The following is a 57,671-nucleotide window of genomic DNA, read 5'->3' on the forward strand; positions in this document are numbered from 1 at the left end:
GCTCCGGCCCCGGTCGCGCTGCCACCTGCCGAACCGGTTGCGCCAGCAGCGGGCACCAATCCGCCGGCGCCCGCAGCAAAACCTGCTGCCGATGCCAAGGGTACGACTCAATACACCACCGGCAATAACGACACGCTCTGGCAGATTGCCGAGAAGGTGCGTAATGGCGGTTCTGTGCAGCAGACCATGCTGGCCATCCAGGCGCTGAATCCGGACGCCTTTATTGCGGGCAACATCAACCGTCTGAAGAAAGGCCAAGTGTTGCGTCTGCCGACGCCGGAACAGGCCGCAGCCATGCCGCAGCCCAAGGCGGTCACTGAAGTTGCGCAACAGAATCGTGCCTGGCGTGAAGGCCGTCGTGCTCCGGCTGCCGGTGCCCGTCAGGTCGATGCGACCCGTCGCGAGAAAGCCGGTGCCGCACCTTCCAAGGTCGAGCCGAAGGACAATCTGAGCCTGGTTTCGGCGAACACCAAGCCTGCCAAGGGCGGCAAGGGTGTCGTCGGTGACAAGGATATTGGCAACAAGCTGGCAGTCGCCCAGGAAAGTCTGGATACCGCCCGTCGCGACAACGCCGAATTGAAAAGCCGCATGACCGATTTGCAGAGCCAGGTCGACAAGCTGCAACGCCTGATCCAGCTGAAAAACGATCAACTGGCCAAGATGCAGGCTCCGGAAGCTGCTACGGCGACTCCGGCGACAACACCTGCGGTACCGGCCACCATCGTTCCGGCCAACGCCGCCAAGCCGGCTGAAACTCCGGTGCAGCCACCAGCCTCAGCTGGCGATGCCGCTCAGGTCACTGCACCTGAGCCGGACAAGTCCCTGTTGGTCGAACCGGTAGCGCCGCCTCCGGAAACCATGGAAAGCTCGCTGAACAAGCTGCTCGCCAACCCGGTGATGATGGGCTTGATTGGCGGCGGCGCGGTTCTGTTGTTGCTGCTGCTGGCGTTGTTCCTGATCCGTCGTCGCAAGGCCAGGGAAGAAGCTGAAAAGCACAAACGCATGGCCCGTGCCCTGGCTGAAGAGTCGGATTTCGTCTCCGATATGGATATGGAATTGCCTCAGGCCAGTTTTGACGGCCTCGATGTGCCATCGCCAAGTGTCAAGATGGCGCCATCGGCGGCCACCGCGCCAGCCCGTGAAGTTCCGGCTGACGCATTGGTCCAGGCCGAGATCCATATCGCCTACGGCCGCATGAATCAGGCGGTTGAACTGCTTGAGGAAGCGATCAAGGAAGATCCGGATCGTACCGACATTCGCATGAAACTCATGGAAATCTATGCCGAACAGGGCAACACCAAGGCGTTCGCGGCTCACGAACGAAAAATGGTGGCCGCGGGAAAGAACCACGCTGAGGTCGAGCAGCTAAAGAGTCGTTACCCGACCATGAATACAGTCTCAGCAACAGCCGCAGTAGCCGCTGCCAGTGTGACTGCTGCGGCCATCGCCGCAGAGCTGGATGCCAAGTACGTCGAAGAGTTGTTGCAGGACGACCCCGAGCCCGAGCCGCCAGTGGTTACTGCGCCAGTGGTTGCGCAGCCCGAGCCTGAACCCGAGCCTGTAGCCGCCGTCGACGCCCTGGATGACAATGAATTCGACCTCAGCCTGGACGGACTCGATGATGAGCCGGCCCAGACGCCGGTCGACCTCAGCCTGGATGATCTGCTGGCGGACGAACCGGTAGCGCCTGCCGCTGCCGAGCCTAGCTTTGAATCGCTGTTGCAACAGCAGACCGAAGCCAAGGCCGAAGCGGATGTCCTGGACGATCTGTCCGATTTCGACCTGGATCTGGGTGAAGACACGCCGGAACTGAAAGCCGAAGATGATTTCGTGCTGGACGACGATGCGCTGGATCTGGGCATTGTCGACGCCGAAGAGCCGGATATTCACGATCTTCAACTGCCTGATGATTTCGACCTGTCGCTTTCCGACGACCTCGAGACCGTCCAGGCCTCCGAGGCTTTCGCTTCCGAGATCGACGACGTCAACGCCGAGCTGGATCGCCTGTCGGCGAATCTGGAGCATCCGCCGATTGCCAAGCCGTTCGAGGCGCCTGGCTTCACCGCCGATGACGCCATGTTGATGGATGATGAACCGGACTTCGACTTCCTGTCGGGCACCGATGAGGCCGCGACCAAGCTCGACCTGGCGCGTGCCTATATCGAGATGGAAGACAGCGACGGCGCCCGGGACATTCTCGATGAGGTCGTTGCCGAGGGTAACGCCACTCAGAAAGCCGAAGCTCAGGAAATGCTGGCTCGGCTGGCCTGATACAGCGCTGCCGAGTGCAAGGAATCATGTGGGACCGGCTAAAGCCGGTCCCACAGGACAATCCAAGCTCACCTTGCAGGTATTTGACAAAAGCGGCCACCAATGTGGCCGTTTCTATTTGTGCCCTTGTCTGCCTGCACATGGCGTCTTTTCGCAGCAGCCTTATAATGGCCGACTTTTCGATCTTCAACGGGCTGTAATTTCTTGGCGAACTTAGATAACCCGGCGGCTGAAATGGCCGCCGAGGGCTTTTTCCGCATCGCGCTGGGCGTCGAATACAAAGGCTCTCGCTACTGCGGCTGGCAACGTCAGGCCTCCGGTGTGCTGACCGTGCAGGAAACCCTGGAAGACGCCCTGTCCAAAGTCGCCGATTCGCCGGTATCGCTGATGTGCGCCGGTCGTACCGACGCGGGTGTCCATGCCTGCGGTCAGGTGGTGCATTTCGATACTCAGGCCGAACGTTCCATGAAGGCCTGGACCATGGGCGCCAATATCAATCTGCCTCATGACATCAGTGTGAGCTGGGCCAAGGTCATGCCTGCGCATTTTCATGCCCGCTTCAAGGCGATTGCCCGGCGTTATCGCTATGTGATCTACAACGACCAGATCCGCCCCGCGCACCTGAACCAGGAAATCACCTGGAACCACCGGCCGCTGGATGTGGAGCGCATGGCCCAGGCTGCGCAATACCTGGTCGGTACTCATGACTTCAGCGCGTTTCGTGCCGGGCAGTGCCAGGCCAAGTCGCCGATCAAGCAATTGCACCATCTGCGGGTCACGCGCCACGGCAAGATGATCGTCCTCGATATTCGCGCCAATGCCTTCCTGCACCATATGGTGCGCAATATCGCCGGGGTGCTGATGACCATCGGCGCCGGTGAGCGCCCCGTCGAATGGGCCAAAGAGGTATTGGAAAGCAAGGTACGCCGCACCGGCGGCGTCACGGCGCATCCATTCGGTCTGTATCTGGTTCAGGTCGAGTATCGCGACGAGTTTCCCTTGCCGGAGCGATATATCGGGCCGCATTTCCTTACAGGTTTCGCCGAACTTGACGGCTGACGCCCGCACTGGCATTTGCTACCATCCCGGACTTCGCTGAAAGGCAGGAATCTGTTACATGACAGCCGTTCGCAGCAAAATCTGCGGGATTACCCGCATAGAAGATGCATTGGCCGCCGTCGAGGCGGGTGCCGATGCCATCGGTTTTGTCTTCTATCCGCCGAGTCCGCGGGCTGTCACCGTGCAGCAGGCGCGCGCGATCATTGCTGCCTTGCCGCCGTTTATCAGTACGGTCGGGCTGTTCGTCAATGCCAGCGCCTGTGAATTGAACGAAACACTGGATGCCGTGCCGCTGGATCTGTTGCAGTTCCACGGCGATGAAACACCCGAGCAATGCGTCGGCTATCACCGCCCATTCATCAAGGCCCTGCGCGTACAGGCCGGTGACGATATTGCGGCGGCTTGTCGGGCTTATCGTCAGGCCAGTGGCATTCTGCTCGATGCCTATGTGCCCGGTGTGCCAGGCGGCACCGGCGAGTCTTTCGATTGGGCGCTGATTCCTCACGGCCTGGAAAAACCGATTATCCTTGCCGGTGGTCTGACGTCGGCGAATGTGGCCCAGGCCATCGCCCAGGTTCGCCCTTATGCCGTGGATGTCAGTGGCGGCGTGGAAAAATCCAGAGGCATCAAGGATCACGACAAGATCCGCGCATTCATGAGTGCTGTACGCGGGGCCTGATGTGACGGCGACGATCCTGCCGCCGTCCATAGCCTCACGGTTATGCCTCACTGTTACAGGACCGGCATTGGCCGGGAAGGGTGCCTTCCCGCGTTGAGCCGGTCCCACATTTGTTATGAATTTAGCTCAAGGGCATACGCAGGCGCCGAGTCGCCTGACGTTCTAGCCACCGGAACTGGAGAAAGAAAGCATGAGCAACTGGTTGGTAGACAAACTGATCCCTTCGATCATGCGTTCCGAGGTCAAGAAAAGCTCTGTCCCCGAAGGCCTCTGGCACAAGTGCCCGTCCTGCGAGGCGGTGCTCTATCGTCCGGAACTGGAAAAGACCCTGGACGTCTGCCCCAAGTGCAACCACCACATGCGCATCGACGCACGTGCACGCCTGGATATTTTCCTCGATGCCGAAGGTCGCAACGAGCTGGGTGCTGACCTGGAGCCGGTGGATCGCCTGAAATTCCGTGACAGCAAGAAGTACAAGGATCGCCTCACCGCTGCCCAGAAGCAGACCGGTGAAAAAGACGCCCTGATCTCCATGAGCGGCACCCTGCTGGGCATGCCGGTCGTGGCCAGCGCCTTCGAGTTCTCCTTCATGGGCGGCTCCATGGGCGCCATCGTTGGTGAGCGCTTTGTCCAGGCGGCCAACTACGCCCTGGAAAAACGCTGCCCGATGATCTGCTTCGCCGCCTCCGGCGGTGCGCGCATGCAGGAAGCGCTGATCTCCCTGATGCAGATGGCCAAGACTTCCGCAGTACTGGCTCGTCTTCGCGAAGAGGGCCTGCCGTTCATTTCCGTGCTGACTGACCCGGTCTACGGGGGGGTTTCCGCCAGCCTGGCCATGCTTGGTGACGTGATCGTCGCCGAACCCAAGGCGCTGATCGGTTTCGCCGGTCCTCGCGTGATCGAGCAGACCGTGCGGGAAAAACTCCCGGAAGGCTTCCAGCGCAGTGAATTCCTGCTGGACCACGGCGCCATCGACATGATCATCCCGCGTTCGGAGCTGCGTCCGCGCCTGGGTAATCTGCTGGCGCAACTGATGGACCTGCCAACACCGAAGTTCGTCGCGCCCGTGCTGGAACCGATCGTCATTCCACCGGCACCGGCCAACGTATGACGCCAGGATCCCTGGGGGACTGGCTGGCCTATCTGGAGCAACTGCATCCTTCGGCCATCGATATGGGCCTTGACCGTTCGCGGCAAGTGGCGACGCAGCTTGGCCTGACTCGCCCGGCGCCGCGGGTGATCACGGTCACCGGCACCAATGGCAAGGGTTCGACCTGTGCTTTCGTTGCTGCGTTGTTGCGCGCCCAGGGCCTCAGGGTTGGCGTCTACAGCTCGCCACACCTGTTGCGCTACAACGAGCGCGTGCAGGTGCAGGGCGTCGAGGCCACTGATGTCGAACTATGCGATGCCTTCGCCGCTGTTGAAGCAGCCCGTGGTGATGTCACTCTGACCTATTTCGAAATGGGTACGCTTGCGGCGTTCTGGCTGTTCGAACAGGCGGCACTGGATGCCGTGGTGCTTGAGGTCGGCCTGGGCGGACGTCTGGATGCAGTAAACCTGGTCGATGCGGATCTGGCGCTGGTGACCAGCATCGGGCTGGATCATGCCGACTGGCTGGGCGATACCCGTGAGTCCGTGGCTTTCGAAAAGGCCGGAATCTTCCGCGAGGGTCGTCCGGTGGTCTGCGGCGATCTCGATCCACCACAACCGCTGCTGGCCCGGGCCGCCGAGCTGCATTGCCCGCTGTCCCTGCGCGGCAATGAGTTCGACCTGTCCATCAGCGCCAACAACTGGCACTGGGCCGGACGCGACTCTGCGGGGCAACTGGTCGAGCTGCATGACCTGCCGTTGCTCGACCTGCCCATGGAGAATGCCGCACTGGCCTTGCAGGCGTATCTGCTGCTCGACCTGCCGTGGCAACCGGACGTGATTCGTAGCGCGTTGCAGACGACCCGGGTGACCGGTCGTCTGGAACGTCGCGTGGTGCATTGGCACGGCAAGACCCTGAATCTGCTGCTGGATGTGGGTCATAACGGTCACGCCGCGCAATTTCTGGCCCGGCGGCTGGCCCAGCGCCCTGTACCAGGCAAGCGTCTGGCGGTGTTCGGCCTGCTCGCCGACAAGGATCTGGACGGCGTGGTTGCCGAGTTGCACAACAGTATCCAGGACTGGGCCGTCGCCCCGTTACCCACATCACGCAGTCGCCAGCCCGACGAACTCCAGGCTGCCTTGCAGAACCTTGGCGCAAATGTGACGTCATACCCGAGTGTTGCGCAGGCACTGGAAGCCCAGTGCGCGCACGCGACGGCCGATGACGAGATTTTGCTGTTCGGGTCTTTTTACTGCGTTTCCGAGGCCCTGGAATGGTTGACTCGGCACGCCACGGAGGAATCTGCAAATGGCCTTGCTGGATAAAGCCTACAAACAGCGCATGGTCGGCGCGCTGGTCCTGATCGCCATCGCGGTGATCTTTCTGCCCATGCTGTTCTCGCGCCAGGATGAAGCCCGGCGAGTTCAGGTCGAGGCTCCGGCTGCGCCCCAGGCGCCTGTCGTGCCGCAGGTCAAGGTCGAGTCGGTGCCGGTTCCCGAGCAGCAGGCTTTGCCCCAGGAACCTGTTCCGGAAGAAGACGCCGCGACGCCTGTGCCGGTGCCATCACCGACACCGGCCAAGCCCGTTGTGACTGCCCCTGCTGCCAAGCCTGCCGCCGTGGCCAGCGCACCCGCCAAGCCGACACCTGCGCCAGCGGCGACGCCAGCCCCTGCCAAACCGGCAACGCCGGTCGCCGAGCCGAGCCGGGTCGATGCCAACGGCCTGTCGGTCAGTTGGTCGGTGCAACTGGCCAGCCTGTCCAATCGGGCCAATGCCGACAACCTGCAGAAGACTTTGCGCACCCAGGGCTATAACGCCTACATCCGCACGTCTGATGGGGTCAATCGGGTATTCGTCGGCCCGCTGATCGAACGTGCCGAAGCCGATCGCCTGCGTGATCAGCTGGATAAACAGCAGAAGCTCAAGGGTATCGTCGTACGCTTCCAGCCCGAGCATAACTAGGCCCAAAGGCTCCAGGGTCTGTACGAAATGCGTCCTGCCGGTAAATCCCTGCTTACCGGCAGGGCGGGGCTCTGCTAAAATGCGCCGCCTCATGGGTTAGCAGATTCCAACGTGCCATTTTCTCCGGTTGACTGGGCGATTCTCGGGGTAGTCATCATCTCGGCTCTGATCAGTCTCAAGCGCGGCTTCGTCAAAGAAGCTCTTTCGCTGGTGATCTGGATCGCCGCAGGTGCTGTCGCCTGGATGTTCGGTGCCAGCCTGTCGCAATACCTGGTCAATTACATCGAAACGCCATCGCTGCGAGTGATGGCGGGTTGCTCTATTCTGTTCGTCGCCACCTTGCTGGTTGGCGCCATGGTCAATTTTCTGATCGGCGAACTTATTCTTGTCACCGGGCTTTCCGGGACTGACCGTTTTCTCGGCATGGCTTTCGGCGCAGCGCGCGGAGGCCTGCTGGTCGTGGTGGCCGTCGGGCTGTTGAGCCTGGGGCCGGTACAACAGGATCAATGGTGGCAACAGTCTCGGCTGGTGCCACAGTTTCTGATGGTCGCTGACTGGTCGAAAAACCTGATTCTCGGGATGTCCAGCAAGTGGCTCGCCAGCGGCATCAGCGTACCCGCTGACCTGCCGTTCAAGGATCACCTTCTGCCAGCGGCTACCGCCATACCGCAGGAAGTGCTCGGTAAATCCAGTTCCACTAAGTAGGGGTTGTGTCGCATGTGTGGCATCGTCGGTATCGTCGGTAAGTCGAACGTCAATCAGGCGCTGTATGACGCGCTCACCGTCCTCCAGCACCGCGGCCAGGACGCTGCCGGTATCGTAACCAGCCACGACGGCCGGTTATTCCTGCGCAAGGACAATGGTTTGGTCCGTGATGTGTTCCATCAGCGCCATATGCAGCGCCTGATCGGCCACATGGGCATTGGCCATGTACGCTATCCAACTGCGGGCAGCTCGACTTCGGCCGAAGCCCAGCCGTTCTACGTCAACTCGCCTTACGGCATTACGCTGGCGCACAACGGCAACCTGACCAACGTCGAGCAACTGGCCAAGGAGATTTACGAATCCGACCTGCGCCACGTCAACACCAATTCCGACTCGGAAGTATTGCTCAACGTCTTCGCCCATGAACTGGCCGTACGCGGCAAGTTGCAGCCGACCGAAGAGGACATCTTCGCTGCCGTGACCGACGTGCATAAGCGTTGCCGTGGCGGTTACGCGGTCGTGGCGATGATCACCGGCTACGGTATCGTCGGTTTCCGCGACCCGGATGCCATCCGTCCGATCGTGTTCGGCCAGCGTCACACCGACGAAGGCGTCGAGTACATGATTGCCTCTGAGAGCGTGTCCCTGGACGTGCTCGGCTTCACCCTGATCCGCGACCTGGCGCCGGGCGAAGCGGTGTACATCACCGAAGACGGCAAGCTGCACACCCGTCAGTGTGCACCTAACCCTAAATACGCCCCATGCATCTTCGAACACGTCTATCTGGCGCGTCCGGACTCGATCATTGACGGCATCTCGGTATACAAGGCGCGTCTGCGCATGGGCGAGAAGCTGGCGGACAAGATCCTGCGCGAGCGTCCGGACCATGACATCGACGTGGTCATCCCGATTCCCGATACCAGCCGTACCGCAGCGCTTGAGCTGGCCAACCACCTGGGCGTCAAGTTCCGCGAAGGCTTCGTCAAGAACCGCTACATTGGCCGCACCTTCATCATGCCCGGCCAGGCGGCGCGGAAAAAATCCGTACGGCAGAAGCTCAACGCCATCGAGCTGGAATTCCGCGGCAAGAACGTGATGCTGGTGGATGACTCCATCGTGCGCGGCACCACCTGCAAGCAGATCATCCAGATGGCCCGCGAAGCCGGTGCCAAGAATGTCTATTTCTGCTCGGCAGCCCCTGCCGTGCGCTACCCGAACGTCTACGGCATCGATATGCCGAGTGCCCACGAACTGATCGCGCATAACCGCACGACCCAGGAAGTGGCGGATCTGATCGGTGCTGACTGGCTTATCTATCAGGACCTTTCTGACCTGATCGAAGCCGTCAGCGGCAGCAAGAAGATCAAGATCGATAACTTCGACTGCTCCGTGTTCGACGGCAAGTACGTGACCGGCGACATCGACGAGCATTACCTGCACAAGATCGAACAGGCGCGCAACGATGCCTCCAAGGTCAAGACCCAGGCCGTCAGCGCGATCATCGATCTGTACAACAACTGATTAGCAAGGAGAAGGCGGCATGACTCAGGAATGGGATGCCGGTCGGCTGGACAGCGACCTTGAAGGCGTGGGTTTCGACACCCTCGCCGTGCGTGCGGGCCAACACCGCACGCCGGAAGGCGAACACAGCGATCCGATGTTCTTCACCTCCAGTTACGTTTTCCGTACGGCCGCCGACGCGGCCGCACGTTTTGCGGGTGAAGTACCGGGCAACGTCTATTCGCGCTACACCAACCCTACCGTGCGCTCGTTCGAGGAGCGCATTGCCGCCCTCGAAGGTGCCGAGCAGGCCGTGGCTACCGCTACCGGCATGGCGGCGATCCTTGCCACGGTGATGAGCCTGTGCAGCGCGGGCGATCATGTGCTGGTATCGCAAAGCGTATTTGGCTCGACCATCAGCCTGTTTGAGAAGTACTTCAAGCGCTTCGGCGTGCAGGTCGACTACGTCCCCCTGGCCGAACTGTCGGGATGGGATGCGGCGATCAAGGCCAACACCAGACTGCTGTTCGTCGAGTCCCCGTCCAATCCCCTGGCCGAGCTGGTGGATATTGCCGCCCTGGCCGAGATCGCCCATGCCAAGGGCGCAATGCTGGTCGTGGACAACTGCTTCTGCACCCCGGCCTTGCAGCAGCCGCTGAAACTGGGTGCCGACATTGTCGTGCACTCGGCGACCAAGTTCATCGACGGCCAGGGCCGTTGCATGGGCGGCGTCGTGGCCGGTCGCAGCGAGCAGATGAAGGAAGTGGTGGGTTTCCTGCGTACCGCCGGGCCGACCCTGAGCCCGTTCAACGCCTGGATCTTCCTCAAGGGCCTGGAAACCCTGAACCTGCGCATGCGCGCCCACTGCGCCAATGCCCTGGCCCTGGCCGAATGGCTGGAGCAACAGGACGGCATCGAGAAGGTGCACTACGCCGGTCTCAAGAGCCATCCGCAGCATGCCTTGGCCCAGCGCCAGCAGAAGGGCTTTGGTGCGGTGGTGAGTTTCGAGGTCAAGGGTGGCAAAGAGGGCGCCTGGCGCTTTATCGATGCGACTCGCCTGATTTCCATCACCGCCAACCTGGGTGACAGCAAGACCACCATTACCCACCCAAGCACCACCTCCCATGGCCGTCTGGCGCCACAGGAGCGCGAGGCTGCGGGCATTCGCGACAGTCTGATCCGTGTCGCGGTCGGTCTGGAAGACGTCGCCGACCTGCAGGCGGATCTGGCGCGTGGCCTGGCTGCACTGTGAGTGACTGGGCGATGCAGGTCGCCAGTGCCAGCAACGGCCGGGTCGCGCTGGTTACCGGCGCGGCCCGGGGCATCGGTCAGGGCATTGCCGCCTGGCTGATTGCCGAAGGCTGGCGCGTAGTGCTGGCCGATGTCGATCGCCAGCGTGGCGCGACGGTGGCCCAGGTTCTGGGTGACAACGCGATGTTCGTGTTCATGGACGTCGCCAACGAGGAGCAGGTCGCTGCCGGCGTGGCCGACGTGCTCGGCCAGTTCGGTCGTCTGGATGCCCTGGTCTGCAACGCAGCGGTCGCCGATCCCCATAACATCACTCTGGAAAGCCTCGACCTGGCCTACTGGAATCGTGTTCTGGCAATCAACCTGACCGGTCCCATGCTCCTGGCCAAACATTGCGCGCCCTATCTGCGCGCCCATGGTGGCAGCGTCGTCAATTTGGCCTCGACCCGAGCCAGCCAGTCAGAAGCCGATACCGAGGCTTATGCGGCGAGCAAGGGTGGTCTCGTAGCCCTGACCCACGCCCTGGCCATCAGCCTTGGCCCGCAGATCCGCGTCAACGCCGTCAGCCCCGGCTGGATCGACGCCCGGGACACCGCCCGGCGTCGCGCCGAGCCGCTGTCAGAGAGCGATCACGACCAGCATCCGGCCGGAAGGGTAGGAACGGTGGAGGACGTTGCCGCTATGGTGGCCTGGCTGCTGTCGAGGAATGCCGGGTTTGTCACGGGGCAGGAGTTCGTGGTCGATGGTGGTATGAGCAAGAAGATGATCTATAGCGAGTAGCTGGGTAGGAGCAAACTTGTTCGCGAGACGCCCTATCTGATGTATCTAGCCATCCCTCTTGCCAACAAGTTGGCTCCTGCCATCAGCGTTCATAAAAACGACTTCTGAAAAAAACTTCAAGCAGGCTATTGACTTAGGTTCTCTACCTGCGTAAATTTCGCGGCCTCAGCGAAGCAAAGGGTGATTAGCTCAGCCGGGAGAGCAGCTGCCTTACAAGCAGCGGGTCGGCGGTTCGATCCCGTCATCACCCACCATTCGTTGAAAGTTGTTTGCTACACCGGACGAAAGTCCACCGACGCGCAGCGGTAGTTCAGTCGGTTAGAATACCGGCCTGTCACGCCGGGGGTCGCGGGTTCGAGTCCCGTCCGCTGCGCCATATTTGTACAGATCCGGTTTTCCGGGTTTGCGATTGAACGGCCTCAAGGCCATTCGATCACGGGTTTAAAGAAAGCATACTTAGCCAATAAGTCTGTTTTATGAGTTTCAAACGAACGCAAGTTCGAGCGATACGCAGCGGTAGTTCAGTCGGTTAGAATACCGGCCTGTCACGCCGGGGGTCGCGGGTTCGAGTCCCGTCCGCTGCGCCATATTTGTACAGATCCGGTTTTCCGGGTTTGCGATTGAACGGCCTCAAGGCCATTCGATCACGGGTTTAAAGAAAGCATACTTAGCCAATAAGTCTGTTTTATGAGTTTCAAACGAACGCAAGTTCGAGCGATACGCAGCGGTAGTTCAGTCGGTTAGAATACCGGCCTGTCACGCCGGGGGTCGCGGGTTCGAGTCCCGTCCGCTGCGCCATACAAAGCTTCGAGGCCCTTGAACTCCTCGAAGCAACAAAGAAGCGACCTTAGGGTCGCTTTTTTGTTTTCTGAGATTGATAAATAGACGTTCGTTGGATTGGAACGGTATTTCGTAGGAGCTGCGCAAGGCTGCGAATGGTTCTACCTGCCACACCGCTTTCGCAGCCTCCGGCAGCTCCTGCAAATCCGTATTTGCAGGGCACAGCGCGGCGCTCCATTCATGAATGTATCGACATCCTTGCAAACTCTGCGTTGATCCTCAGCGTAGGTTGTTGCAGACTTACCCCCGCTTTTCAGGTTGGCTGCTTCGCCGACAGTTTTTCTCTCAGGATCGTCGATGTCTAAATTCATGTGCTTGCGTACCGCCTGCTGGGCTTCCATTTTCCTGGCTGCCGCTGGCTGTTCGTCGCAAAAGCAAGCCATCTACGACCATGAAAATTTCGACGATGCCGGCACCTTCTCGCGTACCTATCCGGTGAGCGATAACGCTTCGTGCGAAGCCGCCCGTCGTGCCTTGCTCAGCCAGGGTTACATCATCACCAGCAGTGATCCGAAGATGATCAGCGGTCACAAAAGCTTCCAGCAGACCGGCGAGACCCATATGGAGATCAGCTTCAATGTGGTCTGCGCTTCTGACGGCAGCGGCGACCAGCGTTCGAGCATGTTCGCCAACGCCTTGCAGGATCGCTACGCGCTGAAGAAGACCAACAGCTCGGCCAGTCTGGGCGTGGGTGTGCTGGGTTCGGTGTCGATGCCGATCGGTTCGACCGATGATTCCATGGTCAAGGTCGCCAGCGAGACGGTAGCGTCGCAGAAGTTCTACGATCGCTTCTTCGTCCTGGTGGAAAATTTCCTGCCGCCGGAAGCGAAAAAAGCCGCGCATATCCCGGAGAAGCCCAAGTCGGATGCCAACGACCTGGGCATGCCTGAGCCGGTTGCCGCCGCTGCTGCGCCAGAAACCAAGACTCCCGAGCCCAAGCCTGTCGAGGTCAAACAGGCCGAACCCAAGGTTGCCGAACCCAAGCAGGCCGAGCAGAAGGTCGTAGAGCCGGTGCTCAATCCCGAGCCGGCCGTCAGCGAACCGGTACCGGCGCCCGTGGATCACGAGCCGGTGAAGGCCGAGACCACGACGCCAGAGACAGCGCCCGTTGAGCCGGTCACCCCTGCTACACCTTAATCTCCAGGTGTGCGCCGCGGCGATGTGGGAGCGGATTTATCCGCGAAAGGGGGCAGGCGAGTTGGGTCGGATGTCCCGCCTCATCCGCGAATGAATTCGCTCCCACAGGGCTCACCTCCATAGTCCATCCCTGGCATTTATTTAACCCAGGAACAACCGGTACGCCGGATTCTCGCTCTCATCCCAGTACGGGTAACCAATCTCCGCCAATGCCGCCGGGATCAGGTCCCGCTCGTCTTCCGGCACCACCAGCCCCGCTACCACCCGGCCATCTGCTGCGCCATGGTTACGGTAGTGGAACATCGAGATGGTCCAGCGCCCGCCCAGTTTATTCAGAAAGTTGAACAAGGCGCCCGGCCGCTCGGGGAATTCGAAGCGAAGCACCACTTCATCACTGACCCGCTCCGCATGGCCGCCGACCATATGCCGGATATGCAGTTTGGCCAGTTCGTTATCGGTCAGGTCCACTACCGGGAAACCCTGTTCAGTCAGGCTTGCGATCAAGGCGCTGCGCGGATCAGTGTCGGGATGGGTCTGAACGCCGACGAAAATGTGGGCTTCACGAATGGTGTGATAGCGGTAGTTGAACTCAGTGATCTGGCGCTTGCCGATGGCCTCGCAGAAGGCCTTGAAGCTGCCCGGCCGCTCGGGGATGGTCACGGCGATGATGGCTTCGCGGCCTTCTCCCAGTTCGGCACGCTCGGCGACGTGGCGCAGACGGTCGAAGTTGACGTTGGCGCCGGAGTCGATGGCCACCAGAGTCTGGCCGCTGATGCCGTACTGCTCGGTGTATTTCTTGATCCCGGCCACACCCAGGGCACCAGCAGGTTCGGTGATGGAACGGGTATCGTCGTAGATATCCTTGATTGCCGCGCAGATCTCGTCAGTGCTGACGGTGATCACTTCATCGACATAGTGTTGGCAGATATCAAAGGTGTGCTTGCCAATCTGCGCCACGGCCACGCCATCGGCAAAGAGCCCGACCTGCTGCAATACCACGCGCTCGCCGTAGGCCATGGCCTGTTGCAGGCAGTTGGAGTCGTCCGGCTCGACGCCGATCACCTTGATTTCCGGGCGCAGGTATTTCACATAGGCAGCGATACCGGCGATCAGGCCGCCGCCACCCACCGGCACGAAGATCGCGTCCAGAGGCCCCTGATGCTGACGCAGGATCTCCATGGCCACGGTGCCTTGCCCGGCGATGGTGTCGGGGTCGTCGTAAGGGTGGACGTAGACATAGCCCTGTTCCTCGACCAGCTTCAGCGAGTAGGCCAATGCTTCCGGGAACGAATCACCGTGCAACACCACGATGCCACCACGGGAACGCACGCCTTCGACCTTGATCTCGGGCGTGGTCTTGGGCATCACGATGGTGGCTTTGACACCCAGGGTCTTGGCCGCCAAGGCCAGGCCCTGCGCATGATTGCCCGCCGATGCGGTAACTACGCCCCGCGCCAGTTCCTCGGGGCTCAGTTGCGCCAGCTTGTTATAGGCACCGCGAATCTTGAAGGAGAACACCGGTTGCAGGTCTTCGCGCTTGAGCAGCACTTGGTTGCCCAGGCGCTCGGACAGCTGACGGGCGCCTTGCAACGGCGTTTCCACGGCGACGTCGTAGACGCGTGAGGTGAGGATCTTGCGAACGTAGTGATTGAGCAGGTCGGTCATCGTGTCGTTTCCTGGTGCAAAACAACAGAGCACGACAACGGCGCGGTGAGCAGGGCGATACGGGAATAGAGAATGATCATGTCTGACTCCTGGTTCAGCGATTTGGCCCAGGAGACAGAAGAAAAACCCGCCTCTAGGGCGGGTTGGGTGCAAGCGTCGGCTAACCCGCCATGACTGGAATGGCGGTAATAATAATCTGGCCGAAGAAATGCTTGGTTACGTTCATGACACAAAGACTATTTCGACTGCACCCTGGACGTCAAGCACATTGATTTCAAACAGCCATCGGGCTTCCGCCTCGTACCCTCCGTCACCCGTCGCTAAATTTCCAACGGCTAATCCGTCTTCTTGTGACTGCCGTCATTTTTATTTCACCTGGGCGTTTTAGTTTGTTCACGTTGGCACTTTAGGGTGAAAGACATGGTCAGTGAATGAGACCAAATAACGGAAAACCGCCGGAGGGCATGAAAATGGACGAATACCAGGAAGAACTGCTTGAATTCCAAGCCTTTGAACTCGATCTGCCAGAACCGGCTGATGATGCTACCGAGTTGTAATCGGTAGCAGGATTTGCCCTGACACAGCGCAGGGCCCCTGTAGGAGCTGCCGGAGGCTGCGAAAGCTGAGTCTCGGATGGCCCAATTCGCAGCCTTCGGCAGCTCCTGCAAGATCCCGTTCCAAATCATGAGATGGGTATCTGTTCAATAACTCACGCCATCTGCCGCTGACTACGCCGAAACTCCCCCGGCGTCTGCCCGTTCCAGCGTTTGAAGGCGCGTTGAAAGGCTTCGGCCGAGGCAAACCCCAGTAGATAAGCTATCTCCCCGAATGCCAGTTCCGTGTCGCGAATGTAGGTCATGGCCAGGTCGCGGCGCGTGTCATTGAGAATGTCGCGAAAGCCGGTACCTTCATCGGCGAGTTTGCGGCGCAAGGTCCAGGTCGGCAGTTTCAGCCGGGCTGCGACTTCTTCCAGATCCGGCTCCCGCCCCCCATTCAACAACGGCCCCAGCAACTGGGTGATGCGTTCGCGCAGGCTGCGGGTGCGGGTGCGTTGTTCCAGCTCCTTCTCGCACAACTGCAACAGGTGGCGCCAGGTGCTCGGGCAGTGATCGGGGTTGCGCAGGGCCAGGCTGTGCTGATCCAGACGCAATTGGTTGCCCGCCGCGCCGAAGATTACCGGCGTGTCGCTCAAGTCGCCATAGTCGCCAGCATAATCCGGGGCCTCGAATTCGATTTCCAGGCGTCGCGCCTGCACCGTACAACCCGCCAGTATGGATAGTTGAGTCAGCCAGCCGGCGAGTATCGAATCCACCACAAAACGGTTGTAGGCGTTGTACGGGCTGATGGAGTAAAAGCGCAGCCAGGCGCCGTCGGCATCTTCCTCGAAGCGCGACTGCCCGCGATAGTTGGAGCCATACAGTGGCTCAAAGCGAATCAGGGTGCGTGCCGCTTCACGCACGTTTGGAGCCTGGCTGGCAGTTACGCCTGCCAGCCCGGCCTGGCCCAGGCGGCCGAACCGGCCCATGCGCAAGCCCAGGGCCGGGTCGCCGGTCAATTGCATGGCGGCATGGCCCAAGCGCATATAACGCGGGATCGACAGCCGCGCTCCGGCCTCGGCCAGGCGGGCCGGGTCCAGGCCGTATTGGTCGAGCAGGGGTAGCGGGTCCTGGCCATGGCTGCGTACGGCTGCGGCCAGGCTGTCGATAAAGCCGACTGACAGATCCCCCAGGCGTATGGATGGTGCTTTCATCTATACCTCTGTCCCGTGGGAGCGTGGCTTCTGCGGGGCATTCATAACCAGATATTGATCAGGCGGGCGCCATGGAACGCCGAGCTGTTCGGCACCGGTTCGCTGAGGTTCTGCCCGGCGTGGCTGGCGAAGCTGTAGCCGGAGCTGCCCTGGTCCCAGAATTGACCGCGCATGAACACGCTGATACTCGCCCTGGCGTTACTCTGGAATTCGCGACCGCTCAGGGTCAGCTGCTGCCAGGCCTGGCCCTCGCTGACTTGCAGGGGGTTGAGCCCGATGCTGCTCACGGTCATTGGGTGGTGTGAGCCGCCCCAAGGTTTATTCCAGCGCTCATTACCGATCACCATCGCCGGTATGGCGATGAGTTCCACGCCTTGCTGGTTCAGTATCTTGTAGTTGGACGGATACCAGCTGTCACTGCCGATCAGTACGCCCAAACGCCCGGCCGGGGTATCGATTACATGCAGTGGCGCGCCGTCGGCCGGGCGGATGTAGCCGCGCTGATGGTTGGCCGGTGACAACTGACGTTGCGGCTGGCCAATGGGCAGGCCGTCGCTGCCGAAGGTCACGCTGCTGTTGAACAGCGGGCCGTTGCCGATCTGCAACTGGCCATTTTCCACCGAAGGTTCTGGCAGCACGATGGAGCCGGCGACTAGGGTTACGCCGAACTCCCTGGCTAGCCCGCCAAACAGACTCTGGTAATCCCGGGCCATGGTTTCGGCCTTCATGCGCATATGAGCGTCGTCCAGGCGGTTGCCGCCCCTGGCCTTGAACACCGCGTTGATGAACCGCCATGGATGGCTCAGGGCCAGCCAGGTCATGGCTTCCTTGATGGTTTCAGCTTGATACAACTGATTCTTTTCGCCGCTGGCCAGCAGCCAGGTGCCGATATGTTCTGGCAGCACGACAATGGTTCGGGAGTTGATCAGGCCTTGGTCCCGCGCCTGTTGCAAGTAGGCGGAGAGCTTGCGATGCAGGCGCTCGTTGCTCTGGTAATCGGCAGGGAAGAGTTCCGGCTGGATGCCCAGCAGATTGCCGCGGTCGCCGGGCTGGCCTTCGTTGACCACCAGATGAATACGCAGGTCCGACAGATAGTGACCGACGGGGCGGTCGCCGATCCAGATGGCATAGCCGACGAGGAGGGCTATCAGCGCCAGGGCGATGAATAGACCCAGAAGTTTGCGCATGGGCTGATCGCTACACAAGCATGACTTTGCATTGAGGGTTTAGTCCGAAGGCTACGGCAAAACAAGGGGTTATCCAACGATTTTGCAGGCATGGGCGAAATTTTGCCCATAGGTGGCCAAAAAAAACCGCGTATTTGCTATCGGGTGCTGAATTTTGCCGAAGACAATGAGTCTAGTTGCGTCAACGTGCAGAGAACCCGCGTTTGAAATGCTCGGTGATCATCTGCTTTATCCTGCTGCTCGTATCGCTGCCGACGGGCCTGTTTCCACTTTTCGTTCGATAGGATCTGCTCATGACTTGGCTTTCTGATCCCCTCATTTGGGCCTCCCTGGCGCAAATCATTGCCATTGACCTGCTGTTGGGCGGTGACAACGCCGTGGTCATTGCCATGGCCTGCCAGCGTCTGCCCAAGGAGCTGCAGACCAAGGCGATTTATGGCGGGATGCTGGGGGCGATTGTCCTGCGCATCGTCATGCTGTTCTTTGCCTTGCACCTGTTGGCCCTGCCGTTTCTCAAAGTGATCGGCGCGATCGCCTTGCTGTGGATCGGCATCAAGCTGGTGGCCAATCAGGACGAAGGGGGCGATGAACTGGATGGCGGGACTCGTTTGTGGACGGCGATCAAGACGGTCATCATCGCCGATGTGGTCATGTCTCTGGATAACGTCCTGGCGGTGGCCGCCGCCGGGGACGGCAATCTTTATCTGGTAGCCGCAGGGGTGCTGATCAGTATTCCCGTCATTGTCATGGGCAGCCGTCTGGTACTTGCAGCCATGGAGCGTGCCAGCTGGCTGGTGCTGGTGGGCGGCGGGTTGATCGGCTGGATTGCCGGGGGCATGGCGGTCAGCGATCCTTCCATCGTGCCGTATCTGCCTGCCGTGGCGTGGCTGCACTGGGCTGCAAGCGGCGCGGCGGCGGTCGTCGTTGTGCTGGCGGGGCTTTGGCTGGGGCGACGCAGTGAGGCAGAGCCCGAGGCGTCAGCGGAAAACGAATAAAACCTGCAGCGCAACGAAAGTTGCGCTGTCTCGATCGAGGGCTGGCTTACATCAGGACGTCCATTGCTCGCCGCCCGGCCAGTCCTTGGTTGGAATGTCGCTGATGGTGCCGTCTTTGACCCCATCGATGCCGTAGCGCTCGATGGCGCCGCCGAGCACTTGGGCGAAGTCATCGGCCTTGGCCTGCTGCTGCCCTTCCTTGACCAGACCCGGAATGATCGCGCCGAGCACGGCCACCCCCGCACCGAGAAATCCCAGCACGCCCGCCGCGCTGGCCAGTGCGGGCAGGAACCGTGGCAGGTTGGCCCCCAAAAGTCCCAGGCCGCCCTCGACCGTCGAAGCCGCGCCCGCCATCACGCCCAGAGAACCGGCAGTAATGCCGAAGCCCCCGGTCAGCCTGTCGCCGCGACGAATCGCCTGTACGCCGTCGAAGATGCCGTAGGCACCGGCGGCGATACCGGCCAGGCCGCCCAGGCCTTTGGCGCCTTCTTCGAAGTTCTTCGAGATGATCCTGGCGTTTTTGTCGTCCTTGACGTTGCCCTTGATCTGGTCGAGCAGATCACTGGGCAGCTTGCCGGTCTTCATGTCGTCCAGTGACTGTTCGCCGTTCTTGATCGCCTTATCCAGATACTCCTGATAGGCCTTGGTCCCACCTTCGGTAAGGACGGTGGCGGTCTGAATCGATCCGGTGGTGATGTCGACGATATTGCGCGGGCTCAGTTTGCCAGCGCTCTGGGCGCCACGGGCGATGGTCATGCCCGCGAGGAACAGGCCGCTGACCCCGTGCAGGGTACCGCTGCTGTAAGCGCCCTTGGCATCGCCGCTGAGGTCGAACATGTCGAGCTTGTTCATCTTGTCCAGGGCCTTGGTGCCCTGGCGGAACATGTCCCAATTGCCGCGGAAACCGGCCAGCACCTGATCGGTCGTGGCCACGCTGCCGTCCTGATTCATCAGCAGCTCCGGGGATTGCTGACGCACCTGCTCGATCAGCTTGCGCACTTTGTCTTCATCAAGCTCCGCGCCGCCGTCCTTGCCGAACGCGGTCTTCATATCATCGAAGGTCGCGCCATCGAACGCGTGTTCCTGGACGATGCTGGAGAAGTTGTCGTTGAGCTGTTTATCGAACGGGGCTGTGAACGTCGGGTCCAGGGTCGCGTTGTACAACGCCACTTCCATGCTGAAGGCGCTGGCGGCGGCTTCCGGGGTTTCGGTCTCGAGCAGTTCGCGCAGGCGGTCACCGGAGGCCAGTGAATCCTTATAGTGAGTCTTGAATTCTTCACTGTGAGACGATTTGCCTACCGCTGCCTGGATCTCGGCAGCGTTGTCGATACCGAGCATCGACTGCATGCTTTGCGCGGTGGCGTAGAAGTTGGTCAACGCCTCGGTCTGATCGGTCCTGCCATCTTTGGTTGCGGCGTCCCAGGCCTGATCCAGTGCCTTGCCGGACTTTATCTGCTCTTCGTAGGTCTTGGTGACGGCATCCTTGAGACCCGGGCTGGATTCGAACAACGCCTGCATGGCCTTGTCGCCATTGTCCTTGAGGTAGTTGGCCGTGGCTTCGTCGTTCTGCAGGAGGCTGATGTGGTCGTTGATGTCCTGCAACACCTTGTCCGGTTCCCAGAACGCACCGGAACCGTTGGCAATCGCCACCTTGCCGTAGTCGTCACCCCACATTCCGGCGTTGGCGCCATCCACCACCAGTTTTTGCGCTTTTTGCAGGTCCAGCAACACGGCGGCCTTTTCCTCGGCCGTGTAGTTCTCGGGGTGTTCGAAGACGTCCTTGCCCAGCTTGCTGGTGTCGACGTTACTGGTGAGGTTGCCCGAAACCACGCTCGACAGCAGGCTGGTCAGTCCGGTTGCATCTGCGGGGGCGGTGTTCTTCAGCCAGTTCTGGATATCGGCCTTGCTGGCCTGGCCATCGGGGTGGTCGGCCAACGGGCTACCGGCGGTGTCGAGCATCTTGAAGGCACCCGGCTGCGACCAGAAGTCCAGCGCCTCTTTCTCTTCGCCGCCGAGCTGCGGATTGGCGTCCTTGTAATCCTTGATGTTCTGCTCAGTCAGGGCGCCGTCAGACCCGGTCTTGCCGCGGATCGAGTCGTAGTGCTGTTCGAGGATGGCGGCATAACGGGCGATCTGTTTCGAGCCGTCGTCGGCATCAGGCTTGGCCTTGAGGAAGTCTTTGTAGCTGGCGATATCCTCGCTGGCCTGGGCCTTGGGCAGTGACTCGAAACCGTACTTACCGAAATCCTGCAAGCGGCCTGCCTCGGTGCCATGTTTCGCCTCACCGCTTTTGGTAAAGCCATCGACACTGCTGTTGGACACCTCATCACCGCTGAGCACCTTGCCGTTTTCGTCGTAGCCGACGACGCGATCAAGCACCTGGCTGGCGCGGAAGGCGGCATCGGGATCGTTTTCGAAATCTCCCACCCGCGCCTTGAGGGCATCTTTTACACCGCTCTGGTTGCCGAGATTTTTCAGCAGGGGATTGGCATCAATAATGTCCCGGGCCGAACGCTTGTCATCCTCCGGCAGTTCCCACACGATACCGGCGTTCTCGCCGGCCTTGCGTGCTTCGGAGTCGTCACTGATATTGGCGGGGCTTTTCAGCTCGCCCTTGAGGTTGTCGAAACCATACTTGCCAAAATCCTGCAGGCGACCGGCCTCGGTTCCGTGCCGGGCTTCGTTATGACTGGTGAAACCATCGACCTTGCCGTTACCGACATCATTACCGGCTACGCGGTTACCACTTTCGTCCAGTTGCTCAATATGTTCCAGCACCTGTTTTGCCCGGTAGGCCGCATTGGGATCAGTTTCGAAATCCCCTACACGTTCCTTGAGTTTGTCTTTCACGCCGCTCTGATTTCCCAGGTTCCTTAGCAGCGGGGTAGTGTCGATGATGTCTTGTGCCGAGCGCTTGTCGCCTTCAGGCAATTGCCATTCGATACCGGCGTCCTTGGCCTTGGCACGTTCGACCGAGTCGCCCCATTGCTCCTTGGATTTGCTGATGACATCCGTGATGAGTTTGGGCAGATCGATGATTGCGAGGGACATATCCTTGCTCCTGTAACAATTGTGTAAATACATCAGTGCCAGATAGCGTCTGCGCTACATACTTGCCCGCGCGCCTGTCTATTCGAGCCGGGCAGTTACAATAAGCTGTCTGAACGAGTGGTTAAGGCGTGACCCTATCAGCCGCTCTATGACGTTTAATGTTGCGCCGGGTTATTTTCACAACGTTTCACAACTGGCCAAGTTAATGGGCATGGCGAAGAGGGAGGTAAAGCGACAGAAAGATTTCCAGCAGGTTTCAATAATGGTTGTTTACTGTATGTATGTGAATAAAGGCAAAGCGCTATCGCTGGCGAGCCGTGGCTGCTATGTGCTCATGGTCGGTACGGGCGGAAGCAGTGTTGAATTTGTTGTCGATTTTATTCGGTGCTTAACAAAGTAAAGTGTCTGTTGAAAATATTCGGTCGATTACAAGATATATTTTTCTTGCTTTGTTGTAAGTTGTGTTTGGGTGTAAGTACTTGATGGTAATAAGCCGTTTTATTAATTGATAAAATCAATTTCAATGTTGTTTCTTGTGCTTGGAATATGGCCCATCTTCACACTATATCAATAATCAAAAAAGGAAAGCACTATGAAAATAGTCAACTGGCTGATGTTGTCCGGCCTGCTGCTTCTGTAGGAGCTGCCGAAGGCTGCGAAAGCGGTGTATCTGGTAAATCCATTCGCAGTCTTCGGCAGCTCCTACAGGACCGTGTTTACAACGGCCCGGCATTTCTCTTTGCAGCTATTTATGCCACCTCAACCGCCACCCGGCGCCGCTGCCGGTACAGCACCAGCGTTGCTGCGCAACCGCATACCGCCGCAAACATCAGCCAATACGCCGGGGACGCCTTGTCGCCGGTGGTCTGCACCAGAAAGGTCGACATGGCCGGGGTGAAGCCTCCGAACACCGCTGTTGCCAGACTGAAGGCCAGGGAGAATCCCACCACTCTTACGTTCTGCGGCATCACTTCGGTGAGGGCCGCGACCATCGCGCCGTTGTACATGCCAAAGAAGAACGAGAAGTACAACAGCACCGCCAAAAGCCGTTCAAAACTCGCAGCCTCCGCCAGCCAGTGCATCGCCGGATACGCGGTGAAGATGCACAGGATCGAAATCGCCAATAGCAGCGGACGCCGACCGATGCGATCCGAAAGGGCACCACCCACGGGCAGCCAGATAAAGTTGGTCAGGCCGACAAACAGGGTGACTATCAGGCTGTCGGCAGTGCTCAGGTGCAGTACGGAGCGGCCAAAGGTCGGGGTATAGACGGTAATCAGATAGAACGTGGTCGTGGTCATCGACGCAAGCAAGCCGCCAGCCAGCACGGTGCGCCAGTTATCCCGCATCGATTGCCACACTTCACCGGCACTGGGGTGATGGGCCCGGGCCTTGAAGACATCGGTTTCCTGCAGCGAACGGCGAATCACGAAAATGAACGGAATGATCACGCAACCGATGAAAAACGGGATGCGCCAGCCCCAGGCGGCGATCTCTGCCGTGCTCAGGTAGACGTTGATGGCATAGCCCAGCGCTGCCGCGAGGATGATCGCGATCTGTTGGCTGGCCGACTGCCAACTGGTGTAGAAACCGGTACGCCCCGGTGTAGCGATCTCGGCCAGATACACCGAGACCCCGCCCAGTTCCGCACCTGCCGAAAAACCCTGGAGCAGACGCCCGAGCAGCACCAGGATCGGCGCGGCAATGCCGATGCTGGCATAGCCCGGCACCAGAGCAATCAGCACCGTGCCGCAGGCCATGATCGACAGGGTGACGATCAAGCCCTTTCTGCGCCCGACCTTGTCGATATAGGCACCCAGGACAATGGCGCCCAGCGGCCGCATCAAAAAGCCCGAGCCGAATACGGCAAACGTCATCATCAACGAGGCGAACTCGCTGTCGGCGGGGAAGAACGTCTGGGAGATATAGGTTGCATAGAAACCGAACAGAAAAAAGTCGAACTGTTCGAGAAAGTTGCCACTGGTGACCCTGACAATGGCGCCGAATTTCGACGCCCGGGATCCGGAGGTTGCTGTTGTCTTCATCATGGCGGTGTGGGTACTCGCTATTGTTATTGGGGGCAGAGCAGGGGTGTTCAGTCGCTACCCGTATTGGTCGGGTTGGGTTGGCGCTTTTCGATGGCGTGTTTCAACAACGCAGCGCTGCGGAAGATGCCGTGGGCGAACTTGCTGTAGGGCATGGTCAGGAAGAACGCCATGACCAGGCCCAGGTGCACGGCCAGCAACAGGCCCAGGGCGGCGCTTTCCCTGAAGACCAGCAGGGCCAGGCCGCTGGCGCTGACCAGCAGCAACAGGGCGATAAAGCCGCGGTCCATGGGTTTCTGCTTTTCATCGCCTTGCTCCGGGTTACGGCGCAGGTTCATCCACAACAGGCCGGCCGGGCCGAGCAGGAGGCCGACGCCACCGGCAATGCCGAGCAACACCGGCAGGCTGAGGATCGGGTAGGGCGCCGACCAGTCGAGCAAAAAGTGATACAGGGTGGCGACGGCGGTGGCGGCGAAGCAGAGCAGGAAACCGTAGAAGGTCAGGTGATGGAAGCGCCGACGCCACAGAGTGAAGGCGTCGTCGGCGTTGTTGCAGCCTTCGCCGTGGCCGCCGTCCAGGTACTTGAGCTGCGCGACATTGGCCGTCGCCTCAAGGGCCGCTGATGTTTTCAGCGATAACGTTGACTGAGGCGGGGATACGTTGCGCCAGAAGCGCCGCACGCCCATGGTCAGCGCCAGTACCGCAAAGCCGAACACGGTGCCAAACATCAGGGCCAGGGTGTTGTGGGGGAAGATTGCGTAGAAGTTGCCGCCCGGCATGGCCTTGAACAGGTTACCCATGACTATTAGCGCCAGGCACAGAAACAGGGCCAGGCCAAAGCCCGACACCAGGGCCAACGTCAGGCCGTTGCGCTGGTACAGCTTGCCCAACGCGGGCGGCCAGGCATATTCGGCGTAGGTGTCCAGGCGCACCTTGGCCATGGCTTTCGGCACATTGACCGCGAACTCATGGGGCGCCGCGTATTGGCAGGCGGACAGGCAGGCGCCGCAGTTATGGCACAGGTTCGCCAGGTAGTGGATATCGGCCTGGGCGAACTCCAGGCGCCGGGTCATGGCAGGAAACACCGCACAGAAACCTTCGCAGTAACGGCAGGCGTTGCAGATGGTCATCTGCCGCTGCACCTCGCGTTCCTCCAGATTGAGGACCGGGATCAACGGGCTGGTGGCCTTGGGATCAAACAGTTGCATGGCGATATTCCGATTTCACAGATGAAGGACCCAGGCCCACCGAGGCCGCCGCCTGCATACCGGCAATCCGGCCGAAGGCGGTGCCGATGGCCATGCCGATACCGGCGGTGTACCCCTTGCCCAGCACGTTGCCGGCCATCATTTCTCCGGCGACGAACAGGTTGGGGCTGGCCTTGCCGTTGAAGTGCACGGAGGCGGTCTCATCAGTGGCCAGACCCAGGTAAGTAAAGGTCACGCCGGGCTTGAGCGGGTAGGCGTGGAAGGGTGGCTTGACCAGGGGGCGTGCCCAATGGGTCTTGGCCGGGGTGAGACCCTGGGTACGGCAGTCGTCGAGGGCGGTGTGGTCGAAGGTGCCGATCCGGCAGGCGCGGTTGTAGTCCTCGATCGTCTTGACGAACTGTTCCTGTGGTAGATCCAGCAGCCGGGCCAGCTCTGGTAGAGTGTCGGCGCGGGTGCCGGGAAATACCGGAGGCATGAAACGGCCGATGGCCTGCTGGTCGATGATCGAGTAGGCCTGTTGATTGGGCTGGCCTGCGACCAGGCGTCCCCAGATCGCATAGCGTTTGGGCCAGAAATCCTCGCCTTCATCGTAGAAGCGTTCGCCGTCGCGGTTGACCACCACACCAAGGGACACGCAGTCGATGCGGGTGCAGATACCGCCGTCGTACAACGGTGCACGGGCATCAATGGCGACCATATGGGCCTGGGTCGGGTCGCCGATGATGTCGGCGCCCAGGTCGATCATGCGTCGTAGCAACACACCGGTATTGAAGCGTGTGCCACGGATCAAGAAGTTGTCCGAGGGCCACTCGCCACGTTCGTTCTGGCCCCAGGCTTCGCGCAGCCATTGACGATTGGATTCGAAGCCCCCGGCTGCGAGTACGCAGGATCGTGCTTCGATGCGTTCGGCTGGCAGGCGCTCGCCGTCAACTTCACGCTCGCCGATAAGGGCGGCGACAAACCTGCCGTCGTCCAACTCCAGATCGGTAACCTGCGCGTTATAGCGGATCTGCACGCCAAGCCGTTCGGCGCTGCGAAAGTAGGCGTTGACCAGCGCCTTGCCGCCGCCCATGAAAAACGCGTTGGTGCGTGCTACATGCAGTGCGCCGGACAGTGGCGGTTGGAAATGCACGCCGTGAGTGCGCATCCAGTCGCGGCATGACGACGAAGCCCGGATGGCGATGCGCGCCAGTCTTTCATCGGTCAGCCCCCCGGTGACCTTCAGCAGATCCTGCCAGTATTCTTCTTCGGGATAAGCTTCGACCAATACGTCCTGCGGCGTATCGTGCATGCAGCGCAGGTTGCGAGTGTGTTGCGAGTTGCCGCCACGCCAGACTTTGGGCGCTCCTTCCAGCAGCATCACACTGGCACCGGCTTCTCGTGCCATCAGTGCTGCGCACAGCGCTGCGTTGCCGCCACCTATAACCAAAACGTCGACCATTGTTTCTCCTCGATTCGCGGGCAGGCCGGACGAATGGCTGCCAGTGATGGAGCGAACAGTAGGGCGCGGCGATAAGGCTCGAAAGGCAGGTTTTGCAGTGGGGCGTTTAGTTTTACTAAAGAGTTGAAGTGTCGAATGGGAGCCTGATCACGGTTCTGCGATCAACCGGGCACCGGGCCAAAGCCGGTCGTTGACCAGCTGCCGGGCCACATCGCAGATGACAATACGCGTGGCCAGCGCGGCCGGGGACAGCTCATCGTCGGCCAGGGTGGCCAGCAGGTTCCGGCGCCCGACATGGGGATCGGCGATCTGCACCAGTGACAAGCCGCGTTCGCCTTCCAGGGCCGCCGCCGCGCCGGGTTGAATGGTGGCGGCGTGTCCTGCTCGCACGGCGTTCATCAGTACGGCCAGGCCGTCCACTTCCATGATCACGCGAGGTGTCACGCCCGAGCGTTCGAAGGCGGTCATCAGAGCGGTACGCAGGCCGTGTTGCAGGCTCGGCATGACCAGGGGCAGACGCCCCAGATCCGCCAGTTGCACGCTTTCACCTTGGGGCGCATCTGGCAGATCGTGGGCGGCGATGACAAAAAGTTTTTCATCCAGCAACGGCGTCACGCTCCAGCGCTTGCCGCCTTCAAGTTGAAACAGGATAGCCAGGTCGATCTGCCGCGCATTGAGCTGGGCAGCAAGGTGCCCGGAGAGCATTTCGACAATGCGCAGCTGAATGTCCGGATAGCGCTCGCGCATGGCATTGATCAACGGCAGCGCGAGAACGGTGGCGGTGGTGGGCGGCAGGCCGACGCTGACGTAGCCGCTCATACGCCCACGGTGGGCGGCCTGGATGGCGTTTTCCGCCTGACGCAGGGTGAGTTGCGCATGGTGCAGGAAGGCGGTTCCGGCACCGGTCGGCGTGACACCGGTACTGGTCCGGTTGAGCAGGCGGGTCGACAGCTCGCTTTCCAGCTTGCCGATCTGCTGGCTCAGCGCCGAGACCCCGACCTCCAGCTCCAGCGCCGCACGGCCCAGGCTGCCGTGTTCGACAATTTTCACGAAGTAGCGCAGTTGTCTGAGTTCCACGTCGCGGCTCCGGCTGAGGGAAAGCAGGGATTCTACTCTCAGCTTTAATGCAGGCGAGGTGTTGTGCCAGAAACGCTGCGGCGCCTGATTCGCGGGCAAGCCCGACGCCAACGGGTTTGCATGATCCTGCGGGAGCGTGGCTTGCCCGCTAAGAACGATAACGCGGTGCCGCTATAATCTGTACTGCACACTATGATCAATAGCTTGTCACTTTCAGTCATTGAGCGCGACCCGCTGGCTCTTTAATGTTGGTGACATGAACGGGATACAGGCTATGTACCCGAATAATCGACGGGCCCCCATTGAGGCGTCCGCATTTCCGTGACGATGCATGAGGGACTCTGTAATGGCTGCTGCTCACTATCCGCACCTGCTGGCCCCGTTGGACCTGGGTTTCACCACTCTGCGCAACCGTACCCTGATGGGCTCGATGCACACCGGCCTTGAAGAAAAGCCCGGTGGTTTCGAGCGCATGGCGGCGTATTTTGCCGAACGGGCCCGTGGCGGTGTCGGGCTGATGGTGACCGGTGGTATCGCGCCCAACGACGAGGGTGGGGTGTACGCCGGTGCGGCCAAGTTGACCAGCAGCGAAGAGGCGGACAAGCACCGCATCGTCACCCAGGCCGTGCACGAGGCCGGTGGCAAGATCTGCATGCAGATTCTCCATGCCGGGCGCTATGCCTATAGCCCCAGGCAGGTCGCCCCGAGCGCCATCCAGGCGCCGATCAACCCGTTCAAACCACGGGAACTGGACGAAGAGGGCATCGAGAAGCAGATCGCCGATTTCGTCACCTGTTCCAGCCTGGCTCAGAGCGCGGGCTACGATGGCGTTGAGATCATGGGCTCGGAAGGTTATTTCATTAACCAGTTCCTCGCCGCCCACACCAACCACCGTACCGATCGTTGGGGAGGCAGCTACGAAAACCGTATGCGCCTGCCTCTGGAAATCGTCCGTCGCGTGCGTGAAGCCGTCGGCCCGAACTTCATCATCATCTTTCGTCTGTCGATGCTCGACCTGGTCGCAGGCGGCAGCGTCTGGGAGGAGATCGTGCAGCTGGCCCAGGCCATCGAGAAGGCTGGCGCAACACTGATCAATACCGGTATCGGCTGGCACGAAGCGCGGATTCCGACCATCGCCACCAAAGTACCGCGCGCGGCGTTCACCAAGGTCACGGCCAAGCTGCGGGGTTCGGTGGGTATTCCGCTGATCACCACCAACCGCATCAATACTCCGGAAATCGCCGAGCAGGTGTTGAGTGAAGGCGATGCCGATATGGTCTCCATGGCTCGGCCATTCCTCGCCGACGCCGATTTCGTCAACAAGGCCGCCGCCGGGCGCAGCGATGAAATCAATACCTGCATCGGCTGCAACCAGGCCTGTCTGGATCACACGTTCGGCGGCAAGCTGACCAGCTGCCTGGTCAACCCCCGTGCCTGCCATGAGACCGAGCTGAATTACATCCCCACCCTGCAGGTCAAGAAAATCGCCGTGGTCGGCGCCGGACCTGCAGGTCTGGCAGCGGCTACCGTGGCTGCCGAACGCGGTCATCAGGTCACCCTGTTCGATTCCGCTGCCGAGATCGGCGGGCAGTTCAATGTCGCCAAGCGCGTGCCGGGCAAGGAAGAGTTCTTCGAGACCCTGCGTTACTTTGGCCGCAAGCTGCAAACCACGGGCGTCGATCTTCACTTGAACACCCGTGTGTCGGTGCAGGATCTGCAGGACGGTGGCTATGACGAAATCATCCTTGCTACCGGTATCGCGCCGCGTACCCCGGCGATTCCCGGGATCGACAACCCCAAGGTACTGAGCTATCTGGACGTGATCCTCGAGCGCAAACCGGTGGGCAAGACCGTTGCAGTGATTGGCGCGGGCGGTATCGGCTTCGACGTCTCGGAATTTCTCGTCGATCAGGGCACGGTTTCCACCAGCCTCAATCGCGCCGAGTTCTGGAAGGAGTGGGGCATCGATGTTGCGTTAGAGGCTCGCGGCGGCGTTGCCGGGATCAAGGCTCATCCCCATGCTCCGGCACGCCAGGTGTTCCTGTTGCAGCGCAAGGCTTCCAAGGTCGGCGATGGCCTGGGCAAGACCACCGGCTGGATCCACCGCACGGGCCTGAAGAACAAGCAGGTGCAGATGCTCAACAGCGTCGAGTACCTGAAGATCGACGACGCCGGGCTGCATATCCGTATCGGCGAGGGCGAAGCGCAACTGCTGCCGGTGGATAACATCGTTATCTGCGCCGGCCAGGACCCTCTGCGCGAGCTGTATGACGGGCTGGTGGCGGGCGGGCAGAGCGTGCACCTGATCGGCGGCGCCGATGTCGCGGCGGAGCTGGATGCCAAGCGGGCGATCAATCAGGGTTCGCGCCTGGCGGCCGAGCTGTAAAATGCCTCTACGTCGGTGGTTTTGTGGGACCGGCTTTAGCCGGGAAGGCGTCATTTTCGGGCAGTGAATATTGAGCCTGTCCCGGCCCTTTCCCGGCTAAAGCCGGTCCCACAACAACACCGCACTTCAATTCAATGCAAGAAGGGGCTGTTAGAATGCCCCTATGCCCCTGACTCTCCCCATCTGGCACCCCCATGCCCCTTTGCAACCCCTCGTTCTGCCCTGGCTGCAACACGCCGGGGTCGAGGTGGCGGTGTTGCGCCTGGATCTGATTGACCCGCTGATCAGCGGCAACAAGTGGTTCAAGCTCAAGCACCATCTGACCGCCGCCCTCCAGGCCGGCGCAGAAGGGGTGATCAGCCTGGGTGGTGCCCACTCCAATCATCTGCATGCCCTGGCTGCGGCGGGCAAGCGTTTTGGCTTTGCCACGGTCGGGCTGTTGCGCGGCCATGAGCAAATCACTCCCACGGTGCTCGACTTGCAGCGCTTCGGCATGCAGTTGCACTGGCTGGGCTACGGCGGTTATCGCGAGCGCCATCAGCCCGGTTTCTGGCTGCCCTGGCAGCAGGCCTATCGCGGTTTTTATCCGATCGCCGAAGGCGGTGGCGGTTTGCCGGGCGCATTGGGTTGTGCCGATCTGCTGACAATGGTTCGCGATCAATTACCCGCATTGGGTTGGCACGACTATGACGCCTGGTGGCTGGCCGCAGGGACTGGTACCACTCTGGCCGGACTGCTGCTGGCCGAAGCGGGCGCGCATTCGGTGTATGGCGCCATGGCGGTGCCGGATGATCATGGTGTGGCGCAGAATGTGGCGGCGATTGTGGGCGAGGGCGATTTTCAACTGCTGGATGCCAGCCGTGGCGGCTTCGCCAAAATCGATGCCGAACTGTTGGGCTTTATCGCCGACACTGAGGCGCAAGGTGGCATGCCCCTGGAGCCGCTGTACACCGGCAAGGCCCTGCTGGCGCTGCGTGATCATGTTGATGCCGGACGATTCTGCAGCGGTACCCGTCTGATCTTTGTGCATACCGGCGGCCTGCAGGGGCGGCGTGCTTTAGGCTTGTGACCTTGGTACTGGCATGAATCCTGCGAAGTTCCCTTGGTATCGGTCGGTCCTGACTATGCGGATGACACTTCTGGACTGAAGCGTTTCAGGCACTGTCTCGATAATCGAAAGAATTCCGATTCATTCAAGGCGAGGTGCCCATGACCCACCCGGCAATCGAGCAGGTCGATCCTGCCACTCTGAGAAAAGTCATCGTTGCCGCCGCTATCGGTAACTTTGTCGAATGGTTCGACTTTGCGGTCTACGGCTTTTTGGCCACTGCCATCGCCCAACAGTTTTTTCCCAGTACCGACGCCAGCGCCGGACTGTTGAAAACCTTCGCGGTGTTCGCCGTGGCCTTTGCTTTCCGGCCTTTGGGCGGGGTGTTCTTCGGCATGCTGGGCGACAGGATCGGACGCAAGAAGACCCTGGCTTTCACCATTCTGCTGATGGCCGGCGCCACGACGCTGATCGGCCTGTTGCCCACTTACGCGGCCATTGGCGTCATGGCGCCGGTCCTGCTGACGCTGATTCGCTGCGCCCAGGGCTTTTCCGCCGGCGGTGAGTATGCCGGGGCCTGTGCCTATCTGATGGAGCACGCACCGCAACACAAGCGCGCCTGGTATGGCAGCTTCATACCGGTCTCGACCTTTTCCGCCTTCGCTGCCGCCGCCATCATGGCCTACGCCCTGGATGCGTCGCTGTCGCCTGAAGCCATGAACAGCTGGGGTTGGCGCCTGCCGTTCTTGATCGCCGCACCCTTGGGCCTGGTCGGGCTGTATCTGCGCTGGCGTCTGGGCGAGACTCCGGCGTTTCAGGCGGTTGCCGAGGAAGACGCCGTGGCCCACTCACCACTCAAGGACACCCTGCGCAACCATGGCGCGGCCATCTGCTGCCTCGGTGCCTTTGTGTCACTGACGGCGCTGTCTTTCTATATGTTCACCACCTATTTTGCCACTTACCTGCAAGTCGCTGGCGGCCTGAGTCGGGCCACGGCCTTGCTGGTGTCGCTGATTGCCTTGGTCTTCGCCGCCGCGATCTGCCCCCTGGCTGGGGCCTATTCGGACCGGGTCGGGCGGCGCATGACGGTCTTGAGTACCTGTGTGCTTTTGATTGTGGTGGTCTATCCGTCCTTCCTCATGGCCAGCTCCGGCTCGTTCGTGGCCTCGATCATCGGCGTGATGCTGCTGGCCATCGGCGCAGTATTGTGCGGCGTGGTGACGGCGGCACTGTTATCGGAAACCTTCCCGACCCGCACCCGCTACACCGCTTCGGCCATTACCTACAACATGGCTTACACCATCTTTGGCGGCACTGCACCGCTGATGGCCACCTGGCTGATCAGCACCACCGGCAGCAATCTGTCGCCGGCGTTCTACCTGATCGTCATTGCCCTGCTGGCGCTGGCTGGTGGCATGGCACTGCCGGAGACCTCGAAGATTTCCCTGCATGACATTCCTTCGGGGGAGAAGGGGGCGGCGGTCGGTTCTGCGGCCTGACCTCCATTTGAATTGGAATGAGGCCCTGCAGGAGCTGCCGCAGGCTGCGAAAACGGTGTGAAGCCGTTCGCAGCCTGCGGCAGCTCCTACAGGGGTATCTCCGGGCCTCTGCTACCGATGTCTTGTTTTGTAACAAATATCGACATGAGCGCCCCAAAAAATGGCACATTGGCGAGCCTTGTGCCGATGCCACCCTCTGAGTCATCCGCCGAGGACCCAATATTGCTCGACGGATGAATTTCGATGGCGCTCAGCAGTACTCAAGCCGGGGTGAGCCCCGCTGCGGCGATCCCGCAAAGCAGCCCCTTGGTGCTGCGCATCATTGGTGCCGTTGCCCTGGCACACTTGATCAATGACCTTATCCAGTCGGTCCTGCCGTCTATCTACCCGATGCTCAAGGCCAACTATGGCCTGAGCTTCACCCAGATCGGCCTGATTACCCTGACGTTCCAGATCACTGCCTCGGTGCTGCAACCCTGGGTTGGTTACTACACGGACCGCCACCCCAATCCACTGGTCCTGCCAGTGGGTTCGATCTGCACACTGATCGGCATCGTGATGATGTCCATGGTCGGCAGCTTCCCGATGATCCTGCTGGCGGCGGCACTGATCGGCATCGGTTCTTCGACCTTCCACCCGGAAGCCTCGCGTATCGCGCGGCTGGCCTCGGGCGGGCGCTTTGGCCTTGCGCAATCGACCTTCCAGGTCGGCGGCAACAGCGGCTCGGCCCTCGGGCCTTTGCTGGCAGCGGCGATCATCATTCCGTTCGGCCAGGATCATGTCGCCTGGTTCGGTTTGTTCGCGCTATTTTCGTTGGGCCTGCTGTATGCCATCAGCCGCTGGTATCGCGGCCATCTGGCGCTGTTCAAGCTCAAGGCCGGGCAGGTGGCGACCCATGGTCTGTCGAAGACACGGGTGTGGGCGTCCCTGGGAATCCTGGCGTTTCTGGTGTTCTCCAAGTTCTTCTACATGACCAGCATCACCAGCTATTTCACCTTCTACCTGATCGACAAGTTCAACGTGTCGGTAGCGTCGTCGCAGTTGCACCTGTTTCTGTTCCTCGGCGCCGTGGCAGCGGGTACCTTCTTCGGCGGCCCGATCGGCGACAAGATCGGGCGCAAGGCGGTGATCTGGTTCTCGATTCTCGGCGCGGCGCCTTTCACGCTGGCCATGCCTTACGCCGATCTGTTCTGGACCAGCGTCCTCAGCGTGATCATCGGCTTTATCCTGGCTTCGGCATTCTCCGCCATCGTGGTCTTCGCTCAGGAACTGATGCCGGGCAATGTCGGCATGATCGCCGGGATTTTCTTCGGCCTGATGTTCGGCTTCGGCGGCATCGGCGCGGCGCTGCTGGGTTATCTGGCAGACAGCCACGGCATCAATTTCGTCTACACACTGTGCTCGTTCCTGCCGCTGCTCGGGATTCTGGCTATCTTCCTGCCGAGAACCCATAAATGATCATTACCGCGACGCTGATTTTCCTGCTGACCATTACTTTGGTGATCTGGCAGCCAAAGGGCCTTGGGGTGGGTTGGAGTGCGGTGCTCGGCGCCGTTCTGGCGTTGCTCAGTGGTGTTGTGCACCTGGCGGATATTCCGCTGGTCTGGCACATCATCTGGAACGCTACCGGCACTTTTATCGCCCTGATCATTATCAGCCTGCTGCTGGATGAGGCCGGGTTCTTCGCCTGGGCCGCGCTACATGTGGCGCGCTGGGGACAGGGCGGCGGACGCAGGCTGTTTGCCTTTATCGTCCTGCTCGGTGCATTGGTGGCGGCACTGTTCGCCAATGACGGCGCGGTGCTGATTCTCACGCCGATCGTCATTGCCATGCTCCTGGCCCTGCGGTTTTCCAAGGCGACGACCCTGGCATTCGTGATGGCGGCGGGGTTTATCGTCGACACGGCAAGCCTGCCGCTGGTGGTGTCGAACCTGGTCAATATCGTCAGTGCCGACTATTTCAAGATCGGCTTCAATCGCTATGCCGCCGTGATGGTGCCGGTGAATCTGGTCAGCGTCGCGGCGAGCCTGGGCATCCTGATGTGGTTTTATCGTCGTGATATTCCTGCCAGCTATGATCCGCAGCAGTTGGATGAGCCTTCATCGGCAATCAAGGATCGACCGACTTTCATCGCCGGTTGGTGGGTGCTGCTGATCCTGCTGGCCGGTTGCTTTGCCCTGGAGCCTCTGGGCATTCCCATCAGCGCCATTTCGGCGGTGTGTGCGGCCTTGCTGCTGGGCATCGCTGCCAAAGGCCACAAGATTGCCACGCGCCGGGTGCTGCGCGAGGCGCCGTGGCAGATTGTGATTTTCTCCCTGGGCATGTACCTGGTGGTCTACGGCCTGCGTAATGCCGGGCTGACCGATTATCTGGCGACACTGCTCGACCGCTTCGCTGAACATGGCGTCTGGGGCGCGGCCATGGGCACCGGCGTGCTGACGGCGCTGCTGGCCTCGGTGATGAACAATCTGCCCACGGTGCTGATCGGTTTGCTGTCCATTGATGCCAGCCATGCGGTTGGCCCGGTACAGGAGGCGATGATCTACGCCAACGTGATCGGCAGCGACCTGGGCCCGAAAATTACGCCCATTGGCAGCCTGGCGACCCTGCTCTGGCTACATGTGCTGGAGCGCAAGGGCATTCATATCGGCTGGGGTTATTACTTCCGGGTCGGCGTCGTGCTGACGGTGCCGGTGCTGTTGCTCACGCTGGCGGCGCTGGCACTGCGATTGAGCTGGTAGCGTTGCTGTTGTCGCCCAGGTTGGGCCAGATATCGGCGACCAGAAACAGACGCTCGGCTTCGTCCCAGCCGCCGTCGCGGTTGGGCAGCAGGCGCACCAGCAACTGCGCCGGGGCCAGCGGGTCGAGTTGTTCGAGCCAGTCCTGCAGCTGCTGCTCGCTCCAGGCCTCAAAGTAATGCGCGGGCGCCAGCCAGGCATGTCGGGGCAGGGGCTGCCAGCGCCCGGCGGGACTTTGCGCGATGAACGCGGGCCAGTCGCGCTGATGCAGCCAACGGCCCTTGAGATGCTGGCCATGCACCCCGGCAGGTGATTGCGCGCAGTTCGGCCACGGATACAGCAGATAGCCGCCCAACCATAGCTCGGCGCTAAACGCGTCGACGCCCAACCCGGCCAGTACGGCGCGGCTTTCCGGGCGGGCGGAAATTGGCAGTTGGTGCTGGCTCAGGTGATCCAGCTTGCGGTCCAGACGGTCATTGCAGCCTGGGCCCAGCCATTGCGCCGGGTCCTGGCCATCACCCTGTTGCGGGCCGAGATAGAGCTTGATCGCCAGTTCGATGTGATGCACGCCCTCGCCATCGCGCAGCAGCATGTCCAGTTCGCCGAGGGTGTGGCCTTCCAGGCGAATCGGCAGGTTGGCGGCGATCATCTCCACGCCGGGAGCCTGCTGCACGGCAAACTGCCACAACCGCTCGTAATACACCCCCAGCCGCCGCGTGGCGCCCAGGGCCAGCCAGTCGAGCAGGGAGCTGGCGTCCCGGTCCAGGGCCCGCAGAAAGTCCGCCAGCCGGGCCGGCGCCTGTACCCAGTCACTGCCGCTCAAGGGGTGGCGCTGCGGCCAGGGCGTCTGCGCCAGCATTGGCGGTGCAAGGATGACCCAGGCCAGGTCGCGAACCTCGGGCAGGCGCAACTGGCGGGGCAGATCGATCAGGTTCGGAAATAGAGTCATGGGTCGAGGATAGCGGGTGTAGATGAAACATGGGGGCTGTATCCATGGCTTTCACATTCCCGGTTTGCCGCTGGGTCGGGCTTTCGCCCATAATCGATTTCTTTGGCCTCATCGAATATCCGCAGGAGCCCCATGGAGCAATTTCGCAATATCGGCATTATCGGCCGCCTGGGCAGTGTCCAGGTGCTCGATACGGTTCGCCGACTCAAGAGGTTCCTGCTCGAACGGCACCTGCATGTCATCCTTGAGGAGACCATCGCCGAAGTGCTGCCCGGCCACGGCCTGCAGATCTCTTCGCGCAAGATGCTCGGTGAAGTCTGCGATCTGGTCATCGTCGTCGGCGGTGATGGCAGCCTGCTCGGGGCGGCGCGGGCCTTGGCCAAGCACAACGTGCCGGTGCTGGGGATCAACCGCGGCAGCCTGGGTTTCCTCACTGACATTCGCCCCGACGAACTGGAGCTCAAGTGCGGCGAAGTGCTGGACGGCCACTATCTGGTCGAAAACCGCTTTCTGCTTCAAGCCGAGGTAAGGCGTCATGGTGAGGCCATCGGTCAGGGCGATGCCCTTAATGACGTAGTGCTGCACCCCGGCAAGTCGACGCGGATGATCGAGTTCGAGATCTATATCGACGGCCAGTTCGTCTGCAGCCAGAAGGCCGACGGCCTGATCGTCGCCACGCCCACCGGTTCGACTGCCTACGCGCTGTCGGCGGGCGGGCCGATCATGCATCCCAAGCTCGATGCCATTGTGATTGTGCCGATGTATCCCCATACCTTGTCTGGTCGGCCGATTGTGGTCGACGGCAACAGTGAGCTGAAGATCGTGGTGTCCAAGGACATGACGATTTATCCACAGGTGTCCTGTGATGGCCAGAACCACTTTACCTGTGCCCCAGGCGATACGGTCACTGTGAGCAAGAAGCCGCAGAAGCTGCGGTTGATCCATCCTCTCGATCACAACTATTACGAAGTCTGTCGCACCAAGCTTGGCTGGGGCAGCCGACTTGGTGGTGGAGGCGACTGATGCTTGATCCGGCGCGAAGCTACGACTTGATTGGTGACGTGCATGGTTGTGCCCATACCCTTGAGCAATTGCTCGCGGACATGGGCTATCGGCTCCAGAACGGAGTCTGGCGGCATGTTTCGCGCATGGCGGTGTTTCTCGGCGATATCATCGACCGCGGCCCGCGCATTCGTGAGGCGCTGCATATCGTTCGCAATATGGTCGAGGCCGGCCAGGCCTATTGCATCATGGGCAACCATGAGTTCAATGCCCTGGGCTGGATGACCCCGGCACTGCCCGAGACGGGCAAGCAGTTCGTCCGCGAGCACACCCCAAGGCACGCTCGCCTGCTGGGTGAAACCCTCGCCCAGTTCGAGCAGTATCCTGCCGAGTGGAAGGAGTTCATCAACTGGTTCTACGAGCTGCCGTTGTTTATCGACGCCGAGCGCTTCCGCGTGGTCCATGCCTGTTGGGACGCCAGCCTGATCGAGCCGTTGCGCGGCCTGCATGGCAACGGTTGCATCGACAAGCACTTCGTCCAGGCTTCGGCCGAGGCGGGCAGTTTCGCCAGTGCGGTGTTCGATCGTCTGCTGCGTGGCACGGACATGCGCCTGCCCCACGGCATGACGCTGACCGGTGGCGACGGCCTGACCCGCGCCTTCTTCCGCACCAAGTTCTGGGAGGACGACCCGCAGACCTACGGTGACGTGGTGTTCCAGCCCGATGCCTTGCCTGAGGGCGTGGCCAAGACGCCGCTTTCCAGCACCGAGAAAAACGCCTTGCTGCGCTATGGCATGGACGAGCCGCTGTTGTTCGTCGGCCATTACTGGCGCAGTGGCATTCCCGCACCGATCCGGCCCAATCTGGCCTGTCTGGATTACAGCGCCGTGCTCTACGGCAAACTGGTCGCCTACCGGCTGGATCAGGAAACCTCTATAGATCCGGGCAAGTTCGTCTGGGTCGATGTGCAACGTCCCGAGGCGGTTTGATGAACCCTGTTGCCGTTTTTCGCCTGCCGCTGACCACTGACCTGAGTGGCTTTGTCAGTCTGTTACACCGTTTGAACGTGCCCCATCGCGTCAGCGAGGAGGGGGGCGAGCAGGTGCTGTGGGTGCCGGATGCGCCGTCCCTGGTGGACGATGTACGTACCTTGTATGAACGCTATCCCCAGGGTGATCCCCAGGCCGAGCTGCCCCACGGCAACAAAGCCCCGCTGTTGACCCGGCACGCAGGTTTCATTCAGCAGATACGCAATAGCCCGATGACCTCCGTGGTGCTGTTGCTGTGCCTGATCGTCGGGGCCGTGACGCTGCTCGGTGACAACCTGCAAGCCCTGCGCTGGCTGACCTTCATGGACTTCCACGTCATGGGGGATCAGGCCTATTTCGTGCCCCTGGCCGACAGTCTGGCGGCGGGGCAGTGGTGGCGTATCGTCACGCCGATGCTGATCCACTTCGGCATCCTCCATCTGGCGATGAACGCCCTGTGGTTCTGGGAATTGGGGCGCCGCATCGAGCTGCGTCAGGGCGCCTGGCATTTACTGGGCCTGACTCTGCTGTTCAGCGCCGTATCCAATTACGTGCAATACGCCTGGAGCGGTCCTACCCTGTTCGGCGGCCTGTCCGGGGTGCTCTACGCGTTGCTCGGTCATTGCTGGATCTACCAGCTGCTGGCGCCCAATCCGGTCTATCGCATGCCCCGTGGCGTGCTGGTGATGATGCTGGTGTGGCTGGGCCTGTGTCTGTCGGGCCTGATCAGCGCCATAGGTTTCGGCGAGATCGCCAACGGCGCCCATGTTGGCGGCCTGATCATCGGTTGTGTAACAGGTCTGCTTGGCGGGGTAATTGCCCGCATGAAGCGCTAAACTCCCCCCTATTTTGGAGAGCCTAATGTCCTCTTTTATCGAAATGATTGAAAACATCACCCCGGACATCTACGAGAGCCTCAAGCTGGCCATCGAAATCGGCAAATGGTCCGACGGCCGCAAGCTGAGCCAGGAGCAGCGCGAGCTGTCCATGCAGGCCATGATCGCCTGGGAAATGCAAAACCTGCCGGAAGACCAGCGCACCGGCTACATGGGCGCGCAGGAGTGTGCCTCCAAGTCCATCACCGTGCCGAATATCCTGTTCAAGTCGGATGCCATCCATTGATCGAGATTGGCCGCGGATCAGTCAACAAAATGTCAGCGCGTCTCGATACGTCGCTGGTGCAATACGGTTTTCGTCTGGGCGACAGTGAGTTTCCGGTCAATCCGTTGATCGGCAAGCAGGTGCGCCTGGAGTTCCTGGGTGCTATCCATTGCAGTCATTGCGGTCGCAAGACCAAGTCCAGCTACAGCCAGGGCTATTGCTTCCCGTGCATGCAGAAGCTGGCCCAGTGCGATGTCTGCATCATGAGCCCGGAAAAGTGCCATCACGATCAGGGTACCTGCCGTGACCCGGCCTGGGGCGAGCAGTTCTGCATGACCGACCATATCGTCTATCTGGCCAACTCGTCCGGCGTAAAAGTCGGCATTACCCGTGCGACGCAACTGCCGACCCGTTGGCTCGATCAGGGCGCCAGCCAGGCATTGCCGATCCTGCGTGTTGCCACTCGTCAGCAGTCCGGCTTCGTCGAAGACCTGCTGCGCACCCAGGTTGCCGACCGCACCAACTGGCGCGCGCTGCTCAAGGGCGACGCCGAGCCGGTGGATCTGGTTGCCATCCGCCAGCAACTGTTCGACAGCTGTGCCGACGGCCTGGCCGGTCTGCAAGAACGATTCGGCCTGCAAGCCATCCAAATGCTGCATGACGTTGAGCCGGTGGAGATTCGTTACCCGGTCGAGGCCTATCCGACCAAGATCGTCAGCTTCAATCTGGACAAGAATCCCATCGCCGAAGGCACGCTGCTGGGCATCAAGGGCCAGTACCTGATCTTCGATACCGGGGTCATCAATATTCGTAAGTACACGGCCTATCAGCTGGCCGTGCATCAGTAGAAGGAACACTTCATGCGCACCGAACAGCCGAAAATGATCTATCTGAAGGATTATCAGGCGCCCGAGTACCTCATCGATGAGACGCACCTGACTTTCGAGTTGTTCGATGATCACTCGCTGGTGCATACGCAGTTAATCATGCGTCGTAACCCGGCCCGTGGTGGCGGCCTGCCGCCCCTGGTGCTGGACGGCCAGCAACTGGAACTGGTGTGCGTACGCCTGGACGATGTCGAGCTGACCTCCGCTGACTACCAATTGACCCCCGATCACCTGACCATCCAGCCCAAGACTGTGCGCTTCGTCATCGACAGCACCGTGCGTATCCACCCGGAAACCAACACCGCGCTCGAAGGCCTGTACAAGTCCAGCGGCATGTTCTGCACCCAGTGCGAGGCCGAGGGTTTCCGCAAGATCACCTATTACCTTGACCGGCCGGACGTGATGAGCAAGTTCACCACGACGGTCAGCGCCGACAAGCACAACTTCCCGGTGCTGCTGTCCAACGGTAACCCGATTGCCAGCGGCCCCGGTGACGAAGGCCGGCACTGGGCGACCTGGCAGGATCCGTTCATGAAACCGGCCTACCTGTTCGCCCTGGTGGCCGGAGACCTGTGGTGTGTTGAAGATACCTTCACCACCATGAGCCAGCGCAACGTCACCCTGCGCATCTACGTCGAGCCGGAAAATATCGACAAGTGCCAGCACGCCATGAACAGCCTGAAGAAGTCCATGCGCTGGGACGAAGAAACCTATGGCCGTGAATACGACCTGGATATCTTCATGATCGTAGCCGTCAACGACTTCAACATGGGCGCCATGGAGAACAAGGGCCTCAATATCTTCAACTCCAGCGCCGTGCTGGCCCGGGCCGAAACCGCCACCGACGCCGCGCATCAACGGGTCGAAGCCATCGTTGCCCATGAATATTTCCACAACTGGTCGGGCAACCGCGTGACCTGCCGCGACTGGTTCCAGTTGTCGCTCAAGGAAGGCTTCACCGTCTATCGAGATGCCGGTTTCTCGGCGGACATGAACTCGGCCACGGTCAAGCGCATCCAGGACGTCGCCTACCTGCGCACCCACCAATTCGCCGAAGATGCCGGCCCCATGGCCCACGCCGTGCGCCCGGACAGCTTTATCGAGATCTCCAATTTCTACACCCTGACCGTGTACGAAAAGGGCTCGGAAGTGGTTGGCATGATCCGCACCTTGTTGGGGGCCGAGGGCTTCCGCAAGGGCAGCGACCTGTATTTCCAGCGCCACGACGGCCAGGCCGTGACCTGTGACGACTTCGTCAAGGCCATGGAGGATGCCAATGGTGTCGATCTGACCCAGTTCAAGCGCTGGTACAGCCAGGCCGGTACGCCGCGTCTGGCGGTCAGCGAGTCCTATGATGCTGCGGCCAGGACCTACAGCCTGACCTTCCGCCAGGGCTACCCGTCCACGCCAGGCCAGCCAGCCGAAAGCAAGAAGCCCTTCGTCGTGCCGGTCGAACTGGGTTTGCTTGATCCGCAGGGCCAGGAAATCCCTCTGCGCCTGCAAGGTGAGGCGGCGGCGTCCGGCACCAGCCGTGTGCTGTCGGTGACTGAAGACGAGCAGACCTTCATCTTCGTCGATATCCCGGCCAAGCCGTTGCCATCGCTGCTGCGCGGCTTCTCGGCGCCGGTGAAGCTGAGCTTCCCGTACGATCGCGACCAGTTGATGTTCCTCATGCAGCACGACAGCGATGGCTTCAACCGTTGGGATGCCGGCCAGCAACTGTCGGTGCAGGTCCTTCAGGAACTGATTGGCCAGTATCAGCAGGGCAAGACCTTGCAGATGGACCAGCGTCTGGTAACGGCGCTGGCGACGGTGCTGGGCGACCATTCTCTGGATCAGGCCATGGTCGCGGAAATGCTCTCTCTGCCGGGTGAGGCATACCTCACTGAAATCAGCGAAGTGGCTGACGTCGACGCCATCCACGCCGCCCGCGAATTCGCTCGCAAGCAACTGGCCGATACCCTGTTCGACACCCTGTGGACCCGCTATCAGGCCAACCGCGAGCTGTCACGCAACACGGCATATGTCGCTGAAGCCGAGCACTTCGCCCGTCGCGCCCTGCAGAATATCGCCTTGTCGTACCTGATGCTCACCGAGAAGCCGGAAGTGCTGGCGGCCTGCATCGACCAGTTCGATACCGCCGACAACATGACCGAGCGCCTGACGGCCCTGGCGGTGCTCGTCAACTCGCCATTTGCCGAAGAAAAGGCCAAGGCTCTGGCGGTGTTTGCCGAGAACTTCAAGACCAACGCCCTGGTCATGGACCAGTGGTTCAGCGTCCAGGCCGGCAGCCCGTTGCCGGGCGGTCTTGCGCGGGTCAAGGCGCTGATGCAGCACCCGGCCTTCACGATGAAGAACCCGAACAAGGTCCGTGCCCTGATCGGCGCCTTCGCCGGGCAGAACCTGATCAACTTCCACGCCGCGGATGGATCCGGCTACCGCTTCCTTGCCGATCTGGTCATCGAGCTGAACGGCTTCAACCCGCAGATCGCTTCGCGGCAACTGGCGCCGCTGACCCGCTGGCGCAAATACGACAGCGCCCGTCAGGCGTTGATGAAGGCCGAACTGGAGCGCATCCGCAACTCCGGCAACCTGTCCAGCGATGTGTTCGAGGTGGTGAGCAAAAGCCTGGCGTGATGTCTGCCTGCTGCTGAATCCCGCCGCTGAGTAGAGGGTCGCCCGTGTGAATGGGCGGCCCTTTTTTACGTGTCCTACTAACGCATCGGAAGTTTCCGAGGACTCTCCAGAGTCGTCATACAGCACGATGAGATGCGCCCCGCAGAGACATTTCGTTACCCCGTTCATCCTGTCCTGGCGCGCTGAGATGGCCATTTGGCCACGGCGCGCATCATCCAATAAACGGTATGGACGTATTGATGAACGTAAGAAAAACGCTGCTATTGCTGGGGCTGGTCGCGGTTACGCCGCAGGTTTGGGCGGATGCGCAGGTGAGTCGTGAGCAGCTGTTTCAGGTGGGCGATCTTGAGCTGAGTGTGGGCATGGGGCTGTTGAGTGGCAAGGCTGAAGAAAAAGCCTATGACACCGACGATGGCAAGAAAATCAGCCAGCTGGATTGGGATATCAAGCAGGTCACCACGCTGCATTTTGGCCTGGCCTATCATCCGCTGGATTGGCTTTCACTGAATGCAGGTGGCTGGACTCGTGTGGCGGGGGGCAGCAGTCATATGAGGGACTATGACTGGCTCGACGACGAGCAGGACGACTGGAGTGATTATTCGACCCACCCCGACACTCGTCTCACCAAGGCCTGGCAGGCTGAGATCAGCGCCACTGCCTGGGCCATCAAGCGTAACAATCTTGCCCTGGGTGTCATGGCAGGCTATCAGCGCAATCAGTTGGGCTGGGAAAGCAAGGGTGGCCGTTATACATACTCCTCGGAAGGGGATTATCGCGATCAGCAAGGAAGGTTTCTGGATGACGTCAAAGTCATCACCTATCAGCAGAACTACGACACGCCGTACGTTGGCCTTGTCGGCCTGTACAACTGGCAGGACTGGACCCTGGACAGCCGCTTCAAGTACAGCCAGTGGGTCAAGGCCAGGGACTATGACCAGCATCATCTGCGTGACCTGACGTTTACCGGCAACCATGGCAACTCGGGCCGTATGCAAAGCCTCGCCCTTGGGCTGACCTGGCGCGTCGACCCGCAGATGTCGCTCCGGGCAGGCTTTGACTATCAGGTGTATGCCGAAGCCAAGGGCAGCGTTTTGGCCCGGCATGTACCGAGCGGTGAAACTCACCGATTCGGCGGCAAGGCTGGCTCCCAGGCCAGCCGTACGTTGCTGTCCAGCGTGGCCCTGACCTATCAGTTCTAACCTGAAATAAGTTCGTGGGAGCTGGCTTGCTGGTTCCCGCACCGCAATCATTTGAACTGAAATGCGATTTTGTAGGAGCTGCCGAAGGCTGCGAAAGCGATGTATCAGGCAGACCCTTTCGCAGCCTTCGGCAGCTCCTACAGATCCTGTTGTGTCAGGGCCTGCCGGAATCTCTTGCTAACAGTTTTTGTGGTTTATATGTGATTCGGCATCCCATCCCGCCAGCTACAGTTCTCAATCAATCCCAGTGATAACGCTTCAATCATCGTCTCGCGCTTAACAAAATATAACGTCATGTCGATTGTCACGGCTTTCCAAAGCTGGATAGGATGGAGCCGCTCCGAAAGCTGTTCTAGAGCGTTTGCATTGCTTTTAACGCTTCGCGGCACCCTGATAAAAATAAACAAAGGGGACCTTCATGAGTGAGCCTGTCAATTGGCACACCCGTACCAGTGATACCGCGATCAATCGTTATCCATTGGCATTTCAGATCAAGACAGCCCTGACGCTGTTGCTCGCCCTGACCCTGACCGATGCGGTTCAGGCGGCTGATGCCCCCGCTACCGACGCGGCTGCGCTTTACTCCATCGAGTCGACCAAGTCTTCCCGCGACCTGCTGCTGGATGTCGTCCATGCCGGTGCGCGTCTGGTGGTGGTCGGCAATCGTGGCCATATCCTTTATTCCGATGATCAGGGCAAGACCTGGGTCCAGGCCAGGGTACCGACCCGACAGTTGCTGACCTCGGTGTATTTCATCAATGACAGGCAGGGCTGGGCGGTCGGCCACGATGCGCAGATTCTTGCCAGCACCGATGGCGGCGCCACCTGGACCAAGCAGTTCGAAGATATCAAGCGTGAAGCGCCGTTGCTGGACGTCTGGTTCAAGGACGCTCAGACCGGTTTTGCCGTGGGCGCCTATGGCAGCCTGATGACCACCACTGACGGTGGCCAGCATTGGCAGGATGTCAGCGACCGCCTCGACAACGAGGATCAGTACCACCTCAACGGCATTGCCCAGGTCAAGGATGCAGGACTGTTCATCGTTGGTGAGGCGGGCAGCATGTTCCGCTCCGCCGATGACGGCCAGACCTGGGAAAAACTCGAAGGGCCTTATCAGGGTTCGCTGTTCGGCGCGATCGGTACCGCCCAGGCGGACACGCTGCTGGTCTACGGCTTGCGCGGCAACCTGTTCCGCTCTACCGATTTCGGCAGCACCTGGGAGCCTGTGCCATTGCAGGGTGAGCGTGGTTCGCTGGAATTCGGCCTGTCCAATGCCGCGCTGCTGGCCGACGGTTCGCTGGTGGTAGTGGGCAATGGTGGCAGTGTATTGCGTAGCACCGACGACGGCCTGACTTTCCGGGTGTTCAACCGCCCGGACCGGATTTCCCTGTCCGGCGTCGCGGCGGCCGCCTCGGGCAATCTGGTCCTGGTAGGACAGGGCGGCGTTCGCGTCGCCTCGCCAACGGGCGCCGAGACGACCCAACAATAAGACCGAACAAAGGCGGGGCAATTCAGGCATGAGCAATCTTCAACACACCCAGCATCCGCACGATGAGAAGGCCACCTTCCTTGAGCGGTTGATTTTCAACAATCGCCCGGCGGTGATCCTGATCTGTCTGGTCGTGAGCATCTTCCTGTTCTGGCAGGCGACTCTGGTGCGGCCATCGACCAGTTTCGAGAAAATGATTCCCCTGGCCCATCCGTTCATCCAGAACATGATGGAGCACCGCAACGATCTGGCGAACCTGGGTAATACCGTGCGGATCTCGGTGGAGGCCACCGACGGCGATATCTTTTCCAAGTCGTACATGGAGACCTTGCGGCAGATCAACGACGAAGTGTTCTACATCGCCGGGGTCGATCGTTCCGGGCTGAAATCCTTGTGGAGCCCCAGCGTGCGCTGGACCGAAGTGACGGAGGAGGGCTTTGCCGGTGGCGAGGTGATTCCCCAGAGCTACGACGGCTCGGATGCCAGCCTCGACAAATTGCGCAACAACGTCCTCAAGTCGGGTCAGATCGGCCGTCTGGTGGCCAACGATTTCAAGTCCAGCATCGTTGATATCCCCTTGCTGGAGTCCTATCCGGATCCTGAAGACCAGGGCAAGTTGATGGCCCTGGACTATCAGAAGTTCTCCCATCAGCTGGAAGAAAAGATCCGCAACAAGTTCGAAGCCCAGAACCCCAATATCAAGGTGCACATCGTCGGCTTCGCCAAGAAGGTCGGCGATCTGATCGATGGCCTGGTGATGGTGGTGATGTTCTTCGGCGTCGCCTTCGTCATCACCCTGGTGCTGCTGGTCTGGTTCACCCGCTGCATGCGCAGCACCGTTGCAGTACTCAGCACCACCCTGATCGCGGTGATCTGGCAACTGGGCCTGATGCATGTGGTGGGGTTCGGTTTAGACCCGTACTCGATGCTGGTGCCATTCCTGATCTTTGCCATCGGTATTTCCCACGGTGTACAAAAGATCAACGGTATCGCCCTGCAGTCCAGTGATGCCGACAATGCCCTGACCGCAGCCCGGCGTACCTTCCGCCAGCTGTTCCTGCCCGGCATGATCGCCATCCTCGCCGATGCAGTGGGGTTCATTACCCTCTTGATCATCGATATCGGGGTGATTCGCGAGCTGGCGATTGGCGCGTCCATTGGTGTCGCGGTAATTGTGTTCACCAACCTGATTCTCCTGCCTGTGGCGATTTCCTACGCCGGTATCAGTGGTCGCGCCATTCGCCGCAGCAAGAAGGATTCGGTCAGCGAGCATCCGTTCTGGCGCCTGCTGTCGAACTTTGCCAACCCGAAAGTTGCCCGCGTCTCGGTGATCCTGTCCTTGATCGCTCTGGGTGGCGGTCTCTGGTACGGGCATAACCTGAAGATCGGCGACCTCGACCAGGGTGCGCCGGAGCTGCGTCCTGATTCGCGCTACAACAAGGACAACAGCTTCATCATCAATAACTACTCGACCAGCTCCGACGTACTGGTGGTGATGGTCAAGACGCCTCGAGAAGGCTGTTCGGCCTATACGACCATGTCGGCGATCAACGAGCTGGCCTGGAAAATGGAGAACACGCCCGGGGTGCAATCGGCAATTTCCCTGGTCACCGTCTCCAAGCAGATGATCAAGGGCATGAACGAGGGCAACCTGAAATGGGAGTCGCTGTCGCGCAACAAAGACGTGCTCAACAGTTCCATTTCCCGCGCTGATGGCCTGTACAACAACGATTGTTCCCTGGCACCGCTCCTGGTGTTCCTCAACGACCACAAGGCCGAGACCCTGGATCGCGCGGTGCATGCCGTGCAGGACTTCGCCAAGGACAATAATCGCGAAGGCCTGCAATTCCTCCTGGCGGCAGGGAATGCCGGGATCGAAGCAGCGACCAACGAAGTGATCAAGCAGGCCGAGCTGACCATCCTGATCCTGGTCTACCTCTGTGTGGCGGGCATGTGCATGATCACCTTCCGCTCCTGGGCGGCGACCCTGTGTATCGTTTTGCCGCTGGTGCTGACTTCGGTGCTGGGTAACGCGCTGATGGCGTTCATGGGGATCGGCGTCAAGGTTGCGACCTTGCCGGTGGTGGCGTTGGGTGTGGGGATTGGCGTGGACTACGGCATCTACATCTACAGCCGCCTGGAAACCTTCCTGCGTGCCGGTCTGCCGCTGCAAGAGGCTTATTACGAAACCCTCAAGTCCACCGGCAAGGCTGTCCTGTTCACCGGGCTGTGCCTGGCGATCGGTGTCTGCACCTGGATCTTCTCGGCCATCAAGTTCCAGGCTGACATGGGCCTGATGCTGACCTTCATGCTGCTGTGGAACATGTTCGGCGCGTTGTGGCTGCTGCCAGCGCTGGCGCGTTTCCTGATCAAACCGGAGAAGATGGCGGGCAAGGTGGGGAATTCGTTGTTTTCCCATTGAGATGATGGAGTGCTAACTGTGAGACCGGCGTTAGCCGGGAAGACAATGGAGCAGACGATAGAAAATTGTCGATCTTGCGTGTGCCTTCCCGGCTAAAGCCGGTCTCACAGACTCCGCCTTTCATCAAACCTTGCGGGTCTTCTGCCGCAGAATATAGATCGTTACCAGCACCGCGCTGGTCAGCATGAAACCCTGTGCCCAGGGACGGCGCACCAGGTAGCAGGAAAAACCGATACTCAACCACATCAGGCCAATGGCGTAGACCTTGCCCTTGAGCGGGATGCCGTTGCCTTCCAGATAGTCACGAATCCATGGCCCGAGGTGTCGGTGATTGACCAGCCAGGCATAGAAACGCGGCGAGCTGCGGGCGAAGCAGGCGGCGGCGAGGAGGAGAAAGGGCGTCGTGGGCAGCACCGGAAGAAATATCCCGATGACGCCCAGCGCAACGCTCAGCCAGCCAATGCCGGCGAGGAGGAGGCGTAGCATCTGATCAGCGCAGGCGCCTGATCAGTGGTGACGCGGCTTGAGGATCGCCGGTTTTTCGTCTGGGGCGTGCAGCAACAGGTACAGAGCGGTCAGGGCTTCGGGGATCTGCACGATCATGTCATCCATCAGGTTGGCATCGGCAGCGATGTCGGCGAACTCGGGTTGCTCGTCGAACAGGCCGGAACCCACCATGATCGGCAGCAGCATTTCGCTGACTTCTTCTTCGTCGTTCTCGAACCAGACCGCTTCACGCAGGAATACACCCTCCATGAAACCGATGCACCAGCCGCGCAGCTCGGAATCATCCGGGTCGTCGCCCAGATCCAGGTCGCACGGCAGCTCGAACTCGTCATCCGAGGCCAGCTGGCGAGCGATGTGCGCCTGCAGCTGGATCAGGGTGGCTTCGATCTCTTCGCGCTGGGCGTCGCTGCTGTAGTGTGGCGGCTCGGCGAACAGGGCATCGATCCATTCACGTTCAGGGACCGATTCGGAGCAGATCGACAACGCGGTCAGGTAGCCATGCGCGGCCACGTAGTCCAGCGCTTCATCGTGCAGCTCATCGGCATCGAGGAAGACTTGCAGGCGGGTGAGTTGCTCAGCAAAGGACATTGAGGGGTTACCTGAGGTAATAAACGATGCTGAATTCTAGGCCCTGAGCGCCACAGATGCCAGCGCCAAGGCCTGTGGCAGTTAATTTCGACCGCTCATGTCCGCATCGCCCAATGGCTTAAGGTGGTCGGGTATACTGCCGCGCTTCAAGTCGCTGTATGCGGTCGGCAGGACAATCTGGGGTTTTTATGCTCGAACAGGCTCAACGCGTCCTCAAGGACATCTTTGGTTACGACAGCTTCCGGGGTCGCCAGGGTGCGATCATCGAGCGTGTAGCCAGCGGTGGCGATGCGTTGGTGCTGATGCCCACCGGCGGCGGCAAGTCCCTGTGTTTCCAGGTGCCTGGCCTGTTGCGTGAAGGCCTGTGTGTGGTGGTTTCGCCGCTGATTGCGTTGATGGACGACCAGGTCGCCACCCTCGATGAACTGGGCGTGGCGGCCGCAGCGTTGAATTCCACTCTCAGCGCCGAGCAGCAGCGCGACCTGGCCAACCGGATTCGTCAGGGCGAGGTCAAGATGCTCTACCTGGCCCCGGAACGCCTGGTCCAGCCGCGCATGCTGGCCTTCCTGCAGAACCTGCAAATAGCCCTGTTCGCCATCGACGAAGCTCATTGCGTGTCCCAGTGGGGCCATGATTTCCGTCCGGAATATCTGCAGCTGGGTCAGTTGGCCGAGCTGTTCCCCAACGTTCCGCGCATTGCCCTGACCGCTACCGCCGACAAGCGCACCCGGGAAGAAATCGTTACGCGCCTGCATTTGCAGAATGCCGAGCGCTTTCTTTCCAGTTTCGACCGGCCCAATATTTTCTACCGCATCGTGCCCAAGGAGCAGCCGCGCAAGCAGTTGCTGGCATTCCTGTCCGAGCGGCGCAGCGATGCCGGAATCGTCTATTGCCTGTCGCGCAAGAAAGTCGACGAGGTAGCGGTATTCCTCAGTGAAAACGGTTATCCGGCGCTGCCTTATCACGCTGGCCTGCCGTCCGAGACCCGGGCCCACAATCAGAAGCGCTTCCTTAATGAGGAAGGCCTGATCATGGTGGCGACCATCGCCTTCGGCATGGGTATCGACAAGCCCAACGTGCGTTTCGTCGCGCACCTGGATCTGCCCAAGTCCCTGGAAGCCTACTATCAGGAAACCGGTCGAGCCGGTCGTGACGGCCTGCCTGCCGATGCCTGGATGGCCTACGGTCTGCAGGACGTGGTGATGCTCAAACAGATGCTGCAGAACTCCGAAGGCGACGAGCGTCACAAGCGACTGGAGCAGCACAAGCTCGATGCCATGCTCGCCCTGTGCGAGGAGACCCGCTGCCGCCGTCAGACCCTGCTGGCCTATTTCGACGAAGACATGCCCGAGCCATGTGGCCACTGCGACAACTGTGTCGATGGCGTGCAGACCTGGGACGCCACCGAGCCCGCGCGTCAGGCCTTGTCGGCGATATACCGCACTGGCCAGCGCTACGGTGTCGGCCACCTGGTGGACGTGCTGCTGGGCAAGGAAAACGACAAGGTGCGCAGCTTCGGCCATCAGCATCTGTCGGTGTTCGGTGTCGGCAAGGCGCGTGCAGAGAGCGAATGGCGTTCGCTGTTCCGCCAACTGGTGGCACGTGGCCTGGCTGATATCGACCTCGAAGGCTACGGTGGCCTGCGCCTGAGTGATACTTGCCGTCCATTGCTGCGGGGAGAAGTTACCCTGGAACTGCGCCGCGACCTCAAGCCGCAGACCGTGGCCAAGAGCAGCTCCGGCAGCCCGGCCAGCCAACTGGTTCGTGGCGACGAGCGCGAAGAGTGGGAAGCCCTGCGAGCCTTGCGGCGCAAGCTGGCCGAAGAGCACGGCGTACCGCCCTATGTCATTTTCCCCGATTCGACCCTGTTGGAGATGCTGCGCAGCAAGCCCGGCAACATGGCGGAAATGGGCCGGGTCAGCGGTGTCGGTGCGCGTAAGCTGGAACGTTACGGCGAGGCTTTCCTGGAGGTGCTCGGCGGTACGGCCCCGGCGCCGAAAGTCGTGGCCGATATCCGTCATGAACTGATCAGCCTGGCCCGCGCGGGCATGACTCCGGCGCAGATTGCCGGTCAGTTGCAGTGCACCGAGAAGAACGTCTACACCTTGCTGGCCGAAGCCATTGGCAAGCAGCAGCTATCGGTAGAGCAGGCCCTGGATCTGCCCGAGGATCTGTTGGGCGAAATTCAGGATGCCTTCCTCGACGGTGAAGGCGAGTTGCCTCCGGTCGCCGCCATTGCCGCGCAATTTGCCGGTCGGGTGCCCGAAGGCGTGCTGTATTGCGTACGCGCCGCGCTGCAGTCGGAGTTCGAGGTCTGATATAGGGCTTGCCTCGCCTCAGGCTCCATGATTAGCTGACTAATAATTAGTTTCGATCATGAGTTGGTTATGCCTTTGAACAATGAACACCGCTTCGGAATGCAGCTGGCCCATATGTCCCGGGGCTGGCGCGCCGAGCTGGATCGCCGTCTGGCCGACCTTGGACTGTCCCAGGCACGTTGGCTGGTGCTGCTGCATCTGGCCCGGTTCACCTCGCCGCCGACCCAGCGCGAGCTGGCGCAAAGCGTCGGTGTCGAAGGTCCGACTCTGGCGCGCCTGCTGGACAGCCTGGAAGCACAGGGCCTGGTCCTGCGTCAGGCGGTGGTTGAGGACCGTCGGGCAAAGAAAATTGTTTTGTGCGATACAGCCAGGCCGCTGATTGAAAAAATCGAGACCATCGCCACTGCCCTGCGTGTGGAATTGTTCGAAGGCATCAGCGAAGAGGACCTGCGGCTGTGCATGAGCGTGCATACCCGTATCCTGGCCAATCTGGAAAAATCATAGCGCGAGCATATTGCTGGTTTTGCCATCATACTTATCAGTCCGGGGCCGTCAGAGTCGGTCCGAAAAAATTGAATATGCCGAGAAGTCTGTGTTGGTTTCCATAAGGGTTCGCATGCTGAAGAGTTCTGAGGCCGTCGTGCCGGGTGTGCTGCGGCGCACGATGCCCGGTGTACGTGGCGGGTTGATGGCATTGCTCATCGCTTCGGCTTCCATGTTGTATCCGGCGATAGCCTCTGCTCTGGGACTGGGCGATATCACCCTGCATTCCGCGCTGAACCAGCCGCTGGACGCCGATATCGATCTGGTCGAGACCGGCGGCCTGAACGAAGAGGACGTTATCGCCAAACTCGCAACGCCGGAGGCCTTTGCCCGCGCCGGTGTCGAGCGTGTGTTCTTCCTCAATGACCTGCGCTTCACGCCGATCATTCATGGCAACCACGGCGTCATCCATGTGGTGTCGAGCAAGCCGGTTACCGAGCCCTTCCTGAATTTCCTGGTGCAGTTGTCGCGTCCTAATGGCGACTTGCTGCACGAGTACACGTTGCTTCTCGATCCAGCCACCACTGCGGCAGGCCGGGCAGCACTTCAGGGGCGAAATCGTGAGTCGATCGCTCAGACCGGCGGTTCGCGCATGCCGGTGGCGCCACCGCCTGCGGTGCAGAGCAAGCATTACGTTGTGATGGCAGGTGACAATCTGGGCTCGATTGCCCGGCGTTTGCATGGCACGGACTCGAAGATGTCCGCCGATGAGCTGGCCGCAGGTATCAAGGCCCTCAATCCCCAGGCATTTCCCGGCGGTAATACCAAAGACCTGAAGGTCGGGCAGAACCTGCTGTTGCCTGACGCGGCGGTGTTGCCGAGCGTTGCGCCTGCTGTTGCGGCCAGCACTGCCCCGGCCAGCGCTGCGGCGTCTACCGCTCCTCCTGCAAGCACCGCCGCTGCGCCAACCGCTGCACAACCGTTGTCCGGTGCTGCGGTGGACAATCAGCAGCTGAGCCATGAAGTCGATGATCTCAAAGGGCAATTGAGTGGCAAGGACAAGGAAATCGTCGCCCTGGAAACCAGGCTGGCGGAGCTCAAGAGCGCATCTGCCCAGCCCGTTGCCGTAGCGCCGGTGACGCCCGTAGCGCCGACTCCTGCCCCAGTGACACCATCAACTCCGGCACCGGCGGCTGCACCCGTAGCGGCGCCTGTTCCGGCACCCGTTGCCGATGATTCCTTCATCAGTCAGCCGATCCTGTTGGGCGCGCTGCTGATCCTGTTGTTGCTGTTGGGCCTGGTCTATTCGGTACGGCGCAAGCGGCAGAAAGAACTGGAAGACGACGAATACGACGAGCCGTTGCCGGACGATATCGGTCCTGCGCCGGTGGTGCTCGACGTGCCGGGTGTCTCCGCCCCACGTACTGTCACTCCGGTGGCGCCGGTTGTCGCGCCGGTCCGGCCACAGGCTGCGCCTGCGCCACGTCCTGCCAGCGCTCCGCCAGATGCCCTGGACGGGGTCAATATCTATATTGCCTATGGCCGCTTCACCGAGGCGCTGGGCATTCTGCGTGACGCTCTGGATAAGCAGCCGGAACGCATGGACATCCGTGCCAAGATCCTTGAACTGCTAGCCGAGCAGGGTGATGCCAGCGGCTTTGCTGCCGAGGAACAGAACTTCATCGAACAGGGCCTGGAGCCGGAGAAGGTCGCGGAAATTCGCGCGCGTTATCCACTGCTGAAGAAACCCGAGAGCTCGGCCCCGGCTGCGTCTGTGGCACCGGTTGTCGCAGCGGCAGCAGCAGCGGCGGCGGTCCAGCCTTCTCAAGGCAATGTGCCTGCGGCGCCTGCCGAGGATGAGTTCCAGTTGAATCTGGATGACCTTTCGATGGATGCCGACTGGGATCTGGTCGATCCATTTGACACCCCTCGCTCGCGCAAGCAGGACAAGCCGCAGCCGGACGAAGAAGATCCCGGCTTCGCCTCGAACCTGACGCAGTTACCGGAAGTGTTCGAAATGCCGGAAGAGCAGTTCCTCAGTGACTTCTCCGAACCCGAGGAGGATTTCGCCGAGCCTGAGGTCATACCCGAGGTGATCGTGCATGCCAGTAACGATATTCTGGAAGATGATTTCCTCGATGGCTTCATGGATGACACGACTGATTTCGATCTGCTGGATCTTGATGAGGCGCCGCTGAGCAAACTCAACGAGGCCCAGGTGTTGATCGATGACGGCGATATTGAAAGCGCTCGCCTGATTCTTCAGGAGTTGATCGAGAACGGCGACGATGCCCATCAGCAGGCGGCGTTCGAGATGCTCAAGGGGCTTGATTGATATGTCCGAGCCACGTCCTGAAGTTGTCATCACCTACTGTACCCAGTGCCAATGGCTGCTGCGGGCGGCCTGGCTGGCGCAGGAATTGCTGAGTACCTTTGCCGACGATCTCGGCAGGGTTTCCCTTGAACCGGGTACTGGAGGGGTGTTCCGCATAACCTGTGACGGCACCCAGATCTGGGAGCGCAAGGCTGACGGTGGCTTCCCCGAAGCCAAAGTGCTCAAGCAGCGCGTACGTGACTTGATCGATCCGCAGCGGGATCTGGGGCATAACGAAGCGAAGCCTGCGTGAATCCATACGCGCCCTTACCTGAATTGGACTTCATTCTGGTGGGACCGGCTTTAGCCGGGAAAGGGCCGGCACATCCGCAGCATCTTTTTGATCCCCACGTACGCCTTCCCGGCTAAAGCCGGTCCCACAGGTGGCTCTGCGTAATGCTTGTCACAACATTGCCATGTCATCGTCATTTTCAATTAACCGGCGCCACGCACTATCGTCAAAACCCAGTCGGAGGTTGACGACCATGACCAGTGCCCAGCTCGCCAAACCCAGCCGCAAGCAACATGTGCGGACATTATGGATCTCCGATGTACACCTGGGCACCCGCGATTGCCAGGCAGAGCATCTTTCGACCTTTCTCAAGGGCTATCAGGCGGACAAGATCTATCTGGTCGGGGACATCATCGACGGCTGGAAACTGCGCAGCGGCATGTACTGGCCCCAGGCCCATACCAATGTGATCCGCCGCCTGCTGACCATGAGCAAGCGCGGCACCGAGGTGATTTACGTCACCGGCAACCACGACGAATTCCTGCGCCGCTACTCCAAGCTGATCCTGGGCAACATCCAGTTGGTGGACGAAGCCATCCACCAGACTGCCGATGGCCGCAAACTGTTGGTCATCCATGGCGATCAGTTCGATGTGATCACCCGTTATCACCGCTGGCTGGCCTTCCTCGGCGACTCGGCCTACGAATTCACCCTGACCCTCAACCGCTGGCTCAACCATTGGCGCGCCAAGTACGGCTATGGCTACTGGTCGCTGTCGGCGTACCTCAAGCACAAGGTCAAGACGGCGGTCAGTTTTATCAGCGACTTCGAAGAAGCCATCGCCCATGAATGCGTCAAGCGCGGCCTGGATGGTGTGGTCTGCGGGCATATTCACCATGCCGAGATTCGTCAGGTGGGCGGGGTTGAATACCTTAACTGTGGCGACTGGGTCGAGTCCTGCACTGCGCTGATCGAGCATCTGGACGGCTCTATCGAGCTGTTCCGTCTGGCTGATGCCCATCAGCGCGAAAAGGCCCGCTTGCTCGAAGAGCGGGCCGAAGTGGGTGAGTCGGTCAACTGATCCCGATCAGAGGCTGACCTTGCCGAGCAGGATATCGCGGTACATCACGAAATCGCCCAACAGGCTGTAGAACGGATGCTGGAAAGTGGCCGGGCGATTCTTCTCGAAAAAGAAATGGCCGACCCAGGCAAAGCCGTAGCCTGCCAGGGGCACCAGCCACAGCAGGCTCCAGCGCCCGCTGCCGATGCCGAACGCCAACAGGAAGATCACCAGGCTGGTGCCGATAAAATGCAGGCGCCTGCAGGTGCTGTTGTTGTGTTCGGCCAGATAATACGGGTAGAAGTCGGCAAAACGGCTGAAATGTCTGACGTTGTCCATGGTGACTCCCGCATAGCGTGACGAGGCCCTCAGTCTATTGCCGTCCGGGTATCCGCCGCCATGGGTTTTGTCGGCCATTCATGCTGTCAATGACGCCAGAATGCCGGTACGCATAGCACCAGCACGGTAATGATCTCCAGACGCCCCAGCAGCATGCCGCCGGACAGTATCCATTTGGCTGCATCCGGTAGCGTCGAGAAGTTGCCTGCCGGGCCGATGGTCTCGCCAAGGCCCGGGCCGACCCCGGACACGGTACTGGCCGCGCCGGTCAGTGCGGTCATCCAGTCCAGGCCCAGCAGTGCCAGGGCCAGGGCGATGGCGCAGATGGTGATGGTGAAGAAAAAGGAAAAGGTCAGGATCGAGCGGACGATTTCGTCATCCAGGCGATGGCCGTTGTAGTTCTGCCGGATTACCGCACGGGGATGGATCAGCTGATTGAGGTTGGCCTTGAGCAGGATATAGGCCACCTGGAAACGAAACACCTTCACGCCACCGGCCGTCGAGCCGGAACAGCCGCCGATAAACCCCAGATAAAAGAACAACATCAGGGCGAAATTACCCCACAGGCTATAGTCGCCCAGAGCGAAGCCGGTGGTGGTGACCACCGACGTAACGTTCAGCGCGACATGGCGCAGGGCGTCGTACCAGGGCAGGTCGGTGGTGCTCCAGTACCATAGGGTCATCACCAGCCAGGTCGCCAGCAACAGGCCGATCAGGCCGCGTACCTGCTCATCGCGCAGCAGCGCCTTGCGATTGCCGCGCAGGGTGGCGACGTACAGAGTGAACGGCAGGCTGCCAAGAATCATTACCACGATCGCGACCCAGTGCACCGCCGGTTGCGGCCATTTGGCCAGGGACTGGTCCGAGGTGGAGAAACCGCCGGTGGCAATGGCCGACATGGCGTGGTTGATCGCATCGAACAGGCTCATACCTGCCGCCCAGAAGCCCAGGCTGCCCAATGCCGTAAGGCCGACATAGGTCAGTACGATGAACTTGGCCACCATGTGCGAGCGCGGCATGACCTTTTCCGAGCGGTCGGAAGACTCTGTCTGGAACAGACGCATGCCGCCGATACGCAGCAGCGGCAGGATCGCTACCGCCATGCCGATAAAACCTATGCCACCCAGCCAGTGCAGCAGCGAGCGCCAGATCAGAATGCCCGGCGAGATACTGTCCAGGCCGCTGATCACCGTGGAGCCGGTGGCGGTGATGCCCGACATGCTTTCAAAAAACGAATCGGTGAAGCTCATGTGCTGGGTCAGCAGGAACGGCAGGGCGGCGAACACACAGACCACGATCCAGCTGGACACCGTCAGCATGTACATGTCCCGGGGGCGCAGATGCACATGTTCCGGGCGACCGGGGATGACCAGGGCCATACCGGCGAGGAAGGTCAGTACGCTGGACCAAAGGAATGAGCGCAGGTCGTCCAGATGATCGAAGATCACCAGGGTGGCGATCGGCACGACCATGGCGATGGCCAGGGTAATCAGGAAGATGCCGATGATAAAACCGATGATGCGAAGGGTCGGCAACGCCATGAAGTCGCTCTGACTGGAATGAGGAAAGGGCGCCATTCTACCTGCGCCTTTTGTAGTGTAAACCGACGGCAATTAGCCAGTTAGCGTAAGTAATTCCCGTGCCCGGACGTTATTGCTTTTAGAATGTTGAATCAATTTTCCCAAGGAGAAAGCC

General features: G+C 60.5%; 45 protein-coding genes and 4 tRNA genes. 36 read left to right on the forward strand and 13 right to left on the reverse strand.

Annotated features, from left to right (window positions below; all coding sequences use genetic code 11):
• From ACCD02_RS25945 to ACCD02_RS26015, 15 genes are all read left to right on the forward strand, one after another.
• The coding region (locus tag ACCD02_RS25945) for a FimV/HubP family polar landmark protein (RefSeq protein ID WP_413308418.1) at positions 1-2,271 on the forward strand (2,271 nt) is incomplete at its 5' end.
• A gap of 234 nt (positions 2,272-2,505) precedes the next feature.
• Positions 2,506-3,330, forward strand: coding sequence for a tRNA pseudouridine(38-40) synthase TruA (gene truA / locus ACCD02_RS25950; RefSeq protein ID WP_413308518.1), 825 nt, complete (start codon positions 2,506-2,508; stop codon positions 3,328-3,330).
• Positions 3,331-3,388: 58 nt separating this feature from the next.
• Positions 3,389-4,009 carry a phosphoribosylanthranilate isomerase gene (locus tag ACCD02_RS25955; protein WP_413308420.1) on the forward strand — a complete coding sequence of 207 codons (621 nt, stop codon included), beginning with the start codon at positions 3,389-3,391 and terminating at the stop codon, positions 4,007-4,009.
• Positions 4,010-4,199: 190 nt separating this feature from the next.
• On the forward strand, positions 4,200-5,120 hold the full coding sequence (gene accD / locus ACCD02_RS25960; RefSeq protein ID WP_413308422.1) for an acetyl-CoA carboxylase, carboxyltransferase subunit beta: 921 nt from the start codon (positions 4,200-4,202) through the stop codon (positions 5,118-5,120).
• On the forward strand, positions 5,117-6,424 hold the full coding sequence (gene folC, locus ACCD02_RS25965) for a bifunctional tetrahydrofolate synthase/dihydrofolate synthase (protein WP_413308424.1): 1,308 nt from the start codon (positions 5,117-5,119) through the stop codon (positions 6,422-6,424). The genes accD and folC overlap by 4 nt, the downstream gene beginning before the upstream one ends.
• Positions 6,408-7,061 carry an SPOR domain-containing protein gene (locus tag ACCD02_RS25970; RefSeq protein ID WP_413308426.1) on the forward strand — a complete coding sequence of 218 codons (654 nt, stop codon included), beginning with the start codon at positions 6,408-6,410 and terminating at the stop codon, positions 7,059-7,061. Before folC ends, ACCD02_RS25970 begins: the two co-directional genes overlap by 17 nt.
• 111 nt (positions 7,062-7,172) lie before the next feature.
• The gene (locus ACCD02_RS25975) at positions 7,173-7,766 is read left to right on the forward strand and encodes a CvpA family protein (RefSeq protein WP_413308428.1); all 594 of its coding nucleotides are present in this window, start codon (positions 7,173-7,175) and stop codon (positions 7,764-7,766) included.
• 12 nt (positions 7,767-7,778) lie between these two features.
• Entirely contained in the window at positions 7,779-9,287 is a 1,509-nt protein-coding gene (gene purF / locus ACCD02_RS25980; RefSeq protein ID WP_413308430.1) for an amidophosphoribosyltransferase, read from the forward strand.
• A gap of 19 nt (positions 9,288-9,306) precedes the next feature.
• Positions 9,307-10,518, forward strand: coding sequence for an O-succinylhomoserine sulfhydrylase (locus ACCD02_RS25985; protein ID WP_413308432.1), 1,212 nt, complete (start codon positions 9,307-9,309; stop codon positions 10,516-10,518).
• 11 nt (positions 10,519-10,529) lie between these two features.
• Positions 10,530-11,294: an SDR family oxidoreductase gene (locus ACCD02_RS25990; protein WP_413308520.1), complete on the forward strand. Its 765-nt coding sequence runs from the start codon at positions 10,530-10,532 to the stop codon at positions 11,292-11,294.
• A gap of 178 nt (positions 11,295-11,472) precedes the next feature.
• A tRNA-Val gene (locus ACCD02_RS25995) sits at positions 11,473-11,548 on the forward strand.
• A 45-nt stretch (positions 11,549-11,593) separates the two neighbouring features.
• A tRNA-Asp gene (locus tag ACCD02_RS26000) sits at positions 11,594-11,670 on the forward strand.
• A gap of 134 nt (positions 11,671-11,804) precedes the next feature.
• Positions 11,805-11,881: transfer RNA gene (locus ACCD02_RS26005), tRNA-Asp, on the forward strand.
• Between the two features lie 134 nt (positions 11,882-12,015).
• Positions 12,016-12,092: transfer RNA gene (locus ACCD02_RS26010), tRNA-Asp, on the forward strand.
• Between the two features lie 339 nt (positions 12,093-12,431).
• A complete protein-coding gene (locus ACCD02_RS26015) occupies positions 12,432-13,271 on the forward strand; it encodes a DUF2242 domain-containing protein (protein WP_413308434.1) in 840 nt (279 codons plus the stop codon).
• A gap of 141 nt (positions 13,272-13,412) precedes the next feature.
• On the opposite strand, the gene ilvA is transcribed toward ACCD02_RS26015, so the two are convergent.
• From ilvA to ACCD02_RS26030, 3 genes are all read right to left on the reverse strand, one after another.
• Complete coding sequence (gene ilvA / locus ACCD02_RS26020) at positions 13,413-14,927, reverse strand: threonine ammonia-lyase, biosynthetic (protein WP_413308522.1); 1,515 nt, start codon at positions 14,925-14,927, stop codon at positions 13,413-13,415.
• A gap of 718 nt (positions 14,928-15,645) precedes the next feature.
• Complete coding sequence (locus ACCD02_RS26025) at positions 15,646-16,686, reverse strand: AraC family transcriptional regulator (RefSeq protein WP_413308436.1); 1,041 nt, start codon at positions 16,684-16,686, stop codon at positions 15,646-15,648.
• Positions 16,687-16,727: 41 nt separating this feature from the next.
• Complete coding sequence (locus tag ACCD02_RS26030; RefSeq protein WP_413308438.1) at positions 16,728-17,873, reverse strand: carbon-nitrogen hydrolase family protein; 1,146 nt, start codon at positions 17,871-17,873, stop codon at positions 16,728-16,730.
• A gap of 293 nt (positions 17,874-18,166) precedes the next feature.
• Between ACCD02_RS26030 and ACCD02_RS26035 the strand changes: the two genes are divergently transcribed.
• Entirely contained in the window at positions 18,167-18,868 is a 702-nt protein-coding gene (locus ACCD02_RS26035) for a TerC family protein (protein ID WP_413308440.1), read from the forward strand.
• A 51-nt stretch (positions 18,869-18,919) separates the two neighbouring features.
• Here the strand turns inward: ACCD02_RS26035 and ACCD02_RS26040 are convergent, their stop codons facing one another.
• Positions 18,920-21,919: a type III effector HrpK domain-containing protein gene (locus ACCD02_RS26040; RefSeq protein ID WP_413308442.1), complete on the reverse strand. Its 3,000-nt coding sequence runs from the start codon at positions 21,917-21,919 to the stop codon at positions 18,920-18,922.
• 148 nt (positions 21,920-22,067) lie between these two features.
• Between ACCD02_RS26040 and ACCD02_RS26045 the strand changes: the two genes are divergently transcribed.
• Positions 22,068-22,319: a hypothetical protein gene (locus tag ACCD02_RS26045; protein ID WP_413308444.1), complete on the forward strand. Its 252-nt coding sequence runs from the start codon at positions 22,068-22,070 to the stop codon at positions 22,317-22,319.
• 349 nt (positions 22,320-22,668) lie between these two features.
• Here ACCD02_RS26045 and ACCD02_RS26050 read toward each other — a convergent pair whose 3' ends face one another.
• The 4 genes from ACCD02_RS26050 to ACCD02_RS26065 all read right to left on the reverse strand — a co-directional run bounded on the left by ACCD02_RS26050 (position 22,669) and on the right by ACCD02_RS26065 (position 27,690).
• Positions 22,669-23,967 (reverse strand): MFS transporter, encoded by a 1,299-nt coding sequence (locus ACCD02_RS26050; RefSeq protein WP_413308446.1) that lies wholly within the window; start codon positions 23,965-23,967, stop codon positions 22,669-22,671.
• 47 nt (positions 23,968-24,014) lie between these two features.
• Positions 24,015-25,172 (reverse strand): tricarballylate utilization 4Fe-4S protein TcuB, encoded by a 1,158-nt coding sequence (gene tcuB, locus ACCD02_RS26055; RefSeq protein ID WP_413308447.1) that lies wholly within the window; start codon positions 25,170-25,172, stop codon positions 24,015-24,017.
• A complete protein-coding gene (gene tcuA / locus ACCD02_RS26060; protein WP_413308449.1) occupies positions 25,159-26,613 on the reverse strand; it encodes an FAD-dependent tricarballylate dehydrogenase TcuA in 1,455 nt (484 codons plus the stop codon). The genes tcuB and tcuA overlap by 14 nt, the downstream gene beginning before the upstream one ends.
• 147 nt (positions 26,614-26,760) lie before the next feature.
• Positions 26,761-27,690, reverse strand: coding sequence for a LysR substrate-binding domain-containing protein (locus tag ACCD02_RS26065; RefSeq protein WP_413308451.1), 930 nt, complete (start codon positions 27,688-27,690; stop codon positions 26,761-26,763).
• A gap of 346 nt (positions 27,691-28,036) precedes the next feature.
• Between ACCD02_RS26065 and ACCD02_RS26070 the strand changes: the two genes are divergently transcribed.
• From ACCD02_RS26070 to ACCD02_RS26090, 5 genes are all read left to right on the forward strand, one after another.
• On the forward strand, positions 28,037-30,076 hold the full coding sequence (locus ACCD02_RS26070) for an FAD-dependent oxidoreductase (protein ID WP_413308453.1): 2,040 nt from the start codon (positions 28,037-28,039) through the stop codon (positions 30,074-30,076).
• Positions 30,077-30,239: 163 nt separating this feature from the next.
• Positions 30,240-31,145, forward strand: a complete 906-nt coding sequence (locus ACCD02_RS26075) for a 1-aminocyclopropane-1-carboxylate deaminase/D-cysteine desulfhydrase (protein ID WP_413308455.1) — start codon at positions 30,240-30,242, stop codon at positions 31,143-31,145.
• A 140-nt stretch (positions 31,146-31,285) separates the two neighbouring features.
• Entirely contained in the window at positions 31,286-32,623 is a 1,338-nt protein-coding gene (locus ACCD02_RS26080) for an MFS transporter (protein ID WP_413308457.1), read from the forward strand.
• Between the two features lie 243 nt (positions 32,624-32,866).
• Entirely contained in the window at positions 32,867-34,081 is a 1,215-nt protein-coding gene (locus ACCD02_RS26085) for an MFS transporter (RefSeq protein ID WP_413308459.1), read from the forward strand.
• Positions 34,081-35,364, forward strand: coding sequence for an arsenic transporter (locus tag ACCD02_RS26090; protein WP_413308524.1), 1,284 nt, complete (start codon positions 34,081-34,083; stop codon positions 35,362-35,364). Before ACCD02_RS26085 ends, ACCD02_RS26090 begins: the two co-directional genes overlap by 1 nt.
• Here the strand turns inward: ACCD02_RS26090 and ACCD02_RS26095 are convergent.
• Complete coding sequence (locus ACCD02_RS26095) at positions 35,327-36,310, reverse strand: DUF1853 family protein (RefSeq protein ID WP_413308461.1); 984 nt, start codon at positions 36,308-36,310, stop codon at positions 35,327-35,329. The genes ACCD02_RS26090 and ACCD02_RS26095 overlap by 38 nt on opposite strands.
• A gap of 132 nt (positions 36,311-36,442) precedes the next feature.
• Between ACCD02_RS26095 and ACCD02_RS26100 the strand changes: the two genes are divergently transcribed.
• From ACCD02_RS26100 to ACCD02_RS26140, 9 genes are all read left to right on the forward strand, one after another.
• Entirely contained in the window at positions 36,443-37,333 is an 891-nt protein-coding gene (locus tag ACCD02_RS26100) for an NAD(+) kinase (protein WP_413308463.1), read from the forward strand.
• The gene (locus tag ACCD02_RS26105) at positions 37,333-38,301 is read left to right on the forward strand and encodes a metallophosphoesterase (protein ID WP_413308465.1); all 969 of its coding nucleotides are present in this window, start codon (positions 37,333-37,335) and stop codon (positions 38,299-38,301) included. The genes ACCD02_RS26100 and ACCD02_RS26105 overlap by 1 nt, the downstream gene beginning before the upstream one ends.
• Positions 38,301-39,176, forward strand: coding sequence for a rhomboid family intramembrane serine protease (locus tag ACCD02_RS26110; protein ID WP_413308467.1), 876 nt, complete (start codon positions 38,301-38,303; stop codon positions 39,174-39,176). Before ACCD02_RS26105 ends, ACCD02_RS26110 begins: the two co-directional genes overlap by 1 nt.
• Before the next feature lie 25 nt (positions 39,177-39,201).
• Positions 39,202-39,462 (forward strand): YeaC family protein, encoded by a 261-nt coding sequence (locus ACCD02_RS26115; protein WP_413308469.1) that lies wholly within the window; start codon positions 39,202-39,204, stop codon positions 39,460-39,462.
• Positions 39,459-40,289, forward strand: a complete 831-nt coding sequence (locus ACCD02_RS26120; RefSeq protein ID WP_413308471.1) for a DUF2797 domain-containing protein — start codon at positions 39,459-39,461, stop codon at positions 40,287-40,289. The genes ACCD02_RS26115 and ACCD02_RS26120 overlap by 4 nt, the downstream gene beginning before the upstream one ends.
• 12 nt (positions 40,290-40,301) lie before the next feature.
• A complete protein-coding gene (gene pepN, locus ACCD02_RS26125; RefSeq protein WP_413308473.1) occupies positions 40,302-42,965 on the forward strand; it encodes an aminopeptidase N in 2,664 nt (887 codons plus the stop codon).
• A gap of 239 nt (positions 42,966-43,204) precedes the next feature.
• The gene (locus ACCD02_RS26130; RefSeq protein ID WP_413308475.1) at positions 43,205-44,164 is read left to right on the forward strand and encodes an omptin family outer membrane protease; all 960 of its coding nucleotides are present in this window, start codon (positions 43,205-43,207) and stop codon (positions 44,162-44,164) included.
• A 418-nt stretch (positions 44,165-44,582) separates the two neighbouring features.
• Positions 44,583-45,653 (forward strand): WD40/YVTN/BNR-like repeat-containing protein, encoded by a 1,071-nt coding sequence (locus ACCD02_RS26135; RefSeq protein WP_413308477.1) that lies wholly within the window; start codon positions 44,583-44,585, stop codon positions 45,651-45,653.
• Between the two features lie 28 nt (positions 45,654-45,681).
• On the forward strand, positions 45,682-48,075 hold the full coding sequence (locus ACCD02_RS26140) for an efflux RND transporter permease subunit (protein WP_413308479.1): 2,394 nt from the start codon (positions 45,682-45,684) through the stop codon (positions 48,073-48,075).
• 123 nt (positions 48,076-48,198) lie between these two features.
• On the opposite strand, the gene ACCD02_RS26145 is transcribed toward ACCD02_RS26140, so the two are convergent.
• Positions 48,199-48,561, reverse strand: coding sequence for a YbaN family protein (locus ACCD02_RS26145; protein WP_413308481.1), 363 nt, complete (start codon positions 48,559-48,561; stop codon positions 48,199-48,201).
• 21 nt (positions 48,562-48,582) lie between these two features.
• Positions 48,583-49,170, reverse strand: coding sequence for a UPF0149 family protein (locus ACCD02_RS26150; RefSeq protein WP_413308483.1), 588 nt, complete (start codon positions 49,168-49,170; stop codon positions 48,583-48,585).
• A 188-nt stretch (positions 49,171-49,358) separates the two neighbouring features.
• On the opposite strand from ACCD02_RS26150, the gene recQ reads away from it, so the two are divergent.
• From recQ to ACCD02_RS26175, 5 genes are all read left to right on the forward strand, one after another.
• Positions 49,359-51,488, forward strand: a complete 2,130-nt coding sequence (gene recQ, locus ACCD02_RS26155; protein WP_413308485.1) for a DNA helicase RecQ — start codon at positions 49,359-49,361, stop codon at positions 51,486-51,488.
• 69 nt (positions 51,489-51,557) lie between these two features.
• The gene (locus tag ACCD02_RS26160) at positions 51,558-51,992 is read left to right on the forward strand and encodes a MarR family transcriptional regulator (protein WP_413308487.1); all 435 of its coding nucleotides are present in this window, start codon (positions 51,558-51,560) and stop codon (positions 51,990-51,992) included.
• A 112-nt stretch (positions 51,993-52,104) separates the two neighbouring features.
• Positions 52,105-54,306 (forward strand): FimV/HubP family polar landmark protein, encoded by a 2,202-nt coding sequence (locus tag ACCD02_RS26165; protein ID WP_413308489.1) that lies wholly within the window; start codon positions 52,105-52,107, stop codon positions 54,304-54,306.
• Position 54,307: 1 nt separating this feature from the next.
• Complete coding sequence (locus ACCD02_RS26170; RefSeq protein ID WP_413308491.1) at positions 54,308-54,598, forward strand: SelT/SelW/SelH family protein; 291 nt, start codon at positions 54,308-54,310, stop codon at positions 54,596-54,598.
• Positions 54,599-54,830: 232 nt separating this feature from the next.
• Positions 54,831-55,658, forward strand: a complete 828-nt coding sequence (locus tag ACCD02_RS26175) for a metallophosphoesterase (protein ID WP_413308493.1) — start codon at positions 54,831-54,833, stop codon at positions 55,656-55,658.
• A gap of 6 nt (positions 55,659-55,664) precedes the next feature.
• Here the strand turns inward: ACCD02_RS26175 and ACCD02_RS26180 are convergent, their stop codons facing one another.
• Together ACCD02_RS26180 and ACCD02_RS26185 are read right to left on the reverse strand one after the other, a co-directional pair.
• Entirely contained in the window at positions 55,665-55,976 is a 312-nt protein-coding gene (locus ACCD02_RS26180) for an Mpo1-like protein (RefSeq protein WP_413308495.1), read from the reverse strand.
• An 86-nt stretch (positions 55,977-56,062) separates the two neighbouring features.
• Positions 56,063-57,517 carry a TrkH family potassium uptake protein gene (locus ACCD02_RS26185; RefSeq protein ID WP_413308526.1) on the reverse strand — a complete coding sequence of 485 codons (1,455 nt, stop codon included), beginning with the start codon at positions 57,515-57,517 and terminating at the stop codon, positions 56,063-56,065.
• Positions 57,518-57,671 lie beyond the last annotated feature (154 nt).

The sequence above is a fragment of the Pseudomonas sp. Pseusp88 genome (assembly GCF_047303955.1).
Classification (GTDB): domain Bacteria; phylum Pseudomonadota; class Gammaproteobacteria; order Pseudomonadales; family Pseudomonadaceae; genus Aquipseudomonas.

What these genes read in the sequence shown, in the direction of transcription:
- truA (WP_413308518.1), top strand. Translation starts at nt 2,506, where the DNA reads ATGGCCGCCGAGGGCTTTTTCCGCATCGCGCTGGGCGTCGAATACAAA.
- ACCD02_RS25955 (WP_413308420.1), top strand. Translation starts at nt 3,389, where the DNA reads ATGACAGCCGTTCGCAGCAAAATCTGCGGGATTACCCGCATAGAAGAT.
- accD (WP_413308422.1), top strand. Translation starts at nt 4,200, where the DNA reads ATGAGCAACTGGTTGGTAGACAAACTGATCCCTTCGATCATGCGTTCC.
- folC (WP_413308424.1), top strand. Translation starts at nt 5,117, where the DNA reads ATGACGCCAGGATCCCTGGGGGACTGGCTGGCCTATCTGGAGCAACTG.
- ACCD02_RS25970 (WP_413308426.1), top strand. Translation starts at nt 6,408, where the DNA reads ATGGCCTTGCTGGATAAAGCCTACAAACAGCGCATGGTCGGCGCGCTG.
- purF (WP_413308430.1), top strand. Translation starts at nt 7,779, where the DNA reads ATGTGTGGCATCGTCGGTATCGTCGGTAAGTCGAACGTCAATCAGGCG.
- ACCD02_RS25985 (WP_413308432.1), top strand. Translation starts at nt 9,307, where the DNA reads ATGACTCAGGAATGGGATGCCGGTCGGCTGGACAGCGACCTTGAAGGC.
- ACCD02_RS25990 (WP_413308520.1), top strand. Translation starts at nt 10,530, where the DNA reads ATGCAGGTCGCCAGTGCCAGCAACGGCCGGGTCGCGCTGGTTACCGGC.
- ACCD02_RS26015 (WP_413308434.1), top strand. Translation starts at nt 12,432, where the DNA reads ATGTCTAAATTCATGTGCTTGCGTACCGCCTGCTGGGCTTCCATTTTC.
- ACCD02_RS26025 (WP_413308436.1), bottom strand. Translation starts at nt 16,686, where the DNA reads ATGAAAGCACCATCCATACGCCTGGGGGATCTGTCAGTCGGCTTTATC.
- ACCD02_RS26030 (WP_413308438.1), bottom strand. Translation starts at nt 17,873, where the DNA reads ATGCGCAAACTTCTGGGTCTATTCATCGCCCTGGCGCTGATAGCCCTC.
- ACCD02_RS26035 (WP_413308440.1), top strand. Translation starts at nt 18,167, where the DNA reads ATGACTTGGCTTTCTGATCCCCTCATTTGGGCCTCCCTGGCGCAAATC.
- ACCD02_RS26040 (WP_413308442.1), bottom strand. Translation starts at nt 21,919, where the DNA reads ATGTCCCTCGCAATCATCGATCTGCCCAAACTCATCACGGATGTCATC.
- ACCD02_RS26045 (WP_413308444.1), top strand. Translation starts at nt 22,068, where the DNA reads ATGACGTTTAATGTTGCGCCGGGTTATTTTCACAACGTTTCACAACTG.
- ACCD02_RS26050 (WP_413308446.1), bottom strand. Translation starts at nt 23,967, where the DNA reads ATGATGAAGACAACAGCAACCTCCGGATCCCGGGCGTCGAAATTCGGC.
- tcuB (WP_413308447.1), bottom strand. Translation starts at nt 25,172, where the DNA reads ATGCAACTGTTTGATCCCAAGGCCACCAGCCCGTTGATCCCGGTCCTC.
- tcuA (WP_413308449.1), bottom strand. Translation starts at nt 26,613, where the DNA reads ATGGTCGACGTTTTGGTTATAGGTGGCGGCAACGCAGCGCTGTGCGCA.
- ACCD02_RS26070 (WP_413308453.1), top strand. Translation starts at nt 28,037, where the DNA reads ATGGCTGCTGCTCACTATCCGCACCTGCTGGCCCCGTTGGACCTGGGT.
- ACCD02_RS26075 (WP_413308455.1), top strand. Translation starts at nt 30,240, where the DNA reads ATGCCCCTGACTCTCCCCATCTGGCACCCCCATGCCCCTTTGCAACCC.
- ACCD02_RS26080 (WP_413308457.1), top strand. Translation starts at nt 31,286, where the DNA reads ATGACCCACCCGGCAATCGAGCAGGTCGATCCTGCCACTCTGAGAAAA.
- ACCD02_RS26085 (WP_413308459.1), top strand. Translation starts at nt 32,867, where the DNA reads ATGGCGCTCAGCAGTACTCAAGCCGGGGTGAGCCCCGCTGCGGCGATC.
- ACCD02_RS26095 (WP_413308461.1), bottom strand. Translation starts at nt 36,310, where the DNA reads ATGACTCTATTTCCGAACCTGATCGATCTGCCCCGCCAGTTGCGCCTG.
- ACCD02_RS26100 (WP_413308463.1), top strand. Translation starts at nt 36,443, where the DNA reads ATGGAGCAATTTCGCAATATCGGCATTATCGGCCGCCTGGGCAGTGTC.
- ACCD02_RS26105 (WP_413308465.1), top strand. Translation starts at nt 37,333, where the DNA reads ATGCTTGATCCGGCGCGAAGCTACGACTTGATTGGTGACGTGCATGGT.
- ACCD02_RS26110 (WP_413308467.1), top strand. Translation starts at nt 38,301, where the DNA reads ATGAACCCTGTTGCCGTTTTTCGCCTGCCGCTGACCACTGACCTGAGT.
- ACCD02_RS26115 (WP_413308469.1), top strand. Translation starts at nt 39,202, where the DNA reads ATGTCCTCTTTTATCGAAATGATTGAAAACATCACCCCGGACATCTAC.
- pepN (WP_413308473.1), top strand. Translation starts at nt 40,302, where the DNA reads ATGCGCACCGAACAGCCGAAAATGATCTATCTGAAGGATTATCAGGCG.
- ACCD02_RS26130 (WP_413308475.1), top strand. Translation starts at nt 43,205, where the DNA reads ATGAACGTAAGAAAAACGCTGCTATTGCTGGGGCTGGTCGCGGTTACG.
- ACCD02_RS26135 (WP_413308477.1), top strand. Translation starts at nt 44,583, where the DNA reads ATGAGTGAGCCTGTCAATTGGCACACCCGTACCAGTGATACCGCGATC.
- ACCD02_RS26140 (WP_413308479.1), top strand. Translation starts at nt 45,682, where the DNA reads ATGAGCAATCTTCAACACACCCAGCATCCGCACGATGAGAAGGCCACC.
- ACCD02_RS26145 (WP_413308481.1), bottom strand. Translation starts at nt 48,561, where the DNA reads ATGCTACGCCTCCTCCTCGCCGGCATTGGCTGGCTGAGCGTTGCGCTG.
- ACCD02_RS26150 (WP_413308483.1), bottom strand. Translation starts at nt 49,170, where the DNA reads ATGTCCTTTGCTGAGCAACTCACCCGCCTGCAAGTCTTCCTCGATGCC.
- recQ (WP_413308485.1), top strand. Translation starts at nt 49,359, where the DNA reads ATGCTCGAACAGGCTCAACGCGTCCTCAAGGACATCTTTGGTTACGAC.
- ACCD02_RS26160 (WP_413308487.1), top strand. Translation starts at nt 51,558, where the DNA reads ATGCCTTTGAACAATGAACACCGCTTCGGAATGCAGCTGGCCCATATG.
- ACCD02_RS26165 (WP_413308489.1), top strand. Translation starts at nt 52,105, where the DNA reads ATGCTGAAGAGTTCTGAGGCCGTCGTGCCGGGTGTGCTGCGGCGCACG.
- ACCD02_RS26170 (WP_413308491.1), top strand. Translation starts at nt 54,308, where the DNA reads ATGTCCGAGCCACGTCCTGAAGTTGTCATCACCTACTGTACCCAGTGC.
- ACCD02_RS26175 (WP_413308493.1), top strand. Translation starts at nt 54,831, where the DNA reads ATGACCAGTGCCCAGCTCGCCAAACCCAGCCGCAAGCAACATGTGCGG.
- ACCD02_RS26180 (WP_413308495.1), bottom strand. Translation starts at nt 55,976, where the DNA reads ATGGACAACGTCAGACATTTCAGCCGTTTTGCCGACTTCTACCCGTAT.
- ACCD02_RS26185 (WP_413308526.1), bottom strand. Translation starts at nt 57,517, where the DNA reads ATGGCGTTGCCGACCCTTCGCATCATCGGTTTTATCATCGGCATCTTC.